The 55,692-nt window shown below is 66.0% G+C and carries 58 protein-coding genes and 1 pseudogene (1 of these 59 only partly in view); 28 read left to right on the top strand and 31 right to left on the bottom strand.

Going from position 1 to position 55,692, the window contains the following annotated elements; genetic code table 11:
- Positions 1 to 50: 50 nt before the first annotated feature.
- Positions 51 to 1,160, top strand: coding sequence for a 23S rRNA (adenine(2503)-C(2))-methyltransferase RlmN (gene rlmN / locus OHA42_RS32130; protein WP_379067678.1), 1,110 nt, complete (start codon positions 51 to 53; stop codon positions 1,158 to 1,160).
- A 15-nt stretch (positions 1,161 to 1,175) separates the two neighbouring features.
- On the opposite strand, the gene OHA42_RS32125 is transcribed toward rlmN, so the two are convergent.
- Genes OHA42_RS32125 through OHA42_RS32115 form a run of 3 tightly spaced genes read right to left on the bottom strand, consistent with a single transcriptional unit; the run spans position 1,176 to position 3,306 of the window.
- Positions 1,176 to 1,829, bottom strand: a complete 654-nt coding sequence (locus OHA42_RS32125) for a GntR family transcriptional regulator (protein WP_406231489.1) — start codon at positions 1,827 to 1,829, stop codon at positions 1,176 to 1,178.
- A complete protein-coding gene (locus tag OHA42_RS32120; protein WP_406231487.1) occupies positions 1,816 to 2,550 on the bottom strand; it encodes a maleate cis-trans isomerase in 735 nt (244 codons plus the stop codon). The genes OHA42_RS32125 and OHA42_RS32120 overlap by 14 nt, the downstream gene beginning before the upstream one ends.
- Positions 2,551 to 2,565: 15 nt before the next feature.
- Positions 2,566 to 3,306, bottom strand: coding sequence for an Asp/Glu/hydantoin racemase (locus OHA42_RS32115; protein WP_406231485.1), 741 nt, complete (start codon positions 3,304 to 3,306; stop codon positions 2,566 to 2,568).
- Positions 3,307 to 3,392: 86 nt separating this feature from the next.
- Here OHA42_RS32115 and OHA42_RS32110 point away from each other — a divergent pair, with 86 nt between their 5' ends.
- Both OHA42_RS32110 and OHA42_RS32105 read left to right on the top strand, forming a co-directional pair.
- Positions 3,393 to 4,358, top strand: coding sequence for a D-2-hydroxyacid dehydrogenase (locus OHA42_RS32110; RefSeq protein ID WP_406231484.1), 966 nt, complete (start codon positions 3,393 to 3,395; stop codon positions 4,356 to 4,358).
- Positions 4,359 to 4,370: 12 nt separating this feature from the next.
- Positions 4,371 to 5,771, top strand: coding sequence for an amidase (locus tag OHA42_RS32105; RefSeq protein ID WP_406231482.1), 1,401 nt, complete (start codon positions 4,371 to 4,373; stop codon positions 5,769 to 5,771).
- Between the two features lie 34 nt (positions 5,772 to 5,805).
- On the opposite strand, the gene OHA42_RS32100 is transcribed toward OHA42_RS32105, so the two are convergent.
- On the bottom strand, positions 5,806 to 6,300 hold the full coding sequence (locus OHA42_RS32100) for a DUF3830 family protein (protein ID WP_406231481.1): 495 nt from the start codon (positions 6,298 to 6,300) through the stop codon (positions 5,806 to 5,808).
- Between the two features lie 123 nt (positions 6,301 to 6,423).
- Positions 6,424 to 7,665, bottom strand: a complete 1,242-nt coding sequence (locus tag OHA42_RS32095) for an aspartate aminotransferase family protein (RefSeq protein WP_406231479.1) — start codon at positions 7,663 to 7,665, stop codon at positions 6,424 to 6,426.
- A 209-nt stretch (positions 7,666 to 7,874) separates the two neighbouring features.
- On the opposite strand from OHA42_RS32095, the gene OHA42_RS32090 reads away from it, so the two are divergent.
- The 4 genes from OHA42_RS32090 to OHA42_RS32075 all read left to right on the top strand — a co-directional run bounded on the left by OHA42_RS32090 (position 7,875) and on the right by OHA42_RS32075 (position 13,564).
- Entirely contained in the window at positions 7,875 to 9,347 is a 1,473-nt protein-coding gene (locus OHA42_RS32090; protein ID WP_406231478.1) for an NAD-dependent succinate-semialdehyde dehydrogenase, read from the top strand.
- Positions 9,348 to 9,414: 67 nt separating this feature from the next.
- Positions 9,415 to 10,500 carry a tartrate dehydrogenase gene (locus OHA42_RS32085; protein WP_406231476.1) on the top strand — a complete coding sequence of 362 codons (1,086 nt, stop codon included), beginning with the start codon at positions 9,415 to 9,417 and terminating at the stop codon, positions 10,498 to 10,500.
- A 770-nt stretch (positions 10,501 to 11,270) separates the two neighbouring features.
- A complete protein-coding gene (locus OHA42_RS32080) occupies positions 11,271 to 12,215 on the top strand; it encodes a flavodoxin family protein (protein WP_406231474.1) in 945 nt (314 codons plus the stop codon).
- Between the two features lie 224 nt (positions 12,216 to 12,439).
- Positions 12,440 to 13,564, top strand: coding sequence for a TIGR02679 family protein (locus tag OHA42_RS32075; RefSeq protein WP_406231472.1), 1,125 nt, complete (start codon positions 12,440 to 12,442; stop codon positions 13,562 to 13,564).
- 27 nt (positions 13,565 to 13,591) lie between these two features.
- Here OHA42_RS32075 and OHA42_RS32070 read toward each other — a convergent pair whose 3' ends face one another.
- On the bottom strand, positions 13,592 to 14,005 hold the full coding sequence (locus tag OHA42_RS32070) for a DUF5997 family protein (protein WP_406231470.1): 414 nt from the start codon (positions 14,003 to 14,005) through the stop codon (positions 13,592 to 13,594).
- Between the two features lie 254 nt (positions 14,006 to 14,259).
- Here OHA42_RS32070 and OHA42_RS32065 point away from each other — a divergent pair, with 254 nt between their 5' ends.
- The 3 genes from OHA42_RS32065 (at position 14,260) to OHA42_RS32055 (ending at position 16,358) form a co-directional block, all read left to right on the top strand.
- Positions 14,260 to 15,189 carry a LysR family transcriptional regulator gene (locus OHA42_RS32065; protein WP_406231468.1) on the top strand — a complete coding sequence of 310 codons (930 nt, stop codon included), beginning with the start codon at positions 14,260 to 14,262 and terminating at the stop codon, positions 15,187 to 15,189.
- A 330-nt stretch (positions 15,190 to 15,519) separates the two neighbouring features.
- Positions 15,520 to 16,068 (top strand): RNA polymerase sigma factor, encoded by a 549-nt coding sequence (locus tag OHA42_RS32060; RefSeq protein WP_406231466.1) that lies wholly within the window; start codon positions 15,520 to 15,522, stop codon positions 16,066 to 16,068.
- Complete coding sequence (locus OHA42_RS32055; protein WP_406231465.1) at positions 16,065 to 16,358, top strand: hypothetical protein; 294 nt, start codon at positions 16,065 to 16,067, stop codon at positions 16,356 to 16,358. Before OHA42_RS32060 ends, OHA42_RS32055 begins: the two co-directional genes overlap by 4 nt.
- A gap of 178 nt (positions 16,359 to 16,536) precedes the next feature.
- Here the strand turns inward: OHA42_RS32055 and OHA42_RS32050 are convergent, their stop codons facing one another.
- Complete coding sequence (locus OHA42_RS32050) at positions 16,537 to 16,806, bottom strand: DUF2631 domain-containing protein (RefSeq protein WP_328403930.1); 270 nt, start codon at positions 16,804 to 16,806, stop codon at positions 16,537 to 16,539.
- Positions 16,807 to 16,892: 86 nt separating this feature from the next.
- On the opposite strand from OHA42_RS32050, the gene dxr reads away from it, so the two are divergent.
- The 5 genes from dxr to OHA42_RS32025 all read left to right on the top strand — a co-directional run bounded on the left by dxr (position 16,893) and on the right by OHA42_RS32025 (position 23,631).
- On the top strand, positions 16,893 to 18,032 hold the full coding sequence (dxr, locus tag OHA42_RS32045; RefSeq protein ID WP_406231463.1) for a 1-deoxy-D-xylulose-5-phosphate reductoisomerase: 1,140 nt from the start codon (positions 16,893 to 16,895) through the stop codon (positions 18,030 to 18,032).
- A gap of 298 nt (positions 18,033 to 18,330) precedes the next feature.
- Positions 18,331 to 19,533 (top strand): M50 family metallopeptidase, encoded by a 1,203-nt coding sequence (locus tag OHA42_RS32040; RefSeq protein WP_406231462.1) that lies wholly within the window; start codon positions 18,331 to 18,333, stop codon positions 19,531 to 19,533.
- A gap of 166 nt (positions 19,534 to 19,699) precedes the next feature.
- On the top strand, positions 19,700 to 20,857 hold the full coding sequence (gene ispG, locus OHA42_RS32035; RefSeq protein WP_406231461.1) for a flavodoxin-dependent (E)-4-hydroxy-3-methylbut-2-enyl-diphosphate synthase: 1,158 nt from the start codon (positions 19,700 to 19,702) through the stop codon (positions 20,855 to 20,857).
- Between the two features lie 58 nt (positions 20,858 to 20,915).
- The gene (locus OHA42_RS32030) at positions 20,916 to 21,779 is read left to right on the top strand and encodes a GNAT family N-acetyltransferase (protein ID WP_406231460.1); all 864 of its coding nucleotides are present in this window, start codon (positions 20,916 to 20,918) and stop codon (positions 21,777 to 21,779) included.
- A gap of 64 nt (positions 21,780 to 21,843) precedes the next feature.
- Complete coding sequence (locus OHA42_RS32025) at positions 21,844 to 23,631, top strand: penicillin-binding transpeptidase domain-containing protein (protein WP_406231459.1); 1,788 nt, start codon at positions 21,844 to 21,846, stop codon at positions 23,629 to 23,631.
- Between the two features lie 71 nt (positions 23,632 to 23,702).
- On the opposite strand, the gene OHA42_RS32020 is transcribed toward OHA42_RS32025, so the two are convergent.
- Together OHA42_RS32020 and OHA42_RS32015 are read right to left on the bottom strand one after the other, a co-directional pair.
- A complete protein-coding gene (locus OHA42_RS32020; RefSeq protein WP_406231458.1) occupies positions 23,703 to 24,821 on the bottom strand; it encodes a BTAD domain-containing putative transcriptional regulator in 1,119 nt (372 codons plus the stop codon).
- Between the two features lie 225 nt (positions 24,822 to 25,046).
- A complete protein-coding gene (locus OHA42_RS32015) occupies positions 25,047 to 25,544 on the bottom strand; it encodes a peroxynitrite isomerase (RefSeq protein ID WP_406231457.1) in 498 nt (165 codons plus the stop codon).
- Positions 25,545 to 25,725: 181 nt separating this feature from the next.
- Between OHA42_RS32015 and OHA42_RS32010 the strand changes: the two genes are divergently transcribed.
- Positions 25,726 to 27,027 (top strand): TIGR03118 family protein, encoded by a 1,302-nt coding sequence (locus OHA42_RS32010; RefSeq protein WP_406239754.1) that lies wholly within the window; start codon positions 25,726 to 25,728, stop codon positions 27,025 to 27,027.
- 229 nt (positions 27,028 to 27,256) lie between these two features.
- Here the strand turns inward: OHA42_RS32010 and OHA42_RS32005 are convergent, their stop codons facing one another.
- Both OHA42_RS32005 and OHA42_RS32000 read right to left on the bottom strand, forming a co-directional pair.
- Positions 27,257 to 27,757 (bottom strand): hypothetical protein, encoded by a 501-nt coding sequence (locus OHA42_RS32005; protein WP_406231456.1) that lies wholly within the window; start codon positions 27,755 to 27,757, stop codon positions 27,257 to 27,259.
- Positions 27,758 to 27,834: 77 nt separating this feature from the next.
- A complete protein-coding gene (locus OHA42_RS32000) occupies positions 27,835 to 29,241 on the bottom strand; it encodes an APC family permease (RefSeq protein WP_406231455.1) in 1,407 nt (468 codons plus the stop codon).
- A 98-nt stretch (positions 29,242 to 29,339) separates the two neighbouring features.
- On the opposite strand from OHA42_RS32000, the gene OHA42_RS31995 reads away from it, so the two are divergent.
- The 3 genes from OHA42_RS31995 (at position 29,340) to OHA42_RS31985 (ending at position 31,694) form a co-directional block, all read left to right on the top strand.
- Positions 29,340 to 30,161: an ABC transporter permease gene (locus tag OHA42_RS31995; protein ID WP_406231454.1), complete on the top strand. Its 822-nt coding sequence runs from the start codon at positions 29,340 to 29,342 to the stop codon at positions 30,159 to 30,161.
- Positions 30,158 to 30,982: an ABC transporter permease gene (locus OHA42_RS31990; protein ID WP_406231453.1), complete on the top strand. Its 825-nt coding sequence runs from the start codon at positions 30,158 to 30,160 to the stop codon at positions 30,980 to 30,982. The genes OHA42_RS31995 and OHA42_RS31990 overlap by 4 nt, the downstream gene beginning before the upstream one ends.
- An 88-nt stretch (positions 30,983 to 31,070) precedes the next feature.
- Positions 31,071 to 31,694, top strand: coding sequence for a TetR/AcrR family transcriptional regulator (locus OHA42_RS31985; protein ID WP_406231452.1), 624 nt, complete (start codon positions 31,071 to 31,073; stop codon positions 31,692 to 31,694).
- A gap of 44 nt (positions 31,695 to 31,738) precedes the next feature.
- Here OHA42_RS31985 and OHA42_RS31980 read toward each other — a convergent pair whose 3' ends face one another.
- On the bottom strand, positions 31,739 to 32,611 hold the full coding sequence (locus OHA42_RS31980; RefSeq protein WP_406231450.1) for an SAM-dependent methyltransferase: 873 nt from the start codon (positions 32,609 to 32,611) through the stop codon (positions 31,739 to 31,741).
- 466 nt (positions 32,612 to 33,077) lie between these two features.
- Between OHA42_RS31980 and OHA42_RS31975 the strand changes: the two genes are divergently transcribed.
- Together OHA42_RS31975 and OHA42_RS31970 are read left to right on the top strand one after the other, a co-directional pair.
- Positions 33,078 to 34,061 (top strand): hypothetical protein, encoded by a 984-nt coding sequence (locus OHA42_RS31975; protein ID WP_406231448.1) that lies wholly within the window; start codon positions 33,078 to 33,080, stop codon positions 34,059 to 34,061.
- Between the two features lie 151 nt (positions 34,062 to 34,212).
- Entirely contained in the window at positions 34,213 to 35,403 is a 1,191-nt protein-coding gene (locus OHA42_RS31970) for an IS701 family transposase (protein WP_406239752.1), read from the top strand.
- Positions 35,404 to 35,530: 127 nt separating this feature from the next.
- Here the strand turns inward: OHA42_RS31970 and OHA42_RS31965 are convergent, their stop codons facing one another.
- From OHA42_RS31965 to OHA42_RS31955, 3 genes are all read right to left on the bottom strand, one after another.
- Positions 35,531 to 35,800: a hypothetical protein gene (locus tag OHA42_RS31965; RefSeq protein WP_406231446.1), complete on the bottom strand. Its 270-nt coding sequence runs from the start codon at positions 35,798 to 35,800 to the stop codon at positions 35,531 to 35,533.
- 58 nt (positions 35,801 to 35,858) lie between these two features.
- Positions 35,859 to 36,719, bottom strand: a complete 861-nt coding sequence (locus OHA42_RS31960; protein ID WP_406231444.1) for a helix-turn-helix domain-containing protein — start codon at positions 36,717 to 36,719, stop codon at positions 35,859 to 35,861.
- Positions 36,720 to 36,853: 134 nt separating this feature from the next.
- Positions 36,854 to 37,483, bottom strand: a complete 630-nt coding sequence (locus OHA42_RS31955; protein ID WP_406231442.1) for a TetR family transcriptional regulator — start codon at positions 37,481 to 37,483, stop codon at positions 36,854 to 36,856.
- A gap of 128 nt (positions 37,484 to 37,611) precedes the next feature.
- On the opposite strand from OHA42_RS31955, the gene OHA42_RS31950 reads away from it, so the two are divergent.
- Positions 37,612 to 38,046, top strand: a complete 435-nt coding sequence (locus OHA42_RS31950; RefSeq protein ID WP_406231440.1) for a hypothetical protein — start codon at positions 37,612 to 37,614, stop codon at positions 38,044 to 38,046.
- A gap of 150 nt (positions 38,047 to 38,196) precedes the next feature.
- Here the strand turns inward: OHA42_RS31950 and OHA42_RS31945 are convergent, their stop codons facing one another.
- The 3 genes from OHA42_RS31945 to OHA42_RS31935 all read right to left on the bottom strand — a co-directional run bounded on the left by OHA42_RS31945 (position 38,197) and on the right by OHA42_RS31935 (position 41,206).
- Positions 38,197 to 39,582, bottom strand: coding sequence for a flavin monoamine oxidase family protein (locus OHA42_RS31945; protein ID WP_406239750.1), 1,386 nt, complete (start codon positions 39,580 to 39,582; stop codon positions 38,197 to 38,199).
- Positions 39,583 to 39,841: 259 nt separating this feature from the next.
- Complete coding sequence (locus OHA42_RS31940) at positions 39,842 to 40,042, bottom strand: hypothetical protein (RefSeq protein WP_406231438.1); 201 nt, start codon at positions 40,040 to 40,042, stop codon at positions 39,842 to 39,844.
- Positions 40,043 to 40,531: 489 nt separating this feature from the next.
- Positions 40,532 to 41,206 carry an SRPBCC family protein gene (locus OHA42_RS31935; RefSeq protein ID WP_406231436.1) on the bottom strand — a complete coding sequence of 225 codons (675 nt, stop codon included), beginning with the start codon at positions 41,204 to 41,206 and terminating at the stop codon, positions 40,532 to 40,534.
- Between the two features lie 120 nt (positions 41,207 to 41,326).
- Between OHA42_RS31935 and OHA42_RS31930 the strand changes: the two genes are divergently transcribed.
- From OHA42_RS31930 to OHA42_RS31920, 3 genes and pseudogenes are all read left to right on the top strand, one after another.
- Entirely contained in the window at positions 41,327 to 42,007 is a 681-nt protein-coding gene (locus OHA42_RS31930) for a TetR/AcrR family transcriptional regulator (RefSeq protein ID WP_406231434.1), read from the top strand.
- A 199-nt stretch (positions 42,008 to 42,206) separates the two neighbouring features.
- Positions 42,207 to 42,337: pseudogene (locus OHA42_RS31925) on the top strand (recombinase family protein); the annotation flags it as partial.
- Positions 42,338 to 42,383: 46 nt separating this feature from the next.
- Positions 42,384 to 42,968, top strand: coding sequence for a hypothetical protein (locus OHA42_RS31920; RefSeq protein ID WP_406231433.1), 585 nt, complete (start codon positions 42,384 to 42,386; stop codon positions 42,966 to 42,968).
- Between the two features lie 358 nt (positions 42,969 to 43,326).
- Here OHA42_RS31920 and OHA42_RS31915 read toward each other — a convergent pair whose 3' ends face one another.
- Positions 43,327 to 43,713 carry a VOC family protein gene (locus OHA42_RS31915; RefSeq protein ID WP_406231431.1) on the bottom strand — a complete coding sequence of 129 codons (387 nt, stop codon included), beginning with the start codon at positions 43,711 to 43,713 and terminating at the stop codon, positions 43,327 to 43,329.
- Positions 43,714 to 43,953: 240 nt separating this feature from the next.
- Positions 43,954 to 44,172: a hypothetical protein gene (locus OHA42_RS31910; protein WP_406231430.1), complete on the bottom strand. Its 219-nt coding sequence runs from the start codon at positions 44,170 to 44,172 to the stop codon at positions 43,954 to 43,956.
- A gap of 314 nt (positions 44,173 to 44,486) precedes the next feature.
- Here OHA42_RS31910 and OHA42_RS31905 point away from each other — a divergent pair, with 314 nt between their 5' ends.
- A complete protein-coding gene (locus OHA42_RS31905) occupies positions 44,487 to 44,846 on the top strand; it encodes a DUF4254 domain-containing protein (protein WP_406239748.1) in 360 nt (119 codons plus the stop codon).
- Positions 44,847 to 45,071: 225 nt separating this feature from the next.
- Here the strand turns inward: OHA42_RS31905 and OHA42_RS31900 are convergent, their stop codons facing one another.
- The 7 genes from OHA42_RS31900 to OHA42_RS31870 form a co-directional block, all read right to left on the bottom strand.
- A complete protein-coding gene (locus OHA42_RS31900; protein ID WP_406231428.1) occupies positions 45,072 to 45,698 on the bottom strand; it encodes a DUF4126 domain-containing protein in 627 nt (208 codons plus the stop codon).
- 211 nt (positions 45,699 to 45,909) lie between these two features.
- Positions 45,910 to 46,707 carry an ABC transporter permease subunit gene (locus tag OHA42_RS31895; protein WP_406231426.1) on the bottom strand — a complete coding sequence of 266 codons (798 nt, stop codon included), beginning with the start codon at positions 46,705 to 46,707 and terminating at the stop codon, positions 45,910 to 45,912.
- A 3-nt stretch (positions 46,708 to 46,710) separates the two neighbouring features.
- Entirely contained in the window at positions 46,711 to 47,613 is a 903-nt protein-coding gene (locus OHA42_RS31890) for a 2-aminoethylphosphonate ABC transporter permease subunit (RefSeq protein ID WP_406231424.1), read from the bottom strand.
- A gap of 169 nt (positions 47,614 to 47,782) precedes the next feature.
- A complete protein-coding gene (locus OHA42_RS31885; protein WP_406231422.1) occupies positions 47,783 to 49,027 on the bottom strand; it encodes an ABC transporter ATP-binding protein in 1,245 nt (414 codons plus the stop codon).
- 25 nt (positions 49,028 to 49,052) lie between these two features.
- A complete protein-coding gene (locus OHA42_RS31880) occupies positions 49,053 to 50,123 on the bottom strand; it encodes a 2-aminoethylphosphonate ABC transporter substrate-binding protein (RefSeq protein ID WP_406231420.1) in 1,071 nt (356 codons plus the stop codon).
- Positions 50,124 to 50,204: 81 nt separating this feature from the next.
- Positions 50,205 to 50,858, bottom strand: coding sequence for a phosphonatase-like hydrolase (locus tag OHA42_RS31875; protein ID WP_406239746.1), 654 nt, complete (start codon positions 50,856 to 50,858; stop codon positions 50,205 to 50,207).
- 44 nt (positions 50,859 to 50,902) lie between these two features.
- Entirely contained in the window at positions 50,903 to 52,030 is a 1,128-nt protein-coding gene (locus OHA42_RS31870) for a TIGR03364 family FAD-dependent oxidoreductase (protein WP_406231418.1), read from the bottom strand.
- 249 nt (positions 52,031 to 52,279) lie between these two features.
- Here OHA42_RS31870 and OHA42_RS31865 point away from each other — a divergent pair, with 249 nt between their 5' ends.
- Positions 52,280 to 52,915, top strand: coding sequence for a GntR family transcriptional regulator (locus OHA42_RS31865; protein WP_406239744.1), 636 nt, complete (start codon positions 52,280 to 52,282; stop codon positions 52,913 to 52,915).
- 78 nt (positions 52,916 to 52,993) lie between these two features.
- Here OHA42_RS31865 and OHA42_RS31860 read toward each other — a convergent pair whose 3' ends face one another.
- The 4 genes from OHA42_RS31860 to OHA42_RS31845 form a co-directional block, all read right to left on the bottom strand.
- Positions 52,994 to 54,004 (bottom strand): LLM class flavin-dependent oxidoreductase, encoded by a 1,011-nt coding sequence (locus OHA42_RS31860; RefSeq protein WP_406239742.1) that lies wholly within the window; start codon positions 54,002 to 54,004, stop codon positions 52,994 to 52,996.
- 102 nt (positions 54,005 to 54,106) lie between these two features.
- Positions 54,107 to 54,484: a CHAP domain-containing protein gene (locus OHA42_RS31855; RefSeq protein ID WP_406239740.1), complete on the bottom strand. Its 378-nt coding sequence runs from the start codon at positions 54,482 to 54,484 to the stop codon at positions 54,107 to 54,109.
- Entirely contained in the window at positions 54,393 to 54,800 is a 408-nt protein-coding gene (locus OHA42_RS31850; protein ID WP_406239929.1) for a hypothetical protein, read from the bottom strand. The genes OHA42_RS31855 and OHA42_RS31850 overlap by 92 nt, the downstream gene beginning before the upstream one ends.
- Entirely contained in the window at positions 54,785 to 55,228 is a 444-nt protein-coding gene (locus OHA42_RS31845; RefSeq protein WP_406231416.1) for a hypothetical protein, read from the bottom strand. The genes OHA42_RS31850 and OHA42_RS31845 overlap by 16 nt, the downstream gene beginning before the upstream one ends.
- Before the next feature lie 244 nt (positions 55,229 to 55,472).
- On the opposite strand from OHA42_RS31845, the gene map reads away from it, so the two are divergent.
- Positions 55,473 to 55,692 carry the 5' portion of a type I methionyl aminopeptidase gene (gene map, locus OHA42_RS31840; protein WP_406231414.1) on the top strand. Its footprint extends 644 nt past the window's final position, so 220 of the gene's 864 nt are visible here — the first part of the coding sequence; its start codon is at positions 55,473 to 55,475; the stop codon falls past the right edge of the window.

Genomic DNA, 55,692 nt, shown 5'->3' with positions numbered 1-55,692 from the left:
CGTCACCTTCGGTCGGCAGCGAGCCCAAGGGATGGGACACTGGAGAAATTATGACCGTCTCCCTTCCGCTTGTCTTCGATGCTCCGCGCCGTGGTATGCCCCCTCGGCACCTCGCCGACCTCGATGCCGACGGCCGTCGCGCGGCGGTCGAGGAACTGGGACTGCCGAAGTTCCGAGCGGACCAGATCGCCAGGCAGTACTACGGCCGCCTGCAAGCCGACCCCGAGCAGATGACGGATCTGCCCGCGCCGGTGCGCGAGAAAATCGGCGAGGCACTCTTCCCGCCGCTCATGTCGGTCGTGAAGCACGTGGCATGTGACGCGGGTGAGACGCGAAAGACTTTGTGGCGAGCAGGCGACGGCACCCTCCTCGAGAGCGTCCTCATGCGCTACCCGGACCGCGCCACCCTCTGCATCTCCAGCCAAGCAGGTTGCGGCATGGCCTGCCCGTTCTGTGCCACCGGCCAGGGCGGCCTGAACCGCAACCTGTCCACCGCCGAGATCGTCGACCAGGTCCGCGCAGCTGCCGCGGCCATGCGCGATGGCGAGGTTGCGGGCGGACCCGGTCGGCTCTCCAACATCGTCTTCATGGGCATGGGCGAACCGTTGGCCAACTACAAGCGGGTAGTCGCCGCAGTCCGCCGCATCACCTCACCCGCCCCGGACGGTTTCGGTATCTCCCAGCGCAACGTGGTGGTCTCCACCGTCGGCCTGGCTCCGGCGATCCGCAAGCTTGCCGACGAGGATCTCTCGGTAACCCTCGCCGTCTCTCTGCACACCCCCGACGACGAGCTGCGCGACACCCTGGTCCCGGTGAACAACCGCTGGCCGGTGTCCGAGGTCCTCGACGCCGCCCGCTACTACGCCGACAAGAGCGGCCGCCGGGTCTCCATCGAGTACGCGTTGATCCGCGACATCAACGACCAGCCCTGGCGTGCGGACATGCTCGGTCAGAAGCTGCACAAGGCGCTGGGCTCCCGGGTCCATGTCAACGTGATCCCCTTGAACCCGACCCCCGGCAGCAAGTGGGACGCCAGCCCCAAACCTGTTGAGCAGGAATTTGTTCGGCGCGTCAACGCGCAGGGCGTCCCCTGCACCGTCCGCGACACCCGCGGCCAAGAAATCGCCGCGGCTTGCGGGCAGTTGGCTGCGGAGGGCTAGGGCCTTCCCAGTGATTCAGCGGCGTAGCCGCTGAACCGCGTCGTCCATGTGCTCGACCAGTAGGGTGCGGGCACGGGATGCCGGTCCGGCCCCGATCGCCTCCCGCAGCTCGACGTGTTCTCGGGCTTGCTCACGCAGGTCCGGATAGGCTGTCTGCAAGGCGCCCAAGCACATTCGGGTTTCGATCAGCAGCGTGCGGGCCGCGCGGACCAGTCGCGGGCTGCCCGCGCTGTCGACCAGGGCCTCGTGGAAGGCTTGGTCGGCATCGGACACTCCGACGGCGTCGCCGCTTTCGGCGCGTGCGCACATTTCGGTCACGCTGGGACCGAGGGCGGTGTAGGCGACGTCCCGGCGACCGTCGAGAATGAGCGCGAGCGCTCCGCCCTCGATGGCGGTCCTGGCCCGATAGATGTCGATGACATCGTCGATAGTCAGTTCGATGACGAAGATGCCGCGATTGCGGATGCTGTAGAGCAGACCTTCGGAGAGCAGTCGCTGCATCGCTTCGCGCACCGGACCACGTGACACCCCGAACCGCGCCGCGAGGTCGGCTTCCCCGAGCTGGGCGCCGGGCACGAGATTGCCTCGCATTATGGCCTCCCGCAGCCGGTCGGCGATCATTCCCGCGGTCGACTGCAGGTTTACCGGCTCGAAATCAACGGCCGACATAGGTGTCCCTTTCCGAGAAGAGAGTACCGAGTGCCACGGCTGTCGCAGTGTCGCCGCCGGCCAGTCGCAGGCCCTCCCAGATGGTGACCTGGTTGGCGGTCAGCACTGTCTTGCCCACGGTGGCCTCCAGTTCTGGGAGCACCGCAAGGGTGTGCATGGCGGTGTCGGGAATCAGCAGGGCTTGCGCGTCGGGGTGATCGTTGGCCACCGCAAGTTCGCGCACCTGCGCGGGGGTCATGGTCCCGACCTCGGCGGCGGTGTCGATGCCTGCACTCGACAGTGAAACCACCTGAATTCCGGCGTCGGCCAGGAACTCCACGAACAGTCGTGCGACCTCATCGGGGTAGCTGGCGGCGACGGCGACGCGGCGCACGTCGAGCGCGTGTGCGGCCGCGATGAAGGCGAGGCTGGTGCTGGAGGCCGGCACGCCCGCGGTCGCTGACAGTGCGCGCACCTGGTCACGGGCGCCCTGCGGTCCGTACACGAAACTGCCCGAGGTGCAGGCCCAGACGACCGCGGCGGGCTGTTGTGGCGCGAGCAGTTCGGCGCCGTGGCGCAGCTTGTCCGGGCTGCCCAGATCGAGCAGTTCGGGAATAGCGTGCAGATCGGTGCCGTAGATGTGGGCCACTGGTAGCCGTGCGCCGAGGACCGCCGCGGCCAGAGGATAGTCGTCCTCGGCCGCGTGGTCGGGGTAGATGAAACCGACGGTTGGTGCCTGCATGTGCTGTTCTTCCAGTCAGAAGACGTTGAGTAGCCACTTTCCCGGACCTGTCATCGGCAGTTTCATCCGGCCCAGGCAGGCCCACATGGTGAGCTGGTTCGCGGTGAGCACGGGCTTGCCGAGGGCTTGTTCGAGTGGCTCGATGACGTCGTAGGTGGGCAGGTTGGTGCAGCTGACGAAAATGGCCTGGGAGCGAGGGTCATCGGCGCCGACGATGCGTTCGGCGATAGTGCGGTAGTTGACCTTCCAGATGCCGCCGCCCAATCCGAGGTGGTCGGAACGGATTACGGTGCAGCCGGCCTCGGCGAGGAAATCGTGCAGCTTGTGCGTGAGGATCTCGTCGTAGGGGGTGATCACCGAGACTCTGCTGATGTCCAGATGCCGAACAGCCTCCACGAGTGCGCCGGAGGTGGTGACGGCGTCTTGCGCCCCGGCCAGGCAGATCGTGTCGCGCAGTGACTTCTCGTACGCCAACCCCCTGATGAAACTGCCCGAGGTGCACAGGTAGGCGACCACTTCCGGCTCCACGTGCAGCACGTCGCGGGTTGCCGCGGTCAGGTGCGCGGCATTGGATACCAGTTCGGCCATTGCCAGTGAAACCGGAACCGGTTCGTAGGGTGTGCGGGCGAGGTGCAGGCTGACGTCCAGGGGCGCCCAGCGCCAGAGCTCGCGTTCGAGCGCGAGGTCGAAAGGTGCGATGATCCCGATACCCCGCTGTGCGACGGGCCCTTCGATATCGGGAATGCTCAGATGCAATGCGGCCCCTCTCGCGCTCAGCCGGATAGACCTCCGAGAACGATCGGATTGTTGACAATCATACGATGTGATTTTAGTGTGTCAATGTGGAACAGGGCCCGATTGTCACCGTCCTGCACAGTGACAGTGTGCCCGGCGCGGACCTCATGGCCCCGGTGGCCGGTCGGGCCGAAGTGCGTTACACCACAGCTTCCGGGCTCGCCGACGCGGTGCGTGGTGCCGACATCTTGTTCGTCTACGACTTCTCGACTCGCGCGGTTCCAGGCGCCTGGCACGCGGCCGATCGGCTGAGCTGGCTGCACATGGGGTCGACCGGAGTGGATCCGGTGATGTTCCCCGAGCTACGGGAAAGCGAAGTGATGGTCACCAACACGCGCGGCGTATTCGACACTGCCATCGCGGAATACGTGCTGGGTCAGATCCTCGGTTTCGCCAAGGATCTGGCCGGATCGCTGCGCTTGCAGCAACAGCACGAATGGCGCCACCGTGAGTCCGAGCGGATCGCGGGCGCCAGCGTTCTGATAGTCGGCACCGGCACGATCGGCCGCGCCATCGCGCGGCTGCTGCGCGCGGCCGGGATGACCGTGCGCGCGGTGGGCAGGCAGGCGCGCACGACCGATCCCGATTTCGGCGCCGTCGGCACCGATCTGCATGCCGAGCTGCCCGCGGCAGACTACGTCGTTGCGGTCGCGCCGTTGACGCCGCAGACCCGGGCAATGTTCGATGCCAGGGCATTCGCCGCGATGAAACCGCATGCCAGGTTTGTCAATGTCGGTCGCGGGGAACTCGTTGTAACCGACGACCTCCTCGCCGCACTCAATACGGGATCGATCGCCGGAGCGGCCCTCGATGTGGTGGATCCGGAGCCGCTGCCGACGCGACACCCGCTGTGGGATCTGCCGAATGTCCGTATCACTCCACACAATTCGGGTGACTTCATCGGCTGGCGAACCGAGATCGTCAGAGCGTTCACCGAGAACTTCGACAAATGGATCGCCGGCCGGCCGTTGGACAACGTGGTCGACAAGGAGCTGGGCTACGTTCCCGGCTGAAGGAGCGCAGGCATGAGCTACCCCGACATCAACAGCGCCACTCAACCGGATGCGATGAGCGCCGTGGAGTTGGTCTCGGCCTACGCGGCCGGAGCTCTCTCGCCGGTCGAGGCGACCGAAGCGATCCTGGAGGCCATCACGGCCCGTGACGGCGAGTTGAACGCCTTCTGCCTGGTCGATCCCGATCGTGCGCTGGTGCAGGCCAAGGATTCGGAGTCGCGCTGGCATTCCGGCTATGCCCGTGGGCTGCTCGACGGTGTGCCGATCTCGATCAAGGACATCTTCCTGACCGAGGGCTGGCCCACCCGGCGCGGCTCCACTGCGGTCGATCCGAGCGGTCCCTGGCTGGTGGACAGCCCGGTCGCGGCCCGGCTGCGCGAGGACGGCATGGTGTTTCTCGGGAAGACGACGACGCCCGAGATCGCCTGGAAGGCGGTCACCGACAGCCCTCTGACCGGTATCACCCGCAACCCGGCCGATCCAGCGATGACGGCAGGCGGCTCCTCCGGCGGCAGCGCCGCCGCGGTGGCGGCAGGAATGGGCCCGGTGTCGGTCGGCACCGACGGCGGCGGCAGCATCCGTATTCCGGCGGCATTCTGCGGCATCGTGGGCTTCAAACCGACGCACGGCAGGATCCCGCTGTATCCGGCGAGCCCTTTCGGTCCGCTGGCGCACGCGGGGCCGATGACCCGGACAGTCGAGGATGCGGCGCTGCTGATGGACATCCTGTCGTTGCCCGATCCTCGCGATCCGACCGCACTGCCGCCCACGGTGACGACCTTCCGTGGCCAGATGCTGCGCGACGTGCGCGGGCTCACCGTCGCCTACTCGCCGACCCTCGGTTATGCCGAGGTCGATCCGGAGGTCGCCGCGATCGTGGATGCGGCGGTGCGGCAGTTGGCCGAGGCCGAGTTGCGGGTCATCGCGGCCGACCCGGACTTCGGCGACCCGCGCGAGGCATTCGAACTGCTGTGGGCCGCCGGTGCGGCGACCATGCTGGCGAAGTTCCCGGACGGCGCACGCGAACAAGTGGACCCGGGCCTGCGCGCGGTCTGGGAACGTGGCGAATCCGTCGGTGCCGTCGACTATCTCGACGCGCGCGATGTGGCCGCCCAACTCGGTATCGCCATGGGCGCTTTCCACGCCACCTACGACGTGCTGATCACCCCGACGATGCCGATCACCGCATTCGAGGCGGGCCACGATGTCCCACCCCGCAGCGGGCTGGACGGCTGGCCGCAGTGGACACCGTTCACCTACCCGTTCAACCTCACCCAGCAACCCGCGATCAGCATCCCCGCGGGCACCACTCGCGCGGGGCTGCCGGTCGGCCTGCAAATTATCGGGCCGCGCCACTCCGACGATCTGATCCTCGCCGTCGCGCGCTACGCCGAGCAGGTGTTGGCTGCCTGACCGCTGGGATCGGATCGTAAGCGCCCGCAGGCGATTACGCGCGGGCGAACGCCAGGGTTTCGCCCTGGACGCCGTGTAGCCAGAGGGTGTTGCAGGCAGTCGCGATGTCGGTCAGGCCGTCTTCGATGGTGGCGAAGACATTGCCGGGAACCCAGCCCATATCGCCATTGATGAGCAGGTTGTTGCGGCCGTAGAAGATAGCCAGATCGGTGGCGCCCTGGTCGTGGTGCGCGGTCGAGCCCGGCTCGTAGCCGTAGGCCGGGTTGCCGATCTCCCACGGTTCGAAATCGAACAGGCACACGTCGCCGGGGATGGGGGTGACGGTCGGGTTCTCCCGGTGCGGGGCAGCGCCGATCCGTGGCACGAGGGTGTACACCTCGTTGCGGGCGTACTTGGCGTGGAACGCATCGCCCTCTTGCGGCAGCGCGTCCCACACCGCGTCGCACGTTCGGGGTGCTTCGGCGTCCAGTAGTCGGGCGCGGCAGGTCACGCCCGCCTTCGTCAGCGTGATGGTGATGTAGCGGGCCATCGGTCCTGCTTCCTGGTCATCGCTCCGAGGCGAGCTCGGCGGGTACGGGGCGGGGCAGCTGCTAGCGGGTCCTTTCGAGCGACTTGCAAGCAGTCGCCAGCCGACGGTGCGCATGCGGTCGATTCACAGTTCGGCGAGAACTGCCGACCAGATCGCGAGCGCGTCGTCGATCTGAGTATCGGTCACGATCAGCGGCGGGATCATCCGCACCACGTTCATGTGCGCACCGCAGGTGAGTAGCAGCAGCCCCTCCTCGACCGCCGACCGCTGGGCGGCGGTGGCGGTGGCAGGGTCGGGTTCGCCTGTCGCAGTGGTGAATTCGGTGCCAGCGAGCAGTCCGAGGCCGCGCACATCGCCGATCGCCTTGGTGGCGCTCTCCCGCAGACCGGCCAGCAGCTGTGCGCCGCGCGCGGCGGCGTTGTTCACCAGCCGCTCCGATTCGATCACGTCGAGCGTGGCGATCGCTGCCGCGCAGGCCACGGCGTTGCCGCCGTAGGTTCCGCCTTGGGATCCCGGCCACGCCTTGGCCATCAGCTCGCGTGACGCCGCGATCCCCGACAGCGGGAACCCGCTGGCCAGTCCCTTCGCGATGGTGATGACATCGGGGCGGACCCCGAAGTGCTGATGCCCGAAGAACTTTCCGGTCCGGCCGAAACCGGTCTGGATCTCGTCGAAGACAAGCAGGATGCCGTGCCGGTCCGCGCGTTCGCGCAGCCCGCGGAAGAACATGCTGTTGCCGGGGATGTAGCCGCCCTCGCCCAGCATCGGCTCGACCACGAACGCGGCGGTCTCGGCGGGGGAGGTGACGGTGGCGAAGAGGTAGTCGAGCTCTCGCAGCGCGAAGGCGGTGGCCTCTTCTTCGGTCCAGCCGTAGCGGAATGCGGTGGGGAACGGCGCCACGTGCACGCCGGACATGAGCGGGCTGAACCCGGCGGAGAAGCGGGTGCCCGAGGTCGTCATGGTCGCCGCGGCGACGGTGCGGCCGTGGAATCCGCCGTGGAAGACGATGACGTTCGGCCGTCCGGTCGCCTGGCGGGCCAGGCGCAGCGCGGCCTCGATCGCCTCGCTGCCGGAGTTGGCGAAGAACAGCGTGTCCAGGTCGTCCGGCAGCACCGCGCCGAGCCGCTCGGTGAGCTCGAGCAGTGGCCGATGCATGACGGTGGTGTATTGGCCGTGGATCAGGCTGGCGACCTGGGCCTGGGCCGCCGCAACCACGTGCGGGTGGCAGTGCCCGGTGCTGGTCACGCCGATGCCCGCGGTGAAGTCGAGATAGCGGCGTCCGTCGGTGCCGTACAGGTAGCAGCCCGCGCCGTGGTCGACGGTTATCGGGGTGGCCTGCTTGAGGACGGGGGATAGCTCGGTCATGGTGATCCGCCTCCCGGGGCGTGGGTGGAGCGCGTATCCGCAGATTGTCTATTGTCGGATTGTTGACAATATGCATAACATGGGCGCGGGGGTCGCAGCAATGGGTGGTTGTCTCGCCTGTGGTCGGCCCGGCGCAGTCCGCGGGCGGACTTCGTCCTGCTGCTCCCATCAGACGGAGGCTGCGTCAGCAATGAAAGGAGCTCTGCGCCATGCTCACCGAGACCACCCTGACCGCGGCGGAACGTGCCGCGATCGACAGTGTGCCGACGGGTCTGTACATCGGCGGACAGTGGCGCGGCACCTCCGGCACACTGCCGGTCACCGATCCGGCGACCGGGCAGCTGCTGTGCGAGGTGGCCGACGCCGAACCGGGCGCCGGGCTGGACGCCCTGGCCGCGGCCGACCAGGCGCAGGCGGAGTGGGCGCGGACGCCGCCGAGGCAGCGCAGCGACATCCTCATGGACGCCCACCGGGAGCTACTCGCCGATACCGAACGACTCGCGCTGATCATGACCCTGGAGATGGGCAAGCCGTTGGCCGAAGCCCGCGGTGAAATCGCCTATGCGGCAGAGTTCTTCCGCTGGTTCGCCGAGGAAGCCGTCCGCCTCGACGGCGGATACCTCCCTGCTCCGGCGGGCGGATCGCGCTTTCTGGTGACCAGGCAGCCGGTCGGCCCCAGCCTGCTCATCACGCCGTGGAATTTCCCGCTGGCCATGGGCACCCGCAAGATCGGTCCGGCACTGGCCGCGGGGTGCACCTGTGTGGTGAAACCCGCTGAGCAGACACCACTCTCGATGCTGGCGCTCGCCGACATCCTGGCTCGGGTCGGCGTCCCCGCGGGTGTCGTGAATGTCATCACCACGTCCGACCCGAGTGCGGTGATGACGCCGCTCATTCTGGACAGCCGCTCCCGCAAGCTGTCGTTCACGGGTTCGACCGCCGTCGGCAAGGTACTGCTCGAACAGTGCGCGCGGACCGTGATGCGCACCTCGATGGAGCTCGGTGGCAACGCGCCGTTCATCGTGTTCGACGATGCGAATCTCGACGAGGCCGTCGAGGGTGCGGTCGCGGCGAAGATGCGCAATATCGGGCAGGCGTGCACCGCCGCAAACCGAATCTTCGTGCAGCGCAACGTCGCCGAGGAGTTCGCTAGTCGGCTCGCCGCCCGGCTGGCAGCCCTGCCGATGGGTCGTGGCACCGAGCCGGGAGTCGTCGTCGGTCCGCTCATCGACGCCGCGGCGGTGGCGAAGGTGGAGAGCCTGGTCGCCGATGCTGTCGGCCGCGGCGCCACCGTGCGTACCGGCGGAGCGGCGGTGGACGGGCCAGGAAACTTCTATCCCGCGACCGTGCTGACCGGTGTGCCGGACGAGGCCGAGATGTGCCACACCGAGATCTTCGGACCGGTCGCGGCGATCGGCACGTTCACCACCGAAGCCGAGGTCGTCGTGCGCGCCAACGACACGCCGTATGGATTGGTGGGTTACGTCTTCACCGAGAATCTGCGGCGCGGATTGCGGGTGTGCGAGGCACTGGAGACCGGCATGGTGGGCCTGAATCAAGGAGTCGTGTCGAATCCCGCCGCGCCGTTCGGCGGCGTGAAGGAATCCGGGCTGGGCAGGGAAGGCGGCCTGACCGGCATCGATGAGTTTCTGGAGACCAAGTACATAGGAGTGCGGTTGTGAGCGAGCGAACCGACGACACAGCGACGCCTGCCCGCGCAGCGGAGCCGAGCGCCAGAGAGGCAGAGCTGTGAACACACATCACATCGCAACCATTCCCGGCGACGGCATCGGCGTAGACGTGACCGCCGAGGCCGTCAGGGTGCTCGACGCGGTGCTGCCCGGGATCGAATGGACCGAATTCGACTGGTCGTGTGAGAACTACCTGCGCACCGGAGCGATGATGCCCGCCGACGCGCCCGACCTCCTGGCCGGGTGCAACGCGATCCTGCTCGGTGCGGTCGGATTCCCCGGTGTCCCCGACCATGTGTCGTTGTGGGGGTTGCTGATTCCGCTGCGCCGGGCCTTCGGCCAGTACGTGAACTTGCGTCCGGTCCGGCTGCTGCCCGGCACCGAATCGGCGTTGCGCGACCGCACCGCCGACGACCTGGACATCCTGATTGTGCGGGAGAACTCGGAGGGCGAATACTCCGCGATCGGTGGCATGCACAACCCCGGCCGCCCGGACGAATTCGTGCTGCAGGAATCGGTGTTCACGCGGGTCGGCTGCGAACGGATCATCCGCTACGCCTTCGAACGGGCCACCGAACGCGACGGCCGGTTGTGCTCGGCCACCAAATCGAACGGCCTGCTCCACTCGATGCCATACTGGGACAGCGTGTTCGAGCGAATCGCCGCGGAGTACCCGCAGGTGGCGACCCGGCAGCTGCATGTCGACGCGCTGGCCGCCGAAATCGTGCTGCACCCCGATCGGCTGGATGTAGTCGTCGGGTCGAATCTGTTCGGCGACATCCTGTCCGACCTCGCCGCCGCTGTGACCGGTGGGCTCGGCCTCGCCCCCTCAGGCAATATCAATCCCGACCGCACAGCGCCGTCCATGTTCGAGGCGGTGCACGGCAGCGCGCCCGATATTGCTGGGCAGGGCATCGCCAACCCGGTCGCGCAGATCCTTGCTGGAGCCATGCTGCTCGACCACCTTTGCGAGCACGCCGCCGCCGCCGCGGTGGACCGCGCGGTCTGCGACGTTCTGCGCGAGGGTCGTATCCGCACGCCCGACCTAGGCGGCACTGCGACGACCGGTGATCTCGGTAGCGCCATCGCGCGCCGCGCGGCCGAGTTGACAGCCGCCGGGCGCGCGGCGGTAGAGGCGCATTGATCGCCACACGGCAGTCGGAATGCGGTCAGGGTGAGATGCGGTTCTTCCTCGCCGCGAAGCACCATGCCATGGCCGGGCACAGCGTTGTGCCGTTCGCGGTCGACAGCGTTCGGGATCTCCGCGTGTGCGCGAGTCGAATCTCTGGCAGCTTCCGATCGGCCCGGATTTCGGCGTCGGGGCGCCTCGCCAAGTGTGTCGAGCGTATGTGGACGACCAGGTTCGTCAACACGACCGAACCCGCGAATTCTTGCGGGCGGTGCTGGACGAACACTGACCGATGGGTTGGCCGAGAAGTACATCTCGGCCGCCGCGGGGCTCGCGGTAAATTAGCGACGAGGACTCCGCAACACCCCGGTACCAGGTGAACAACCGCTGGTCGGTGTTCGATGTCCTCGCCGCCCGCTACGTCGAATAGGGAAAATCGCGTCGCGCGCGAGTGAACGTGCGCCGATAGTCGCGAGGAGCGATGCCGCGGCGCTGAACGAATTGCTCGAGGACTGGCTGTCCGCAGGAGGCGCCGCTCGAGTCGCCGGGCTGTTCGCCGTGACATCGCCTTCGGAGTCCGAGGGGTAGACCGGGTCGGTAACGCCTGCCGCCACGAAAACGCCGTTGCCTGTCGGCAATTGGCGATGAAAGGATGAGCCGTTTCGACCCGTGAGATCGGTGCGGCAGCAATTCGGTGCGACCGAGCTGGTTGACCAGACGGACTGGTGGGGTTCCCCACCGCTGTGGACAGGCGATGTTTCCGATTTCCGGTTACGCTCCCCGCCATGACGCTCTCGACCCGGTCGGATGGTGGAATCGTGCTCGGGCTGTCTTGCGGACAGCCCGGCGGCAGCGCGGAGCTCCTGCTGACAGCAGCGCTGTCCGCCGCCAGGGACGGCGGCATGGACGCGCGGCTCGTCAGGCTCGACGACCTGGAGATCGCACCCGGTCCGAACACCGGAACAGCCGACGACACCGCATGGTTCTGGGAACAGCTCATCGAGTGTGATGCGCTGATCGTCGCCGTCCCGGTGCTGACCAGGACCATCCCCGGCCGCCTGAAACTTCTCGCAGACCGCATCCTCGGGCCCAACGCCGACGCCGCCATCACCACCGAGCTGCTGCGCCTGCAGGCCTCCGGCGTAACTCCCGCGGTGTCCTTCCGAGTGGACGAACGTGTCCTCAGGCCACGAGTAGCCGGATTCATCGCTGTCGGAGGGTCTTTGACGCCGCGCTGGACTACCTTGGCGCTGCCGCTCCTGCACACCCTGACCTTCTCCATGCGGATCGCAGTGGTCGATCAGGTGCAGTTCGCGGGCGCGGGCATGCCGCGAGCCATCGTGCTCGACGACAGCGCAATCGCGCGGGCAACCCAGCTCGGCCGCAATGTGACGGGGCAGGTCGGCGTGCGTTTCCAGGACGCGAAGTACCTCGGTGACAAGCCTGGCCTGTGCCCCTCGTGCCACCTGGATGTTTTCGTACTACGCGGCCAGGAAGCCGAGTGCGCGACCTGTGGGGCGAGCGGCGAACTCGTCGTGGTCGACGGCGCGGTCACTGTGCGGTTTCCTGCGGGCGAGGCTCGTGGCTCTGTGACGTCGATGGAGGAGCTGCGCGACCACTTCTTCGAGATCCAGCAGACCGCGGCAGGCCAGGGTGCGCAGGCGGACGAGATAGCGCGGCGCGCAAAGGTTTATGAGCCGTCTGCATTCACCGTCCGCCCTGAGCGGTAGCAGTGAACATATGTGTAGGCGGTCCCTGCTCGCGGGACTCAGCGGGCAGGAAATCGCCGCCGTCTAGGAACTAGGATCGGCGGATGAGCGCCGAGGAGCTGCGTCAGACGGCAACGGAAATGGGCAGGCGGCGGGTAACTGTCCGGAGTCCGGTTCGGCAGCTGTCACCTGCGTTGGCACCTCTGTGGCTGGCGCTGCATGAAAGATTCTCGGCGGGGCGGTCGGTGCAGCGCGTGCGGGTGGGACCGCTGGACGCCGAGCAGCAAGGCGCAATCGCGGATCTATTCGGCGCTGTGCGACTGCCGGGCGAATATGCCACCGTCTCGATGACCGACCTTGATGCTGTACTCAACGATGTAATCGGCTGCACTGCCTACGAAGTCGTCGAGCAGCTGGTGGGGCCGATCGGTGATCGTGCCGCCGAACGTCGAAGCGCGGCCGCAGAGCGAAACCGCTTGTGGGCGTGGCTGTCCGGACACGAGGTCGTGCGAGCACAGCCCGCTCTGCAGACCTGGGTCGCATCGACGCGGCGGAACGGACTAATCGAAAGATCGGTCGAACGGACGCGCGCAGTGCTCGACCAGGCCCTCTGTGTTCTGGGCGAATTACCCGGTGTCGGAACACCTCTGCCGGTGTTCGTCGACTCGGTGCTCAGCGATCCCCATGGCCTCGATGAGGGCACACGATTGCACACGATGGTGGTCCGGGCATTGGCTGCGGTCTACGGCATCGATCCACCGTCGGATGCCGGTCAGCTTCGTGCGTTGTGGGATCGTGCCGGTATCGCCGACGACGAGTTGTCCTCCACCGTGCTGGCTGCTGGGCTGCGTATCACCACAGAAGGCGACGTCATCGGGCGAATTCTGCACATGTGTGCGGAGGCCGGGCACGCCGCTGCGCTGACCTTGCAGCAGCTTCGCGCGAGCTCACGGATTGTCGACGCGCCGGATCGGGTCTGGGTGGTCGAGAACCCGAGCGTTCTTGCGTTGGCGCTGGCCAGATTCGGTGCTCGATGCCCGCCGATGATCTGTACGTCCGGATGGCCGAGCAGTGCGGGTGTGCGATTGCTCCAGCAGTTGTCCAAGGCGGGTACGCGTTCTTTGGTTAGATGCGGGTCGGCGCCCAGCGCCTACTTGCGGCGGGAAACTCAACTACCGGCGAGCGTAGTTGAATTTCTTGATTCAAACTCAAATAAGAGCGGTCTGGGTGGAGTTTGCGCAGCTCGAGTTTTCCCGTCTTTTCCTGTGACCGGCACCTGCGCGACGTTGGATGGCGAAAATCTTGTCTGGTCACCAAGGGAAGCCGCACGGGGCACGCCGGCGCAGCCCACAGGCAGAAGAGTCCGCTGAGGCCGACCGTATCGCCTGACCGACGCTCTAGCGGTAATTCTTCGCAGGCCGGTTCGTCGCTGCACGCCGCTCGGCCTGCTGCTCCTTGATGCGCTCGTTCTCCTTCAGCACCGCGGCGTAGCTTTCGCGCTCGCGGATCAACCACTCCGGCGGGTCCGCGAGTAGAGCGGTGATCTGGTCGGTGGTGAGGGCATCGGAGACGTCGGCGCGGGCGAGGCCGGTGTTGGAGACGCCGAGTTTGCGGGCGACCACGTCGCGGGGGAAGGGGCCGGTGCGGCGGAGTTCGGTCAGCCATTCCGGGGGATTGGTGCGGAGCTCTTCGAGGTCGGCACGTGAGATCGGCGAGTTCCGGAATTCTTCGGGCGCCGCCGGAAGGTAGATGCCGAGCTTGTTCGCCGCAGTCAGCGGCTTCATGGTCTGCGGTTTCTTGTCCGGGCTCACCGATACAGCCTAATGGGCGTCGTCGGAGGTAGTTCGTTCGGAGTCTGCTCCGGAGCGAAGGTGAGGTGGCTGTCCGAAGGTCGGCACGCGGTGCGGTTCGTCGGGAACCTGCGCCGGTCCCTCGGCAATCGCCCGATGCGCGCCACTGGGAGCAGTTCGTTCGGAGTCCGTGGCGCGCGGGAGGGTACGCCGGACAGCCGTGTGTCTGCCCCCGCGCGCAGGTCGTGACCAGGTCGGGCAATACCCTTGACCGAATGAGCCGGTTCGAGTCCATCGACGTAGCGCGGCTGCGCTGGTTTGTTGCGGTTGCCGAAGAACTGCACTTCGCGCGGGCGGCGAAGTCGCTGAACATCGCGCGCCAGAAGTTGAGCCAGACGGTCATCGAGCTGGAGCACGAACTCGGGACCAAGCTGTTCGTGCCGGGGGCGCAGCCGACGCAGCTGACCGACGACGGACAGGAACTGCTGCAGGAGGCGCGGGAGCTGATCGCTCGCGCCGATGAGCGCGCCGCAGCGCCGGTCGCCACGGATACGCCTGGCCTGCGTGTCGGTTTCGTGCCTGGCGTCACCGTGTCCAAATGGACCCGGATCTGGGGTGAGCGATTCCCGGATACTCCGCTCGAAGTGGTCGCGATCGCGGCGGCCGAGCAGTCGGCGACGCTGCATGACGGGCGCGTCGATCTCTGCTTCGTTCGCCTGCCCTTCGACCGGGACGGCATGAGCGCGATTTCGCTCTACCGCGAGCTACCCGTCGCCGTGGTGTCCAAAGACCACCCGCTCTCGGTGTTCGAGCAGGTGAGCACGCCGGACCTGGCCGACGAACAGCAGCACGACGCCACCGATATCGATGCGGCAGGAAGCACCATCGAGCTCGTTGCGGCAGTAGGCGGCTTCGCTATCGTCCCGCATTCGATTGCCCGCCTGCATGCCCGCCGCGACCTCGTATACCGAACAGTCACCGACGTCCCTGTTACCGAGATCGTGCTGGCCTGGCCTACCGATCGGACCACCGAACTGGTCGAAGAGTTCGTGGGGATCGTCCGCGGCCGCTCGGAACGAAGCTCGCGGTCGCCTGCCGCGCGCAGCAAGCCAGCGCAGCAGTCCAAGAAGACACCACCGAAACGAGCCACCGGTGGGCGCCCTACCCCGTCCAAGAAGAAGCCCACCAAGCGCCGGGGGCGCTGACGCGCTCGGCGCAGTCGGTTGCCGAGTACGAGGTCGCCCGGCGGAGGTTCCTACGGTGGTCGAGCAGTTGGCCTGCGACAGAGTCGAACTCGCCCATTGCGCCATCGACCGAGTGCTCGAACAGCCGCGGTCATGGCCGCCCCTACTGATCGGCACCGAGCCGGTGATCGGATGAGAATCCTTTCGGACCGCTCATGTCTCTCATACTGGTGTCGGCAACAACGTCGGCACGAGATCGGGAGGTTGTCGTGATTATTGCCGCCATTGTCGTTGGTGTGCTTGCGGTCTGTGCCTGCAGTGTTGCCGTGCTGCGGAGGCGGGGGCGGTCCCGTGGCTGACGTGCGCTGGCCGGATGAGCATCTGGTTGCTGCGGCGCAGTCGGGGGATACCGAATCGATTACCGCCCTGGTGTCGGGGGCGCATCCGCATGTCCGGCGGTTCGCCTACTCGCTGTGCGCCACGCCGGAGGACGCCGAGGATGCTGCGCAGGAGGCGCTGATCATCCTGTATCGCAAGATCGGGACGTTGCGCGCGTCGGGGGCCCTGGCCTCGTGGATGTTTCGGATCGTTCGCAATGAATGTCTGCGCCAGTTGCGGCTGATGTCGCGCCGCTCCGAACCGGTCTTCGACGAAGGTACGGTTTCTGCGGAGGACGCGGCGATGCATCGCCTGGAAGCCGAGCGGGTCGCGTCGGCCATTGCGGCGCTGCCGGGCGACCAACGGCGCGTGCTGATCATGCGTGACATACAGGGCTACAGCGGCCGCATGGTCGCCGATCTGCTCGGCCTCAGCACCGCGGCGATGAAATCGCGGCTGCACCGCGCCAGGTCCGCCGTGCATCACACCTTGCAGGATCCGATGTTCGGAGGCCGAGAGTGACCGCCGAGCCGAGCTATTCCAGCAGGTCGGTGCCCCGTCACTTGGCCCGCGGGGCTGTGGGATTCGGCGCCTTGATCGGCTCGGTGGCGTTGCTACCGCTGACCGGACCGATCAGCTTGCTACTGGCACCGGTCGGCTTGGTTGCGTTGCGCGGTTGCCCGACCTGCTGGGCGATCGGGTTGGCTCAAACCATCTCGATGGGCCGTTTGGAACGGTCCTGCGTCGACGGCCGCTGTGAGCTGACGGTCGCGGGTTCCCGCGCGGGCGGCGAGGGGCCTGTACCGCAATGATCCAGCCGGACCCCGACGCGGTTGTCCGCGTCGGGGTAGCGGGCTGTCGGTTCCGGCTCCTATTGCTCTGCGAGGCAGAGCATTTCGATGGGGGCACCGTGGCCGCCCGCACCTCGGTGCAAAGTCACGATGGCGCGTCGTCGAAGTTGGCGACGACGGCAACAGCCCCGGCGCGGAACTAGCGCGGCTTGCGACGCAGAATCGAGTCGCGGATCAGAATGCCCGCGATGGCAACAGCGAAGCCGACGAGGAAGACGTCTTCGACCCTGCCCTTGTGGTTGCCGATGGTCATGGCCAGCAGGATCAACGCGACGATCCAGCCTGCGGCACGGAAGGTCCGGCGGGACTCGCCGCTCCAACCCCAGGCGGCGGACGGAACCTCGGCGGTGTCCACACGGGTGAGAACGCCGCTGTCACTGTGGGTGGTTTCGAGTTCCGTGGCGGCCACGATCGCTCCTTGGTGGGTCGAGTACTTGTCGATATCGTGGCATACGACCGGTCGTCGTAGCCAGCAGGCCCTGCCACAATGGGGCCGTGTCCGACATTGTGAGAGTCCTACTGCTCGGCAGCACCGGTTCCATCGGGACCCAAGCGCTCGAGGTGATCGCGGCCAATCCCGACAAGTTCGAGGTGGTCGGCTTGGCCGCCCGCGGTGGCAACACCGAGTTGCTTGCCGCGCAGATGGCCGCGACCGGCACTCGCAATGTCGCTGTCGCCGACCCGACCGCGGCACAGCAGCTCGACCTCGCCCTCGGTGGTCCGGGTGCGGTGACCGAGCTGGTGCGCCGCACCGAGGCCGATGTGGTGCTCAACGCATTGGTCGGCTCGCTCGGCCTGGAGCCGACCCTCGCCACGCTGCAGTCGGGCACCAGGCTCGCGTTGGCGAACAAGGAGTCGCTGGTCGCTGGTGGCTCGCTGGTGACGCGCGCGGCGGCCCCCGGCCAGATCGTTCCGGTCGATTCGGAGCATTCAGCGCTCGCGCAGTGCCTGCGCGGAGGTCGGGCCGACGAGGTCGACCGCCTGATCTTGACCGCGTCGGGCGGTCCGTTCCGCGGCTGGACCGCCGAAATGCTCGAATCGGTGAACCCTGCCGAGGCGAAGACCCATCCGACCTGGTCGATGGGTTTGATGAACACGTTGAATTCGGCGTCGCTGGTGAACAAGGGTCTGGAACTGATCGAAACCCATCTGCTGTTCGGCATTGCCTACGACCGCATCGATGTCACTGTGCACCCGCAGTCGATCGTGCACTCCATGGTCACCTTCACCGATGGCTCCACCCTGGCGCAGGCCAGCCCGCCGGACATGAAGCTGCCTATCGCGCTGGCGCTGGGCTGGCCGGATCGGGTGCCCGGCGCCGCCGCGGCCTGCGATTTCAGCACCGCATCGACGTGGGAGTTCGAGCCGGTCGACAACGCGGTGTTCCCTGCGGTCGAGCTGGCCAGGCAGGCGGGCATGGCGGGCGGCAGTGTCACGGCGGTCTACAACGCGGCCAATGAGGTTGCGGTGCAAGCCTTCCTGGACGGCGCCATTCGCTTTCCCGACATCGTGCGCACCGTTGCGCGCGCGGTCGACGCGGCGCAACAGTGGCGCGCCGAACCCGAAACGCTGCACGAGGTGCTGGCTGCCGACACCTGGGCGCGGGACTATGCCAGGGCGCTCGTCCACGCTTGACCGACACACTTCCAGGCAATCACCGACGCGCTCCGCGCCGAGCGGTCCGGCACGCGGGCCGACGCCCGACAACTCGGGATGGGCAGGCAGGTCGGTGCATCCGCAATGGGCGCAGGTTCGACGGGATCGGGCGCGCCGCGTTACGGCGGCCTGGCAGACTGAGCCGTGAGGGTCGGTCGAGGTCCGGTTACTGTTGTCGGAGTGCTCGCGACCACCACCGGACGCGTGCGTGCGGTACTCGCGGCTGCGGTCGCATTTCATCGAGCGAGCTGCGCAATGCAGGAGGGCTGTAAACCACATGGTGTTCGCGTTGGGGTTCGTGCTGTTCGCCCTCTGCATCACGATATCGGTCGCGTTGCACGAATGCGGGCACATGTGGGCCGCGCAGGCGACCGGCATGAAGGTGCGTCGCTACTTTGTCGGCTTCGGCCCGAAAATCTTCTCCTTCCGGCGCGGTGAGACCGAGTACGGCCTCAAGGCGCTGCCACTGGGTGGTTTCTGCGATATCGCGGGCATGACCGCGCTGGATGAGCTGGCGCCGGAGGATCTCGACCGGGCGATGTACCGGCAGGCCACCTGGAAGCGCCTGGTGGTGATGTCCGGCGGCATTGCGATGAACTTCCTGCTCGGCTTCATCCTGGTGGTCATCCTCGCTATCGGCTGGGGTCTGCCGCGTTTCGATCAGCCGCCCGCCACCGCCATCGGCAAGATGAGCTGCGTCGCGCAGCAGAATGTGGACGGCACGCTGCAGGCGTGCAGCGGCGCCGGCCCGGCGCAGCAGGCCGGCCTGCAGACCGGCGACGTGGTGACCGCGGTCAACGGGGTGAAGGTAAAGACCTGGCCGGAGTTCCAGGCCGAAACCCAGAAGCAGAACGGACCGTTCGCCTACACCGTCGAACGTGACGGGCAGACTCTCACCATTCCGGTCAACCCGGAGCGGGTGACGCGCTATCCGGCCGATGGTGGGCCCGGACGTGAGGTGAGCGCCGTCGGTGTCGGCTCCGAGTACTACGAACCCGTGAAATACAATGTGCTGGCTGCGATTCCGGCCGCAGGTGCATTCACCGGCGACATGTTCGTGCGCACGCTCCAGTCGCTGGCTCAGATGCCGCAGAAGGTGACGGCGCTGTGGACCGCGGTGACCGGCGGTGAGCGTGACCCGGAAACCCCGGTCAGCGTCTACGGTGCGAGCAAGATCGGCGGCGAGACCGCCGAGCGTGGGCTCTGGAACCTGTTCATTCTGGTCTTGGCCAGTCTGAATTTCTTCCTCGGCGCATTCAACATCCTGCCGTTGCTGCCGCTGGACGGCGGGCATATCGCCGTCGTGCTGTACGAGAAGCTTCGCAATTCCATCCGCGGCGTGAAGGGCCTCGCGCCCGGTGCCCCCGTCGACTACATGAAGCTGCTACCGGTGACCTACGTCGCGGTGGTGATCGGCGGTGCGTACATGGTGCTCACCCTGGTCGCCGACATCATCAACCCCATCAAGTTGTTCCCCTGACGTCGACACCGCCGACCCACTTCAGCTGTTCGCCCTGACGCGGTACCCTGTCGCGTGCACCGGGGGACAGCAACATGTCATGGTCGTCACAGGGTCAGCGGCTGCCGCGCGACTAAGCTCGGTAGGCGAACGGCTCACCAGAACGCACGAAAGTAGGCAGCCGGAAGTGACCAGCACAATCGGATTGGGGATGCCGACCGCACCTGCGGCCGTCCTCGCGCCACGTCGCAAGACCCGCCAGCTGGTGGTTGGCGGCGTCGGAGTCGGCAGCGATCATCCGATCTCGGTGCAGTCGATGACCACCACCAAGACCCACGACATCAACGCGACCCTGCAGCAGATCGCGGAATTGACCGCCTCGGGGTGCGACATTGTGCGTGTGGCTTGTCCCCGCCAGGAGGACGCCGACGCGCTCGCCACCATCGCGCGCAAGAGCCAGATCCCGGTCATCGCCGACATCCACTTCCAGCCGCGCTACATCTTCGCCGCGATAGACGCGGGCTGTGCGGCGGTGCGCGTCAACCCCGGCAACATCAAAGAGTTCGACGGTCGCGTCGGCGAGGTCGCGAAAGCCGCAGGCGCCGCGGGCATTCCGATTCGCATCGGGGTGAACGCCGGTTCGCTGGACAAGCGGATGCTGGAGAAGTACGGCAAGGCAACCCCGGAGGCGCTCGTCGAGTCGGCGCTGTGGGAAGCGAGCCTGTTCGAGGAGCACGGCTTCGGCGATATCAAGATCTCGGTCAAGCACAACGATCCGGTGATCATGGTCGAGGCATACCGGCAGCTCGCCGCGCAGTCCGACTACCCGTTGCACCTCGGTGTGACCGAGGCGGGCCCGGCATTCCAGGGCACGATCAAGTCGGCGGTGGCGTTCGGTGCACTGCTGTCGGAGGGCATCGGTGACACGATCCGGGTGTCGCTGTCCGCACCGCCCGCGGAAGAGGTCAAGGTCGGCGGGCAGATCCTGCAGTCGCTGAACCTGCGCCCGCGCAAGCTGGAGATTGTGTCGTGCCCGTCCTGCGGCCGCGCCCAAGTGGATGTGTACACCCTGGCCAACGAGGTGACCGCCGGGCTGGAGGGCATGGAAGTGCCGCTGCGCGTCGCAGTGATGGGCTGTGTGGTGAACGGTCCCGGTGAGGCCCGTGAAGCGGACCTCGGCGTCGCGTCCGGCAACGGCAAGGGCCAGATCTTTGTCAAGGGTGAGGTCATCAAGACGGTGCCAGAGGCATTGATCGTGGAGACGCTGATCGAGGAGGCCATGCGCTTGGCCGAGCAGATGGGCGAGGACGCGGGTGCGGGGGAACCGGTCGTCACGGTCGGCTAGGTGTTGCTATTCGGCATCGGCATACCACATCTGCACGATTCGTGGCAGGCTGTCATTCGTGCGGAGTCTGCTGGAGCCGACGCGACGGGCGAAGTTTGCCCCCGCGCGTCAGCTCGCGAACCGGGATCTGGCACAGGTCCTGAGAGTGCTCGATACCGATCCGGTCGCCTCGTGCATGGTCGCCGCGCGGCTGCAGGAGTTCGGGCTGGAAACCGGTAGCGGGCTGGGCGAGCTATGGAGTCGTGGCGGCCCGTCGGAGTCGCTGTGCTTCTCCGGTGCGAACATGGTGCCGCTGCGTGGCGATCAGGACGCGTTGCGCGCCTTCGCCGATCGGGCAGTGCGCTGGCCACGCGTGTGCTCCTCGGTGGTCGGGCGTCGAGAGCTGGCGCTGCCGCTGTGGGAGATGCTCGCCTCGCATTGGGGACCGGAGCGGGAGGTGCGTGGCGAGCAGCCGCTGCTCGCACTCGGCCAGCCCGCGCTCGCGACCGCTGATCTCGAGGTCCGCCGGGTCCGGCCCGACGAATTGGACCGCTATCTCAACGCGGCCATCGCCATGTTCATCGAGGAGGTCGGCGTCGACCCGCGTGCGGGCGATGGCGGTCGTGGCTACCGTCGCCGGATCGCGAGTCTGATCGGCTCGGGTCGGGCGTGGGCGCGGTTCGAGGACGGCGAGGTCGTCTTCAAGGCCGAGGTCGGCTCGCTGTCTCGGCGCACCGGCCAGATCCAGGGCGTATGGGTGCATCCAGAACGCCGCGGCGCGGGGCTCGGCACCGGCGGCACGGCAACAATCGCCAATGCGGTGGTCGCCTCCGGACGGACCGCAAGCCTGTATGTGAACGACTACAACAACATTGCCCGCCGGGCCTACAGCCGGGTCGGCTTCCGCCAGATCGCTACTTTCGCCACGGTGCTGCTCGATTGAACTTCGGCCGAACGTCGGTGCGCCACAGGCGTTTGCTCGCAATTGGCTATTACCATCGGTGCCGATGTCGACTCGCATGCTCATCCCGCTGGCCGTCGCAGTGCTCGCCGCTGCGGGAACCGGCTGTTCGGCGCGCCCGCAGGGGCCGGTTCCCGCGGCCGATGCTTTCGTCTCGGCTTTCTCGAGCCGCGACCTCGACACGGCGGCGCAGCTCACCAGCCAACCCGAGAAGGCAACCGCCGCACTGAGTTCCGCATGGGATCAGCTCCAAGCCGAGCAGTTGATCGCGCACACCGGCGCGGCCAGGGTCACCGGCGACACCGCGACTGTCGACTACACCTACGAGTGGCGGCTGCCCAAGAACCGGACCTGGCGCTACACCGGCCAACTGCAGATGGGGCGCAGCGACGGGCGCTGGATGGTGCGCTGGACTTCCTCGGATATCCATCCGAAGCTCGGCAACACCCAGACCATGGCCCTGCGTGCCGACCCCGCGCCCCGCGCCAGGGTCAACGAGCAGTCCGGCAGCGACGTGCTGGTGCCCGGCAAAGTCTCCCGTGTCGTGTTCACCGCGACTGCCACCTCTGACCAGGACTTCGTGGCGACGTCACTGGCCGCGGCGCTGCACCGGTTCGACGAGCGGCTCACCCCGGCGGCCATCCTGGGCGCGGCGAGATCCGCCAACGGCGCCTATACCGTTGCGCTGTTGAGCGAGAACGAATTCGACGAGGTGAGCGCGGACCTCATCGGCTTGCCCGGTGTGACGCTGACCCAGCAATGGGACATGGTCGCCATCGACCGGAATTTCGCACCGGATCTGCTCGCGCAGGTGCGCAAGACGGTGATCGCCGAGGTGGACGGCAAGGCAGGGTGGAGCGTCGTCACGTTGAACGCCAACGGTGCCGACACCGACGTGCTCACCGAGGTGGCCTCGCAGCCGGCGCCGTCGTTCTCGCTGAGCGTGGACCGGTTCGTGCAGAATGCCGCGCAGCGCGCGGTGGATGCGCACACCGAGCAGACCATGATGGTGGTGCTGCGCCCTTCCACCGGCGCGATTCTCGCGGTCGCGCAGAACAAGGCCGCCGACCAGGACGGCCCGGTCGCGACCATGGGGCAGTATCCGCCCGGCTCGGTTTTCAAGACGGTCACCGCGGCCGCCGCAATGTCGAGTGGAAAGGCCACGCCGGACACACTGCTGCCCTGTCCGAGTCGAATTGTGGTCGGGGAGCGCACGATTCCCAACTACAACCTGTTCACCCTCGGCGAGGTGCCGATGGCGACCGCGTACGAGCGTTCCTGCAACACCTCGTTCGCGAAGGTGGCCAGCGAGCTGCCGGGTGACGCGCTGCACATGACGGCCGCGAAACTGGGCGTCGGACCCGGCTATACGATCGCCGGGCTGCCGAGCACCTCGGGTTCGGTGCCGCCGTCGGACGACCTGATCCAGCGCAGCGAGGACGGAATCGGCCAGGGCAAGGTGGTGGTGAGCCCGTTCGGGATGGCGTTGATGGCAGCGACGATCGCGCGCGGGTCGGCGCCGGTGCCGTACTTGATCGCCGGTCGCACCACCACGATCGAGGGCGAACGCCCGGCCATCGCACCCGAGGTGATCGACGGGTTGCGGACGATGATGCGCAAGGTGGTCACCGGCGGCACCGCCGAACGGATCGCCGACCAGGGCGAGGTGTTCGGCAAGACGGGAGAGGCCGAGGTCGACGGTGGGTCGCACTCGTGGTTCGTCGGCTACCGAGGCGATATCGCCTTCGCCACGTTGCTGGTCAGGGGCGGCAGCTCCGATCATGCGGTAGCGGTCACCCGCGATATGTTCACCGTGCTGCCCGCGGGGTACTGACACTCGTTGGCCGACACCGGTAGCTGTGGCCCGGCCCCACATCAGGGCTTGATATGTGCCGGAGCTCACATTTATTCAGGTGGTTTCGGGGTCCTGCGGTCGGGCATCTCGTACTGGATCATGGTGGATCCGATCCTGATCACATCGCCGTCGGAGAGGGCGGTGTCGGCGCCGATCGGGGAACCGTTCAGGTAAACCCCGTTGGCCGAATCCCGGTCCCTGATGAACATGCCGTCGGGCCTGGCCAGGATGCGTGCGTGCTTGCGGCTGACCCACGAGTCGTCGAGGACGATGTCGTTGTCCGGATCGCGGCCGATGCGCAACCCTGCTGCCGGGACGGCGATCGGCTCGTCGTCACCGACCCGCAGCCACGCCTGGCGGCGGAGATCGGGCAGGTCCCTGGTCGTCGCGCCGGGCGACGAGGGGAGCGTCGGCAGTGTCTGCTGGCTGCGGACCGCCTCCTCCAGTGCGACTGTTTTCGGGTCGGGGTCGATACCCTGCTGGTCGGCGAGATTGCGGCGAATGCGCAGACAAGCGGCCAGCGCATCGGCCTGGCGTCCGCTGCGGTACAGCGCGGTGATCAATAGCCGCCATAGTCGTTCGTTCACGGTGTGTTCGGCGGTCAGCGCGACGAGCTCGCCCAGGATCGCACCCTCACGCCCGCAACCGATGTCGGCGTCGAGGCGGTCGGCCATCGCATTCAGTCTGCGCTCGTCCATATCGGTGGCGAAATTGTCGGCGAAGCGCAGCACGCGCAGTCCGGCGACGGCTTCGCCGCTCCATTCCGACAGCGCGCGTGCGAAACACTGCGCCGCGGCCTCCAGGTCGCCGGTGCTGAGGGCCAGTGTCCCTTGGTTGCGCGCGCGTTCGAATCGGCCGACATCACACTGGTCTTCGCTGATGTCGAGTAGGTATCCGTCGCCGACCGTGCGCAGGACGGTGCGGTCGTCCACCCCGGCTCCGCGCAGTATGGTGCGCAGATTCGACACGTAGGCATAGAGGCCTTCGACCGACCGGCTCGGTGGACCTTCGTCCCAAATTCCCTTGGCCAGAGTTGTTTTCGCCACGGCCTTGCGCCGATTGATGACCAGCATTGCGAGCAGGGCGCGGAGTTTGGCGCCGCGTAGCACAATCGCGCGACCGTCGACGAGCAGGCGCACCGGTCCGAGCACCCGTAGATCGAGTGTCACTCGTCCGATACCCGCAGCCGCCACGTTCTCGCCTCCGAATCACTCAGTGCGCGGAGCTGTTTCGCACGCATCGAGCGCCGTGCGATCGGTCCCAGCATACGCATTGACCCGGAAACGGTCCTCTTGCATCCGAAACCTGTTGTGTGCCAATCATGTTAAGTATTGAAGCGGGCAGCATTCCGTGATCGACCCGCGGCCGCATGCCACCCGGAACCGGACCGCGCCTCAGGCCCGGTGCAGCGTTGCGGCCAGGTGGTGCTGGAAGTCTTGGCCGACGGCGGCCATCCGCAGCGTGTAGTCGATGGTGTCGCCGGACAGCCGGATCGAGCGGCCGAGCGCGGTCACGAGTTTCGCGGTGCTGCTGCGGCCGATGCTTGTCGAGTCCAGCTCTATGTGTACCTCGCCGTCGGTGACCGACAGCGCGCCCTCGCAGATTTCGGTGATGCCGGTCGGGTGGGCGAGGATCAACTCCACCCGGTCCGGTTGCGGACAGCGCAGATAACCGGTTTCGGCGTGCATCGGCCTGCTGCCGTCGGCGGAGCGGGTGCGTTGGCGATAGGTGAGGAATGGCCGGCCGAGATGGCCGAATTTGATTTCCTCCACATAGTCGAACGGCTCGATGGTCGGATATTCACCGTGCCCCGGGCCGCGCCACGTGCCGAGCAGCGGGGCCAATGGTGCGATATCGGGATGAGGGGCGACGGGGTTTTGGGGTTCGACCACGGCGGACAGCCTAAACCTGCGAATGGCGGGGTGTTCCGATACTCCCCAAATTCCGTCAGGCTAAGGTTAGCATCGCCTAATCGCCAAGAGGGTGGCGTGCGGCTGAAAGGACAATAAGTTGAACGGACGCTGGAGTGAATTGCGCCAAAACGGTGCGTGGCGATCGCGGACCCGACAAGGTCTGTTGCGCGTATCCGTACTCGGCGCCGCGCTTGTCGTCGCGGCCGCATGCTCGGATTCGAAGTCGAACGACCAAGTGCCTGCCCTCGATGGCAATCACTACACGCAGACGAACCTCGCCGCCAACAACGACGAGTACAAGGCTGAGTTCACCTATCCCGACATGGTGAACGCGTGGGGCCTCGCCGACCGGCCGAAGGGCGCGGGCGGTCACTTCTGGGTCGGTGGCGGCGGTAAATCGTTCCAGTTCGTCGGCGATGTGACAGCATCCTCGGACCCCAAAGTGCAGAAGCTGTTCCAGGATCCGCTGAAGATCGTCACCATTCCCGGCGCCGATTCCGACACTTCCGACACCAGCATCGGCAAGACCACCGGTGTCGTCTTCAACGGCGCTCCGATCACCTCCGACCTGTTCGTCGTGCGCGACCAGCCGGTCGAGGTGGACGGTGCGCCGCAGCTGCTGACCGGTTCGTCGCGGTTCATCTTTGCCACCGACTCCGGCAAGATCGCGGCCTGGACCGAACTCGGCCCGGAGGGCCAGATCATCCGAGCCGATGGCCCGGCCAACCTGATGTTCGACGGCCAGCCGCAGGGCATGCAGTTCTTCGGCATCGCGCTCACACCCTCCGGTGACAAGCTGCTCGCCGCCGACTTCGGCGCCGACCCGCAGGTGCGCACGTTCGACCAGAACTGGCAGCTGATCCCGACCGCAGGCTTCGCCAACCCGTTCGCCACCGGCGACCAGATCAACCCGGCCGCCCCCGACCAGGGCAAGAAGGCCAAGCCGGGCGACCCGGCCCCATTCAATGTAACCACCGTCGGCAAGCGGGTGTTCGTCTCCTACGCCGCCACCAAGCCCGACGAGCAGGACGCGACCAAGTTCGATGCGGGCGAAGAGGATTCGCTCGACAAGGACCAGGAGAAGGACGCCAAGGGCAAACCGGCCAAGGGTAAGGTCGCCGAGTTCGACGAGACCGGCAAGCTGGTCCGCATCCTCGACGACGGCAGCCGCCTCAACGCCCCGTGGGCTGTTACCGTGGCCCCCGCGGACTTCGGCCCGCTCAGCGGTAAGCTCCTCGTCGGCAATTTCGGCGGCGCGGGCCACGTCCTCGCCTACGACGACACCACCGGCAAGTTCGTCGACTACCTGCGCGACGCCACCGGCAAGCCCGTCGAAATCGAGGGTCTGTGGGCCCTGATGTTCGGCAACGGTGAAAGCCTCGGTGATGCCAACTCCCTGTACTTCACGGCAGGCCCCGAGGACGAAAAAGACGGCCTCTTCGGCAAACTCCGCCTGAAGTAGCCCACTACAAGGCGGCTCCCGACCATCGACGGGAGCCGCCTTTGTCGTACCGGGCCATCGGCTCAAAGCTTCGGCGAACTGGACGCGGTGACGTGAGTTACTCAATATTTGCCACGGGGGTGTGATCGATGAAGTGCGCGCCGGAATTCGTCGACTCTCTGACGGGACCGGCTGACCGACGCACCTTGTCACCCACCGAGCTCGGCCCGAGCGCAGGCGAGGCCGCCGCTCAGCGGTTGCGGCCGAACAGCCGGAAAGACCGATTCTTTCGCTGTGGCAGCGTGGCGTACACCATTGTCATATCCGCGAACACCTCTGCTTCGCGTTCGCGTTCGGTGCCGAAGTCGCTGTGGCCGAGGATATGCCGGATCGATACCGGCGACAGGGAGGGCAGTAGCGTGGCCAGGGTCGGTGGCAGCGGTGTTGTGGGATCGGAGTCGTCCTTGCCGTGCCCGAACAGCATGTGCCCCACCTCGTGCAGGATGATGTGATCGGTATCGCGCTGTGAGGTGTCGGCGTCGTAAACGATGATGTCGTCGTGCTTGCGTGCGACCCACAGTCCGCTGCCGCGGCAGCCGGTCTCCGCGAGTATCCCGGCCGGTACGGGGTGTAGCGAGATGGAACGGCCGCGGTGTGCGGCGACACTCGCCAGATAGGCGGACAGGTTCCATGGGCTGGGGAGGGGCACGGTCCGGGCAGCGTCACGGAATCGGGCTTCCATGCTGGTCATCGCGGCTCACATTACCGACACCCTGGTTGGTCGTCATCTTACGATTTCGGACAGACCCGTCGTGATCGACTCGAACGTCACACAATTCGATCGTCGCCGGGCCTCGGCGCGTCCTCGGCCGGGAGCTCGGTGTGCAGGCGCCGGATCGCAAAGTGGTTGAGCGCCCACAGCCCGACGCCGATGGCGAGCAGTACGCCAGCGATCGTGTACTGCTGCGGGTTGCGGTCGGTCCACGGGGTGACCAGGAATCCGCAGGCCACCGCGCCGATGACCGGCAGCACGGTGGGTGTGTGGAAATGCTTGTGCGACACAGTGTCTCGGCGCAACACCAGCACCGCCACATTGACCACCGTGAAAACGCCGAGCAGCAACAGCGCGGTGGTGCCGCCGAGTTCGGGCACCTCGCCGACGAACGCGATCAGCCCGAGGGCGAGCACGGTGGTGAAAGCAATGGCGATGTAGGGCGTTCGCCGCCGTTGGTGCACGCGGCCGAGCGGAGGCGGTAGCACACCCTGGCGGGACATCCCGTAGAGCAGTCGGCTGGCCATCAACATATTGATCAGCGCCGAATTGGCAACCGCAAACATTGTGATGAACGCGAAGACATCGGTAGGGAAGCCGGGCGCGCCCATCTCGACGACCTTCAGCAGCGGAGTATCGCCCGCGCCGAGTTGGTCGGTCGGGACCAGCGCGACCGCCGTGATCGAGACCAGCACATAGATCGTCCCGGTGATGATCAGACCGCTGAGCAGGACTTTCGGAAAGATGCGGCTCGGTTCCTTGCACTCCTCGGCCATATTGACCGAGTCCTCGAAGCCGACCATCGCGTAGAAGGCCAGCGTAGTGGCCACGATGACGCCGCCCAGTGCGGTGCGGTTGCCGGTCTCGAACTCGGTGATGCGCCCGAAATCGCCGTTGCCGAACCCGAGGGCCCACAGTCCGATGCCGATGACGATCAGCAGTCCGGTCAGTTCGACGCAGGTGAGCAGGACGTTCAGTTTCACACTCTCGCTCACACCACGCAGATTGATGGCCGCGACCACGGCCATGAAGGCCAGCGCGATCAGGGTGATGCCGATACCGGTGCCGAGGTCGAGTTCGAAGGCTTCGGCGAAGTTGGCGGCGAAGGCGCGCGAGGCGGTGGCGGCCGAGGTGATTCCGGAACTCATCACGGTGAACGCGACCATGAAGGTGAGGAACTGGATGCCGAAGGCCTTGTGGGTATAGAGCGCGGCGCCCGCGGCGTGCGGATACTTGGTGACCAGCTCCAGGTAGCTCATGCCGGTCAGGAGCGCGATCAGGAAGGCGACGAGGAATGGCACCCACACCGCGCCGCCGACCTCGTTCGCGACTTTGCCGGTGAGCGCGTAGATCCCGGTGCCGAGGATGTCTCCGACGACGAACAACAGTAGCAATCCCGGTCCCATCACCCGCTTCAGGCTGGGTTCCTGTGTCGTACCGGATTGGGCGTCGGTGCTGGCCATGTGTGATATGTACCCGTTGGGTCGGCAAATTAGTCGGCGGTTATGTGTCGTGTTGGCCGTCGCGAGGCGCGAGTGTCGCGCACGATGGAAGTGTGCAGATGAGCAGCGATCGGCTGGTCGGCGCGCCGCGACCGCATACCGCACCGGTGGCGCAGTGGTGGGTGCTGACTCGGCGGGTGATCCGGCCCTTGTGGCGCAACGGTGAACTGTTCACCGCTGTGCTGGCGCCGACGCTGTTCACCCTCGGCTTCTACACGCCGCTGAATCTGGTGATGTCCGTCTACGGCCACGGGCTGAGCAGTTATGCGCAGTTCCTGATGCCGATGATCGTGATGCAGGCGGTCGCCTTCTGTGCGATCTCGGCCGCCTTCCGCTCGGCCACCGATGCCGAGGACGGCCTCGATGAGCGGTTCGGGTCGATGCCGATGCCCGCGGTGACGCCGCTGGCTGCGCGGGTCACCGCGGCGCTGTATCGGGCGTTGATCGCTTTGTCGGCGGCGCTGGTCTCCGGGCATGTCATCGGGTTCAGATTCTATGGAGGCTGGTGGCACACACTGGGTTTCCTCGGCTACGCGTTGTTGATCTCCTTGGCGCTGTGTCTCGGCGCGGACCTGCTCGGCAGCCTCGTCAAGAGCCCGGAGGCGACCGCCCAGGCGCTGATCCTCCCGCAGCTGATCCTCGGCATGGTGTCGACGGGCTTTGCGCCCGCCCACCAATTCCCGGCCTGGATACAGGGTTTCGCGCGTAACCAGCCGGTGTCGCAATTCGTGAACGGGCTGCGCGCGCTGGCGAGTGACTCGACACCCAATGCGGGCGCGGTGGACTGGTCGACGCTCGGGCCGCCGCTGGCGTGGGCGCTCGGTCTTGCCGTGGTGTTCGGTGGCGCGGCCACGATCGTGGCGATGCGGAGGTCGGTATGACCTCCGCGCCGACGCAGGTGGTGGCATTGACAAAGGTGGCAGGCGCCACCGAGACCTGGCGACTGTTTCTGCCGCAGACGATGATTCAGACCAAACGGCTGCTGATGCGATGGCGGCGAGATCCGCTGACCGTCGTCCAGTCGCTTGTCTTCCCCGCGCTGCTGCTGATCATGCTCAACACTGTTCTCGGTCGTCAGATTTCGTCGTTCGCCGGCTCCAGTGCGCTGTACGGATCGGTGCCGATGGTCGCGCTGGTCGGTGTGATGTCGGGGTCGGTGGCCGGCGCCATCACCCTCGGCAGGGAACGAGACCAAGGACTGCTGGCCCGGTTCTGGGTGCTGCCGGTGCACCGCGCCTCGGGGCTTGCGGCACGGATCGTGGCCGAGGGCGTGCGCATCCTGTCGTGCACGCTGGTGTTGTTCGCGGTCGGTGTGGCGCTCGGGTTCCGGTTCGAGCGCGGGGTGGCGGCCGGTTTCGCGCTGTTCGGTGTACCGATGCTGTTCGGGCTCGCGTTCGCGACGGTGGTTACCGCCGTTGCGGTGTTCAGTGCGAAAGCCGCTCTGGTGGAGGCAGTTTCGCTGGGATCATCGCTCATGATGTTCTTCTGCACCGGGTTCGTGCCGCTGACCGCCTATCCGGCGTGGGCGCAACCGATCGTCGAGCACCAACCGATGACCTACGCCATCGATGCGATGCGCGGACTGTCGCTCGGCGGCCCCGTGCGCACGCCGTTACTGGCGACCATTGCCTGGTCGGTCGGCGCGATCGTGGTGTTCGCGATCCCGGCCGCGCTCGGCTACCGGCGCGCCAGCCGCGCTTAGTGCCCCAGCGGCACTCAGGTGAGTGGGTGGCCGCGGCGTTGGTAGTGCGATTCAAACAAACGGAACATGTGTTCTCTATACTGGTCCCATGCCACGTCTCACACCAGGCTATCGCGATGCACGTCGGCGTCAGATCATCGATGCTGCCAGGCGCTGTTTCACACGTTCGGGATTCCAGGCCACGTCGATGCAGGACATCTTCACTGAATCCGGGTTGTCCGCTGGCGCGGTATACGGCTACTTCACCAGCAAGGAAGCCTTGGTTGCCGCGATCATCGAGGAGGTTGTCGCCGAGATCACCGCCGGATTCGACGACGTACTGAACAACGAGGCCCTCCCGCCGCTCCCGGAGGTTCTGGAACGACTGTTCACGGCGTTGGACAAACAGGACACCCGGCGAGAGTTCGCGGCCTTGGTGGTGCAGGTGTGGGCAGAGGCAGTGCGCAATCCGATACTCGGCGCGACGCTTGCCGGAAGCTATCGCACGATGCGTGAGAAGTTCGTTCGACTGGTCAAGCGGTTTCAGCAGGAGGGGCAGCTCGATCCGGCGGCGAAACCGGGCGACGTCGCGCGCGTACTCACCACATTCGGTCCCGCCTTCCTGTTTCAGCAGGCACTGCTGGACGGCGTCGGCGCGAAGGCGTTCAGCAGGGGAGTGCACCCGCTGCTACTCGCCCCGCAAACCGTCGGATCACGGCGCGGGGACGAGTAGACAGTCGGTAGCGTTCGGCCGGGCGGCGAGGCCCCCGAGACCGTCTACGTCGATTCGTCACGAAGTCGGGCCGTGATCAGCCAGCCCCTGCCCGTACCGTCACGTTCCGGGTCGAACGCGGGAGGCACCGGCCGCTTGTAGGACCGGGAGAGCGTCCGGATGTCGCGTATGAAAGGTTCCCAACCGTGTTCGCCGAACCAGGCGCCGAGATCGCCGGCGGGTCCACCGCGCCACAGTCGAACCAGCTCGTCCGAGATGGCTGCCCGCGCCTCGCGCAGCAGCGGTGAGTCCTCGGTGTGGTCGGCCGCCAGTTCGCTTCCGGGAGCCGACAGTTCGGTGATGCGTGCCAGCAGCAGGTCGGCAGCATCGGCCGGCAGAGCGTACAGGATGCCTTCGGCCAGCCATATCGTCGGCACGTCCACCTGAAAACCGGCCTCCCGCAATACCTTCGGCCAGTCCTCTCGAAGGTCGGCCGCCACCTCCATGTGCGGGCATCGCGACACCGCACCACTGCCGACAAGCGCGTCGCGTTTGAAGGCAAACACCGCGCTGAAGTCGATCTCGAACAACCGCGTATCACTGGGCCAGTCCAGCCGATACGGGCGGGTGTCCATACCTGAGGCGAGCAACACCACCTGCACACACACATCGCCGGCAGCGTCGAGCAGTACCTCGTCGAAAAAGCGAGTCCGTACCGCCACCTGCCCCGCCATCAGCTCAACAAGACTCATCCCGCCGGCCGGCGCCGCCGGATTCGTGCCCCAGCCGTGACCGGCTGCGTCGAGAAAACACTGCGCGTACGGATCCTGGAACAACCGATCCGAGCGCTCGTGCTCCATTGCCCGCAGCGCGGCCACTGCCAGTGATGTCGCCCCGATGCCTCGCAATGCCGCCGCTCCCCGTCGCCCGTGCGTCATATCCACCACTCCTTCTAGCAAAACGATTGGTGATTCTGTTTACATCGTTGCCTTCGACGTGTCTGCTGTCAAACAGAACTATCATTCTGATTGATGGCGGCTGGCGATCTACTTGAGCCATACGTCTACCGTCATCGCGGTCACGCCGAGATCGGTAGTCAACCGCTCGTGCGCCCAGGTTCGGTGCGTACGAGCACAATCCCCGCACGCACCGCCACTCGCTACGACATCGACAGCGGCATGACATCTCCGCGTTCGCCGTGTTGGTGATGTGGGAGACGGCCTTTGGGTGCCGACATCGCCTGGATCCCGTCGAGGATCCAACCGGCGGCACGGCAGGCGCTCATCGGCACCGTGGGCGCGAAGGCAACATAAAACGAACAGTCGTTCTTGACAGAGAGTCGTCACGCTGTCACTGTTGACTGGACAAAAAGAACAATGATTCGGTTTATGGAAAAGGGTTCTAATGACTGTCATGCGGCGGCGCGCGGTCGCGGTGGGTCTGGCCGCCACCGTGCTTCAGGGAGTGATGCTGATCGCCTTCGCCTGGCCCGCTTCCAACCTCGAGCCACGGGACGTGCCTGTCGCCGTCGCCGGCCCGCAGGCCGCCGCTGTCGCCGCCCACCTGAGCCGGCGCCATCCCGACGCGTTCGAGATCGTTACCGTCGCCGATGCGGCAGGGGCTCGCCAGGTGATTGCCGACCGCGGAGTGTACGGCGCGATCGTCACCGGCGCGCCGAGCGGTGAGGGTGGGCCACATGTGCTGATCGCGTCAGCAGCGAGTCCGTCGGTCGCACAGCAACTGACTCGTATCGCCCAGCAGCTATCGGGGGCATCGGCCGCATCGGTCGAGGACGTGGTGGGCACCGATCCCGATGATCCGAACGGCGGCGGCTTCGCGGCCATGACCCTGCCGCTGGTTGTTTCCAGCCTGGCGGTCGGATATCTGCTCGCGCTTGTCGTTCCGTCGATGCGAGCGCGCCTGGTGGGGCTGGCGACCTATGCGGTAGCGGCGGGATTGTCGAGTACGGCGATCGTCGCAGGTTGGCTGTCGCTGCTGCCCGGCCCGTACTTCGTTCTCGCAGCAGTGATCGGGCTGATCTCGTTCGCCGTGTCCGCGACTATCGTCGCGTTCGGCGCCGTGGCCGGGCGGGTCGGCCTGGGCATCGCCGGCCTGACCTTTCTGTTGCTGGGCAACCCTCTCTCGGCGGCGTCGACGGGCCCGGAGATGCTTCCGCGGCCGTGGGGCGCGCTGGGCCAGTTGCTTCCACCGGGCGCTGGTGCGTCCTTGCTGCGCTCGGCGGCGTTCTTCGATAGCGCCGGTGCGGCAGGACCGATAGCGATCCTGCTGGCCTGGGCAGTCACAGCGTCAACGGTCCTCGCCCTCGGCACTTTTCGTACCCGTCGGTTCGCGTCGACGCCCGCAACCGAACCGGTCTCGGCCGCCTGAGCCGTGCCGTCCGTCTCGCCGCACACCAACCGGGCTTGGGATTACCCGGCGAAGGATGTGAAGGCGGACGTGCGCTGCTCTCGCGACTCGAACTCGCTAGTACTCCAGCAGCACTTAGTTATATTGTGCGGTAACCTCTTTCGTTGTGGTGATCGATGAGGATCTGGCTGCGTGGGTGGCTGGGCTGGATGATCTGTTCGGGCGGGTGGCGGGGCGGTTTTATCGGGCCGAGCCGAGGTTGCGGGCGCGGGCGTATGTGCGGGGGCTGCTGGCGCCGTTGGCGGGTAAGAATGGGTGGACGTTGGCCGAAGCCGCTGGTGACGGGACTCCGCACGGGATGCAGCGGCTGCTGAACAGAGCGGCGTGGGATGTCGGCGGGGTGCGTGATGATGTGCGCGCGTATGCCGTCGAGCACCTCGGCGATCGGGATGGCGTGCTAGTCGTGGACGAGACGGGTTTCCTCAAGAAGGGCGTGAAATCGGTTGGGGTGCAACGCCAATACTCCGGAACGGCAGGGCGGATCGAGAACTGTCAGCTGGGTGTGTTCTGTGCTTACACCACCGGAAAAGGGCGCACGCTGATCGACGGGGAGTTGTATCTGCCCAAGTCGTGGACCGAGGACCGGCAACGCTGCCGTACGGCCGGCGTACCCGACGAAGTCGAGTTCGCCACCAAGGCAACATTGGCGAAGCAGATGCTCGCTCGCGCGCTCGATGCCGGGGTGCCGGCGCGGTGGGTGACCGCCGATGAGGCATACGGCGGGGACTCGAAGTTCCGGTCCTGGCTCGAAAACCGCCGCATCGGCTATGTGGTGGCGGTGCCGTGCAGTCAGGCCATCCCCGTCACCGCGGGCAGCACGCGCGCGGATTACCTTGTCGCACAAGCACCTTCACAGGCGTGGAAACGCCGAAGCTGCGGCGAGGGCGCCAAGGGGCCACGCCTGTTCGACTGGGCCGTGGCCACCCTTCCCACCTACCACGACACCACCGCGCCGGGCTGGATCCGCTGGGTGCTGGCGCGGCGCGCCTTGACACCGAACACTAAAGGTGAGCTGGAAATCGCCTACCACCTGTGCTGCGCACCTACCGGCACCACCGACGACGAACTGATCCGAGTGGCCGGGGCACGTTGGGCCGTGGAGGACTGCTTCCAAACCGCCAAGACCGAGGTCGGGCTCGACCAATACCAGGTCCGCCGCTACGACGCCTGGTACCGCCACGTCACCCTCGCGATGCTCGCCCACACCTACCTCGCAGTCACCGCCGCTATCTCCCCAAAAGTGTTGGCAGCGGCCTCATCTCACTCACATTCGGTGAAGTCCGACGTCTTCTGGCACACCTGATCACCACTACCAAGACCCTCGAACAGATCTGGCACTGGTCGATCTGGCGCCGACGCCACCAATACCGGGCCAAACAAGCCCACTACCAGCGACGACACTCCTTATATAACTAAGTGCTGCTGGAGTACTAGCACTGCAACGGCACTCGGGTGAGCGGGTGGCCGCGGCGTCGGTAGTGGATAACGGGCTGGGTGTTGTCGGCGGCGTCGCCACCTGGCCAGGACCAGATGTGGTCGGCGAGGTGGTGTCGGGTCAGGAAGAACGCGATCGGTAGTCGACGGATCTTCGGTATGACGAGCGCGATCACGCCGTCATCGAGTGCGCTGGTTCCCCTTTTGTAGCAACGGTTTTCGAGGTTGCGAGCCAGGCCGGGGCGAATCAAACTCCGCCACAACACGATCCAACACCACACAACAGCTCTACCAGCACCGACTCACACAGGTGCCGTTGCAGTATCAGCGCATTTTCGCCGCGGCCTCGTTGATGAGGGCGATAGAGTCCCGCGGGCTCAGGGCCATGGCGCGCAACTGGTCGAAGATCACGCCGAAGCGGCGGATTTCGGTGTGACCCTCGATCAGCTCGTCGCCCGCGATGCCTTCCACGTACACCAGTTCCGGGTCGGCCGGGTTGGGGAAGTCCAGCAGCGTGAAGGATCCGGCCATACCGGGGTGCGCGCCCGCTCCGAACGGCAGGATCTGCAAGATCACGTTCTTCTTCTTGATCTCCTCGAGCAGCCGCATGAGCTGGCCGTTCATGACCTCGGGTCCACCGACCATCCGGCGGATCGCGGCTTCGTCGAGGACCACCCATAGTTCGAGCGGATCGGTCTTGGTCAGTACCGCGGCCCGGTCCAGCCTGGCCCTGGCGCGGCGTTCCAATGCCGATGCCTCCAGCTTCGGCATGGAGGTATCGATGACCGCGATGGCGTATTGCTCGGTCTGCAAAAGCCCTGGGATGAACGAGGTTTGGTAGTGCCTGGCCGAGAGCGCCTCTGATTCGAAGTTGATATAGGCGGCGTACACGTCGGTCAGGCTGGCCTCGTACGGCCGCGACATGCCGGGCTTGAGCGCGTCCGACAGCAACTCCAGCGCGTCCTCGCGCTGCTGCTCGGTGACGCCGTACAGGTCGAGCATCGCCATCAGGGTGCGTCGCTGTGGGCGAGCCTGAGCGGTCTCGATGCGGTACAGCGTGGTGATGTTGATCCCGGTCTTGCTGCTGACTTCCTCTTTGCTGAGACCGGACTGTTCGCGCATATCGAACAGCAGCACCGAGAGTCGGCGCAGTCCCGCAGTCAGGACCGTCCGCTTGCCTGCCATGACATCTACCCTTTCGCCGGGCGTCCTACTCGGAACGCACTACTGCGTTCGCACATCGGTAAGAGTCCACCCAGTCCAGCAGATCCACACCGAGAGTGTGGTCATTTCGGCCGAGCTTACCGCCACCGATCCTGCTAGTCGTGCGCCGACAGTTCCAGGCTGGCGGGTATTGCCGCGAACGCGCCGTGGAGACGCTCGATGAGGGTCTTACGCCCGCCTTCCCCGTCGTTGCGGACCCAGTCCCTGCCCGCGACGCTCCATGCGGAGGTGGTCAGCTCGGCGAGGATGTGGAGTCGCAGGTCATCGGTGTCCAGTTCGAGTTTGCTTGCCAGGCAGGCGATTACCTCCTGCTGGACGCCGGTGCGGTAGTACTCCACATGGGCGAGCAGGGCGGGCGCGGTCCGGACCAGCCGCCGAGTGGCGATATAGCGACGGTCCCAGTCCGGCTCGAGCGTGGTGGCCGCCTCGGTCAGTGCATCACGCAGATCGCTGATGAGGATGCCGGACAACTCGCGATCCGCCAGTGTCGCAAGGTAATTCGACCAGATCTCGGTTTCGGCCTCGATCGCTACCGCTTCTTTGGCAGGAAAAGCGCGGAAGAACGTGCTGCGCGACACTTCTGCCTCGTCGACCAATTCCTCCAATGTGGTTGCGTCGAAACCTTTGTCGGTGAACAACCGCAGCGCTGCGTCGGCGAGCGCGCGGCGGGTGCGTAGTCGCTTGCGCTCGCGAAGAGGCAGTGCGCGGTCGCCGGTCGTGGTCATGCTCGAATGCTACCGCAGTTGGTTCTCCTGCACGAAACAAACTGAGTTCCATATAGGACTTGCGCACGAATGGAACTAAGTGTCAGAATGGCGTCACAACGAGGAACCACCCGATCAAGGAGCTCGACATGACCGCAACCGCACTGACCCCGTCGATCATCGGCCAGGTCGAGAAGCACCACACAGCGATCCTGAACCGTGTGCTGGCAGGCACCACGCTCGACGAGAAGCGGTGGATCACGCTGAATCAAGCGGCGGCCGCGGGTGCTCCCGTCGGGCGGGCCGCGCACATTGTCCGCGTCGCCGGTATGACGCAGTGGGTACCTGCCGCGGTCGAGGCGGCATTGAACGCGCTGGTCGAGACGGGACTCATCGCCGAATTGCCCGATGCGCGGGTAAGGGTCACCGAGGCGGGGCGTGCACTGGTCGCCAAGGTGCGCGCCGAATCCGGTGCGATCGTCTCCCGTGCCTATGGTGTCGTTTCGGCCGAGGATCTGGCCACCGCGGCCCGTGTGCTGACCACCATCACCAGTCGGCTCTCGGAAGAATTGGCGCCCGCCTGAAGGAATCCTCACGGCTCGGTGGGTCCGCGGGATCCACCGAGCCGTTCATGGCAACATCGACCCGCCTGGACTCGGTCCACCAGCGCCGCTGCGAAGGTCGCGGCGCTGAGCAACGCCTCGCTGCCGGCGAGCAAACCTGCCCGACAGGCTTCAAAGATGAGCTGGCCTGCCTCCGAGTGCGGTCACGGTTTCGTGTTCCAGCACTTCGCTCGCCACCCGCTCACCCGAGCGAATGGCTCCGTCGACCCAACCGCACATGACGGCAGAGCTCTCGGTTCCGGCCCAGTGGATGCGGCCGCAAGGTTCGCGCAGGGCATGACCGAACTGTGTAAGTACACCGGTTGGTGCGTGACTGAGCATCCCGCCACCGGAATAGCGCTCGGCACTCCAGTTCTGCTCGATGTAGTCGACGGGGGAGCGGGCCTTGTCGCCGAACCGCTCGGCGAGGGCATCGAGGATCGCCGCCCTCCGCTCGGCCTCGTCGAGTTGTCCGATCTGCCGCGCGATGGGCCCCTCGGTGATGACGCACATGACCCCGGGTCGCCCGGTGTCCGTGCAGGCATCGATGGTGACGGTTGCGGGCGATCCTGGTGCGGCCGACTGCCCCGACAGCCCGTCGCGACGCCAGAACGGCTCGTCGTATAGGGCGGCAATCTTGAAGATCGCACCGCTCGGCATCCGCTGATGCAGGAACGATCGATCGACCGGCAGCATCGGCTCGTACCGGATCTGGCTTGCGATCGCCAAGGGAACTGCCACGATCACCCGGCGTGCGCGCACGGTCAACTTGTCGGAGCGCACCGTCACCCCGTCGGCATCCTGATGGATGTCCCGGACCGGCTGCGACAGCTGGATCGAGTCGCCGATCTCGGCCGCCATCGGCCGGTAGATGGCACCCATGCCGCCGACGGGCCGAGCATCCTCGGCCGCATCCTTGACTCCGAGGACGAAGCTTGGCCCACCCCCCGACGCCATCTGGTACAGCACGAAGAGCAACGACACCTCCGCGGCGGCCGAGGTGTAGCAGCCGGCGATGGCGGTCTCGAGCAGCTCATGGGCGGGCTTGGACAGAGTATTGCTATCCAGCCAATGCGCCAGGGTGATCTGATCCCACTTGTCGGCATTCTTCGCTGTCCACGGAGCTTCGAGAGGAATCGACTTGCTCATACGTCCCAATTCGAGAAACACCGCACCGAGGTTCAGCGCTGCCCAGGGGCTCATCGTCCACGGGATCGTGCCCGTATAGCGGTACTGCTTGCCATCGACCACCATCATGGCCTCACCGTCGGTGTACTGCTTGTAGCTGGGTACGCCGAACTCATTCATCAGTGCATAGATCCGGTCCTGCCCCGGCCCTATCCAGGCGCCACCGCGATCGATCCAGGACCCGTCCTCGCGCACTTCGGTGAACGTGCGCCCGCCGAGTCGGTCCCTGGCTTCCAGCACCGCCACCGATCGACCCGCCTGTTTCAGCCGCAGGGCGGCCGTCAATCCCGCGAATCCCCCACCGACCACGCAATAGTCGACGTCTGTCATGGAGAGCCGTCCTCGTGTTGGAGTTCTGCGCCTGGCCGCTGTGCCGGGCGCATCAGTGGCCGCACCCTCGACACAACGGGCGCGAAATCGCCTTCGATTCGGCCTACTCTCGAATCTGGCAATTCTATAGCAAAGCCGCAGTGCCACAAACCGTTAAACCGAAGAGCGCACCTGTCTTGCATGGCTCCAGGGGGACTAGCAGCCAGTCGAGCTGACCTCGGCATCGCTCCTGAGCTGTCGGTGCTGTGGTTCAAGGGTCTCAGGGCTCCAACGCGAGCGACATCTCGATCTCGAACTGTTCAGGCCAGTCGATGCACTGCTTCCGATTACCGGTTCTGGTGAATCCGTACGCCACCTCGAAGGTGGACCCGAACGTTCCTGGTGGCGACTCGATGAGCGCGGCGAGCCGGACGGCTCGGACGACCGTCCACTCGTTCTGGTCGAGTTGGTGCACGATCATCCGCTGATCCTGCGCGGCCGAGGCGATGACTGCAAAACATTCTTCCTGACTGAATCCGGTCAGCGATGATCGTGCGCCTCATCAGCTGGATGATCCGCAATCGGACCTGCCGCAACCGGCGACGCAACTCGCACCACGAGCAGCTGGACAGGTCACCACGATCGCACCAGCCACCGGCATCGCTTGTCACCAGACGCACGATTCGGTCGGGCGCCTCACCGAAATCACCACCGGCACAGGAGATTGGGTCCGCTACACCCACAATCCGATCCCGCATCCTGACGGTGCGGGAGACCACGAGACGTGCCGCTGATGGGGCCACGGTGTCGTGCAGTCGATCACGCGGGGGCCCGCTCCCGGGTCAGCGCCGCGCGGGCAAGGACGACCCAGATCAGTTGCCGAGTATCGCAGACATCGCCTCACCACCAGGTAGGCGAGAATCGTTGGATCAAGATGGGGCGCAGAGGAATTCATTGGAGTATCTGGCCTTCAGTGGCCGGCTTCGGCGGTGGCCTTCAGGTCCTTCAACCAGGCTTCGAGCCCGGCTCCGAGGAAGGCAGTGGAGGTGGGTACGTCGGCCTCGACCTGTGCGCCGGTCCAGTTCTCTTCGGTGCGCACCAGGACGCCACCGTCGACCTCGGTGAAGTTCCAGACGTGGACGCCGTTGTCGATGCGCAGTCCGTCGCCGATCGCGGGACCGCTCCAGCGGATGCAATTGTTCGGCTGCAGTTGCTGGACGGAGGAAGTGATGACCAGGGTGGTGGCAGGGGTCGTGGGAGTAGCGGGGGCCGGAGTTGTCCATTGAAACTGCGAGCCTTCCCGCAGTGGTCCCTGGTCCACGCGCTTGATGCTCGTGACGGGCTGCTGCCAGGAGGGCCAGTGCTCCACGTCGGTGTGCAGTTCCCAGATGGTGCTCAGCGGCGCGTTGATCAAGGTCTCGGTGCGATACCTGATCTGGGCAGCATCATCGATGCCTGCTCCGTGGCAGGTCAGCGAAGCCGTGGCGGGGGCGGCGGTCGTTGTGACCTGACCGGTCCCGCCGCTACTGATGTCGTTGTTGTCGCCGCTGCACGCGGTGACGGCGGTCAGCGCGACCGCGGCCAGTGGGATCAGGAACCGGACAGTGCGCGCACCGGTCCGGCGGCGGATTTGCGGGTTCGACATGGTTGCTCTCCTCGTTCAGGGCCTCGGGCCGACTAACCTTCGAGTTAGTGCTACTCGACTTAGTTAGAAGCTATAATCATGAATCGTGAGTGTCAATAGAGAAAGTGATAGGGTCTAACCGTGGATGCTGAGGAGCCGGAGCGGAGGTGGCTGACGTTGGGAACGAATGGGACGGGTTCGCGGGAGCGTTATCGGACTCGAGTGCGCGAAGAGATCAAGCAGCACGCATGGGAGCAAATCGCCACGGCAGGTGTGTCCGCGCTGTCGCTCAACGCGATCGCCAAACGTGTGGGCATGAGCGGCCCCGCCCTGTACCGGTACTTCGCCAGTCGCGACGAGTTGATCTCCGAACTTATCCGCGACGCCTACCGAAGCCTTGCCGACACTCTGCGGGCAGCGTTCGACTCCGGTGCCGACGTAGCCGAGCTGGCCTACACCGTGCGGGACTGGGCCCTGCATGACCCGCAGCGGTACTTCCTCATCTACGGCACACCTGTCCCCGGCTACCACGCACCCGAGGACACCACCGAGATCTCATCCGAAATCATGACGGTGCTGATCGAAGCTTTCTCCGCGCTGTCCCTGGAAGGGCAAGCGACACCGTTCGACGCCCACCTCGAGAACCATCGCCGATGGGCCAACGGCGACTCGGTGCCGGCCGCGACCCTCCACCGTGCCGTGTCCTTTTGGACCCGACTGCACGGGGTGCTCTCGCTCGAACTCGCTGGCCACTTCTCGGGAATGGAGTTCGACCCGGCCCTCCTGTTCGCTGACGAACTGAACACCCTTCTGGCGCGCTGACCACGACCAAGCAGCGGGCTGTATCTGGGCGATCGCCGCGAATTCGGTCGCGCGCGCGAGTTGCCGCGTCGCGGTCTCTTAGCGTCGACGAAATGCCTCGCTGTCCGGTCACCATCGGCGCGTTCGGGGTGTCGGCTGGGTACGTGGGCTAACCCGTATCGGCGATGGCCCGAGCCAGGTCCGGATGGCCGTGGGGCCCGGCGTGCGGGTCGAATTCGTCAAGGAGGCACTGGCTTTCACCGCAATGATTCGCCGATGGCGAACCTGCTGCTGAGAGTGATGGGCGTCTTCGTCGAGTTCGAGGGAGTCCTGATCCTGGAACACCAGCGCGTTTTGCTGCCAGGTTGCGGTGCAGGTCCGGGGTAGCATGCCGGGTATGACGCCATTCCGGGCGACAGACACTGGCGCCGAACATCTGACCTGCTGGGTTTCGATGGTGGGGCAACGACTTCCGTGCCGCTCATCCGGTCCTGCCGAGCAGTTGCTAGCACACGCACTGAGTGGTTTTCTTGCGGTCGGGCGAGCCAGCCTGGCCTTGCTCACCACAGCGCGCGGACCCGATTGCGTTCGTGGGCACGACCTGGTCTACGAAATTACCGCTGACGCCGAAATGTGGCTGACCGACGCCGCCGGTGAACGGACCGTCAATGTCATCACCGACCGTGGTGAGACGCTGTATGAATTCCTGACCCCGACCGACCTCGACGATCACGCCGCCACCGAGCTGCGACGAGCCGCTCACGCTACCGCGCTGCGGATCTACGGGTTGCTGACCGCCGTCGGGAACGACCCTGCCCATGACTCCGGGGTCCGTGATGTTGCCCATCACATGGCTGCCGGGGCCGATCTCATTGCCAAGGTTTACCACGACAACGAGCCGGAACGACACCTGCTCAGCGAGCTCGAACAATGGGTAGGCGAAAACCTGCGCCTGGGCCCGACTCGATTTCAACGCGTCTGAACAATCCAGCACAGACCAGCCCAGCCGGGGCTGCTCACCCGCCCTGCCCGCCGATCCTTAGTGGCAACCCGCGAAAATCCAACTGTCAGCCTATAGCCAGCCGAGTCGTCGGCTCAGCCATTCAGCTGATACTCGGGCCGTATGGACTTGGTATTGCCTCAGTTTCGGCGACCGTGGCGGCGCTGGTCGGCGGCTGTTGCGGGTCCAGTAACCGGTCAGCGCGCACACGAAGGCGTTGACCGACGTGGTATCGGTGTCGCGGGTTGTGGGGTGCAGACCGGCCGTAGCATGCGAGTGTTCCTCGGTAAGAACGGTGTTCACCAAGACCACCAGCTGGACTACGTGAGCTGACCGCCCTTCAGCTCTCCGCCGCCTCGACCCGGCGCCGGAGCAGGCAGAATTCGTTCCTCTCCGGGTCGGCCAGCACGTGCCACGTTTCGGCGCCGGTCTGGCCGATGTCGACCTTCCGTGCACCCGCGGCGAGCAGCCGCTCCAGTTCCGCGTCCTGATCGCGGTCGGTCGGGTTCACGTCGATGTGCAGCGGCAGTTTCCCGCGCTTCGGCTCGGTGCCGCGGCTGAACACCAGTGTGGGCTGCGGCCCGCCGAAGCCGGTTCCGGGCGGACCGATCTCCAGGGCGCCGTCCTCCCAGCCGAGTTCGACATAGCCGAGGACTTCGCACCAGAAGTCCGCCAGCCGTTGTGGGTCGGCACAGTTGATGACGAGTTCGGTGATCCTGCAGGCCATGCGTGCGACATTACGCGTGCGGGTTGTTCGGGATTGTTCCGAACAGCGTTTCTCCTTGTCAGCGCGGCGAAGCGGTCAATGATGTCGTCACGGACCGCGTGCTTGTAGAGGCAGCGCAGGGAGTTGACAACCGCGTAGGCCACGCCGTGGCCGCCGCGGTCACTGCGGCGGATTGCGTTCGGCGGCGAGGGTGTTGACCAACCGCTCCGAGTCGGTGATGCGCGTTACCAGCGTGCCAGTTCAACCGACCCCAGATGCCCATCCGAGGACATCGAGGATCGCCCGATCGACGATTCGTCCCGGCGTGTCGAGGGTGTGCGCGCCGTAGACGAACCTCGGATCAGCCTTCGCCGGAGGCGGTTCCAGCGTCGGGATCGGCAGGGTTGAACGGTTCCGTGCGCGGGTGCGCTGGGGTGTTATTTGCCGCAGGACCAGCGGGTTCACGTCGCTTGCGCCCATGGACGCCACCCCGTTCGGAGTGTGTTGAAGTTGTTGCGCTGCTGTGGATACGGGCATCAGAAAGGTGTAGGCGCAGCAATGCAGACGCACTCTTGCGTTCTTGCATCTGTAAGAGCATGATCCAGCTAGCCTAGTTTTTAACAACCGATCCGATGACCGGGATAACCGAATCGAGAGCCAATTATGTTGGTACAAAGCGCGTTGGTGTCGGGTGAATTCGGGGTATGGGGATGAGCGCGCCGACGGTAGGGGTGCTGCCGACTGCTCCGCAAATATTGTGTGCCTTCCAAGGACGACGTTTCCAAGATCGTGAATTGCTGCGCTCCGCGCATGCGCTCGCGGAGTTGCACGCGCGACGCGGGCAAGTGCTGGATGCGCATCTGATATCCGAAATCGATTGTCGTCGAAGCGAACTCGTCGACGACATCAATGATTGGATCGCGCAGGAGATCCCGCAGCATCGCAACGGCGCTTCACTGCATACCGAGAGTCTGGGTGCGGTGGTCGACAGGATGGCTCGCGGCTGGGTGGATGCGAACCAGGCGATCGATGTCGATGGTGCGCGCAGCGACAATACCCATAAACATTGGTACCACCTAGCCGAACTAGTTGACGGGTACACTGATCTCGTGACCGACGTGGTCGGGGGCCGCCGCCGTTTGCCCGAGCAGTGAACCGCGCGACCAACGGTCTCGTTCTTGCGACACAGCGAATTGGTGACACTGCCCCAACAGCGTCACTGATGTAAAGGCGACGTCCCGGATGTCGATTCATCCGACCAGTGCGTCCATTCGGATGTTTATGTCGCCAGCAGTGACGGCGGGCGCAACGGGGCGCCCTGCCCGGCGTGCCGCGTGGTCGACTGGCGCGGCACGCCCGCTGTGGATCTGTGTTCGCTGCTACCACTCTCGTTGCAGTACTGCCTGTGCTCGAGCCGTCGCGGCTTGCCTCGCGGCTCGGCGCTGCCTGCGGCGAACGAGGTAGCGACGGATTCTACTGGCGAGCAAGACCACCAGAATCACGCCGATCAGCAGCAGGATGCCCGCGCAGACAGCGGCCGCGATCGGGTAGAAGATGGCGAGGGTGACGATGCCGGCGACGGCGGTGTCCTCGACCACGCTCATCACGATATTGCTTGCAGGCTCCGGCGAGGTATTGATCGCCATTCGCGTGCCTGCCTTGACCAAATGGCTTACCAGCGCGGTGGTTCCACCCACCGCGCCCGCGGCTAGCTGGGGGAGCGAGCCGTCCTGGCCGGCCAGCAGCGCGGCAACGACGGCGCCCGATGCGGGCCGGACGATGGTGTGCAGCGCGTCCCAGAAGGAATCCAGGTACGGGATCTTGTCGGCCACGGCCTCGATGAGAAACAGGACAGCGGCGGCAATCAGCACATCGGTCCGCTGCAGCGCCTCCGGCACGTCGTCGGAGAGGCCGGTGGCGCCGAATATGCCCAACAGGAAGATCACGGCATAGGCATTGACCCCGCTCGCCCAGCCTGCGGTAAAGATCAGAGGAAGTGCTTCCACCTGGTCATCGTAGGGCGATTCGGGCTCGATGCCGCACAGCCTGGGCCGATGCCGCGCAGCTCGGGGTCAACACTGCGCGTTCGGGGTTCGATGCCGTACAAGTTCACCGCCGCCCGGAGGCCCGAGCTCGATGCCGCGTAGTTCTGCTCGACACCGGGCCGATCTGGGCTCGATGCCGTACAGATCGGGAAGAACGCTGTGCGGCTCATGCTCAACGCAGTGCGGCACGGCCCTTCAGGCGACCGAGGGCGACCAAGGCGACCAGCGTCACCAGCAGCAGCAGGCAGGTGCTGGCGGCTGCGTCGAACACCTCGCCGCGGTCGGTGAGCCCGAAGATGGTGACCGGCAATGTCTTCCAGGTTGCGGGGTAAACCATGATCGTCGCGCCCAGCTCGCCCATGGACAGGGCGACTGCCAGACCGGCTGCCGCGTCGAGGGCCGGGAGCAACAAGGGCAGCGTCACCAGCAATAGCACCCGCAACGGTCCCGCGCCGAGCGACTCCGCGGCCTGTCGGTAGGTGGGATCGAGGCGGTCGAGCGCCGCGGTCACGGCGCTGAAAGCGTAGGCGAGCACCAGCACCGAATGAGCCACGATGACAATCCATTTGGTGCCCCCCAGCAGCAGCGGCCGCTCGTTGAACGCGATCAGCACCCCGAGACCGATGGCGACGGAGGGCACCGCAACTGGTAGATGGAACACCGCATCGGTGAACTTTCGCCACCAGTCGGGCGCCTCCCGCGCGGCGAGTGCCGCCCAGGTGCCCAGCACCAGGGCGAGTCCGCCCGCCAATAGAGCGGTCTGCAGGCTCACCGACAAGCTGGCCGCCTCCTGGCCGGACAAGGCCTGCCGGAAGTTCGACAGACCCGGATCCGAGGGCAGCGGACCGGTCCAGCTACCGGCCAGCGCCGCGGCGGCCACGGTGGCAATCGGGGCGAGGAACACCACGAGCACGATGAGTGCGAAGACTGTGAGCACCGTGGCCCGTCCGCGTCGTGTCCACACCAGCATGGGTCAGCGCTCCTTTCTGATCGGTCCGGTGACCCGGGCGAAGATCAACCGATAGCCGATGTACAGACTCAGCGACAGCAGCACCTGCACGGTGGCGAGCACCGCCGCGCCCGGCAGATCGAAGGTCACGATGCCGCGGGTGTAGATCAAGGCGGGCAGCGTTGTCACGCCCTTCGCACCGGTGAACAGCACGATGCCGAACTCGTTGAGCGTCAGCAGAAGTACGAGGCTGCCGCCCGCGGCCAGCGCGGGCCACGCTTCGGGCATGACCACCTGACGCAACACTCGCCATGGCGATGCGCCGAGGCTGGCAGCGACATCCAGTTGCTCGCGCGGCAGCTGGGCGAAACCGGCCAGCAGCGGCCGCACCACGAACGGTGTGAAGAAGGTGATTTCGGCGAGGATCACCCCGAGCGGGGTGCTCAGGAAATCCAGCAGCGGTGTGGTGCGGCCGGTGATCTCGGTGGCAACGGCGTTCACCGCGCCCGCCGTGCCGTACAGGAAGGTGAAGGCCAGCGTGATGAGGAATGACGGCATGGTCAGGATCGTGTCGATCAGGCGGCCGACCAGCGTGGAACCGGGGAAAGGGACGAACGCCAGCACGATCGTCAGGAAGGTGCCGAGGACCAGGCACCCGGCCGTCGAGAAGACCGCAATGGAAATGGTGCGCCACAACGCATCACGGAACGACTCCGAGCCGAGCACCCGCGACCAGACGGCCGTGCCGCGACCTTCCGGGGTCACCGTGGATTCGGCGAGCACCCGCACGATCGGGTACACCGCGATGACCAGGACCACCAGCAGCGGCGGCAGGCTCCAGAGCACCGGCCGCCAGGTGCGCCCCCGTGTGGGCGATGGCGCGGGGACGGTCTCGGCAGGGGAATCGAGGATCCTGCAGGCGCTCATGGTCGCCACCCGACGCCTGCGGTGACCCAGTTCATGGCGGCAGTAGTCGCGAGTCCGAGATCCGGTCCGCTGCATCGTCGCGGGTCCGAGCTCGGTCCAGTCAGAGTTGGGGCACCGGCCGGGTCGGACGCGGGCGCGCCGACCGGCCGGTCCGGGAGCGCGCAGCCCCTCATGCTTGCGCTCCCAGCTCGTCCGCAACGGAATTGCTTGCGGAACTGTCGAATTCGGTTCCGAGTGTCGGTGGGATCAGCACGCCGGCCGGGTCCGGGAACCGGACGCCCAAGACCGCTCCGGCCTCGGTATCGAAGTGGCCGGGTACGTCGACGCTGATCTCGTCGGCGAGTCCGTCGAGCGTCAGACGCACACGCGTGACCGCGCCGCGCCAGACGCTGGAAACCACAGTGCCGCGCACGGCATTGCGCTCCGAAGTCGCGCCGATCTGCACGGTGTGCGGCCGAATGCACAGCAGTGCAGCCGAATCCACTGCCCAACCGGGGCGTCCGACACCCGGCTGCGGCGCATCGGCTCGCAGCGTGTGCGTGCCGACCGTGACGAGAGCCGAGGTGCCGGAGACTCGATTGACGGTGCACGGCACCAGGTTTGCGCCGCCGAGGAAGTCGGCGGTGAACCCGGTGGGCGGGTGCTGCCACAGGTTTTCGGCGGTGTCGATATCGACAAGCCGCGCTTCGCGCATCACCGCGATCCGATTCGCCAGCGCCAACGCTTCGGACTGATCATGGGTGACATACAGCATCGCCGTGTCCGGCAACGCCTTCCGCAACTCCTGGAGCTCGCCGAGCATCGACTGCCGCAGCTGGGCGTCGAGCGCGGCCAGCGGTTCGTCCAGCAGGAGTACCTTCGGTCGGATCGCAAGTGCCCGGGCGATCGCGACGCGCTGCTGCTGGCCACCGGACAGCTCACGGGGCAGGCGCTCGGCGTAGGCGGTCATGCCGACCATGGCAAGTGCCTCGGCTACCCGCCCAGCAATGTCCTTGCGCGGCACGCGATGTGACTTCAAGCCGAAAGCGACATTGCTGTGCACGCTCATATGCGGAAACAGTGCGTAGGACTGCACCACGACGCCGATCCCGCGCTTGGCGGGGGAAAGGTCGGTGACGTCGCGGCCGGACAGCCGTACCGCACCCGAGGTGGGCCGGACGAACCCGGCCAGTGCCTTGAGCGCGGTCGACTTGCCCGAGCCGCTGGGTCCGAGGAGCGCGACCGTCTCCCCGGCGGCGACGCGCAGCGTGAAATCGCTCAGTGCGACGGTGGTCTTGCGGCCGCGGCCGTAGCTGACCCCGACCCGGTCGAACACGATGGCGGGTTCGACGCCGGTGGGCACGGTGGCCGGTGCGGTTGCGATCACGGTGGTGGTCACGGGGGACGATTTCGGGGGCGCGTCACCGTCGGACATGTTGCGGCTCCTCACTTCTGGCGAACTAGCTACCGGTGGCCTTCTGGTACGCGGCAACGTCGCCGTCCAGTTCTCGAAGCACCTTGTTCCAATCGACATTCACGATCTCGACACCTTTGAGCGTCGCAGCTGCCGAGGGCACGGTGCCGGTCGTGGGCGCGTCGCGCAGCTCGGTGCGAGCAGGCACCGCGAAGGCATCGGGCAGCGCCTTCTGCGCATCGGCCGACAGCAGGAACTCCATCAGCTTCTCGGCCGCCGGCTTGTGCGGGGCGCCCTTGGCCATGCCCATCACGTACGGCAGGGCAACGGTGGAGCGCTTGCCGTCGGCAGCGGCGGGGAAGAAGAGGGTGAACTTGGAACCCTTGTCCTTGATGTTGGCCAGGTTCATCTGGACATCGCCATTGGCGACGACCAGCTCACCCTTGTCGACCTTGGCCTGCAGCTTGCCCGTGGAGGACGAGGGGCCGACATTGTTGGCCTGCAGCTTGCCGAGGTAATCCAGCGCACCCTGCTTGCCGAGCAGGTTCTGCAGCAGGATCAGCACCGCGGTGCCGTCGCCGGCCTGACCGGGGGTCGAGTACTGCAGCTTGCCCTTGTACTCCGGTTTCAGCAGGTCGTCCCAGGTGATGGTGGTGGTGTCCACGGCGGGGTTGGCGATGAAGCTCGAGTAGTTGCCCGCGAGGGTGACGTACTTGCCTTCCGGATCCTTGTCGGCGGCCGCGACCGCGGTGGTGTCGACACCGCTGTCCTGCAGCAGCCCAGCGCTTTTCGCCTTCTGAATGAATGGCGGCAGCGTGACGAGCACGTCGGCCTGCGGGTTGGACTGTTCCTTGTCCACTCGGTTGACGACTTCGCCGGAGCCCGCCTCGACCAGGTTGACCGAGATGCCGGTCTGCTTCTCGAATTCGGCGAACTGGGTGGTGTACCAGCTGCCGACGCCGTCGGCGGAGTACACGGTGACGGTCTTGCCGTCGCCGCTGTCGGTGCCGGTGCCACCGCATCCTGCGGTGAGTGCGACAGCAGAGACGGACGCGATGATCAGCGCGGTGCGGGAGATGGTGCGCGTCAGGCGGCCCTGTGTGTTCGAAGTACGCACGATTGCTGCAACTTTCGGTTCGTGTCGAGTGAGGTGTCGAAGGGGGCGGTTGGTTTGCTCGGCTCCGTCCGGGGTGACGGATCAGGTTCGGTCGGCGAGCACCAGCTCGGCGAACTCGGTGACCGACGCCACCACGTGGGTGGCGCCTGCGGCGCGCAGCTGGTCTTCGTCGTGCGCGCCGGTCAGGGTGCCCGCCACGATCCGGGCGCCGGCGGCGAGGCCGGTGCCGATATCGCTGGTCGTATCGCCGAGCACCGCAACCTGATCGACGGCGTCGACGCCGAGGCGCAGCAGTGCGGTGAGGACCATGTCGGGGTAGGGGCGTCCGCGCCCGGCATCGGACGGCGCCAGGGTCAGATCGGCAATGTCGTTCCAGCCGAGGGCATTCAGTAGCCGGTCCTGGGTGCTGCGGCTGAAGCCCGTGGTGAGCGCGACCTTGACACCCGCAGCGCGCAGCGCGCGGATCGCCTCGACCGCACCGGGAATCGGTGTGATGTCGGCCTCGTCGATCAGTGCCTCGTAGGCGGCCTCGAAGGCGCGGTTGCCCTGCTCGGCGCGGTCTTCGTCGCCGAGCAGGGCGCGAAACACCGCGATCTTCGACTGGCCCATGGTGTCGAGCACGTACTTGCGCGCTGTGTCTCGGTCGGGCCCTTCGGTTTCGATGCCCGCGGCGGTGGCGGCGACGTCGAAGGCGCGCAGCACCAGGCCCCCGTCGGCGACGGTGGTGCCTGCCATGTCGAGTACGGCGAGTTGGATGTTCTTGTCCGGCACAGCGTTCCTCACAAATTGAGTAGGTCGGCGGTTTCCTCGCCGAGGACGGGGCCGAGGGTCATGCCGCGGCCGCCGGGGCCGGTGATCACCCAGATGTGCTCGTCGGCCATGGCTCGGGTGACGATGGCGGTGGGGTCGATGCTCTGGCTGTAGACACCGGCCCAGCGCCGAACCACCTGCGGCAGTTTGCGTCCGAGCATTTCCTCGGCGATGGCGGTGAGGTGTTCGTAAGGCGCCTCGTCCACGTCGAAGGCGAAAGGCTCCTCGTATTCATGGGTGTCGCCGATGGTGAGGCCGCCGTGCAGACGCTGCACGCACAGCAGTTGCATCTTGTGCTCGGCGGCGGTGGCGGTCTGGGACTGCTCCTGGTTCAGTGCGTCGGTCTCGGTGCCCGCGAATCCCGGGTAGTACCTGAAGCTGTCGCCGTCGGCGATGGCGGTGGTGAGCAACTCACCCAGCGGCGCGGTCTGCATCATCTGCAGCCGGACGCGGCGGACCGGGATGTTCCCGACCAGTTCGCGGGTCAGGCCGGAGTGTGCCGCGCCGGGGCAGTCGAGCACCAGATCGGCGTGGTGGTTGCGGCCTTGGTCGTCGGCTACGGTGGCGCCGGAACCGGTATCGGTGACCGACCTGGCCTCGGTGCCCGCGTGGAAGGTGTAGCGGCCCGAGGCCGCCATATGCGCGCGCAGCGCGGGCAGCGTCTGGCGCGACTCCACTGCGGCGTCGGTCGAACAATGCAGTCCCGCAAGGAATTTGCCGCGCAGGACGGGGTTGAGCGCGCGCACCTGCTCCGGCTCGAGCAATTCGAAGCCGCGGGCCTGCGCGCTCGGGTCTGCGGCGGCGGCCTCGGCGACGGCGAGCTCGGCGGGTGTGCGCACCAGCGTGATCGATCCTGCGGGGCGGAACCCGATGCCGGGGACCCGGCCGCCGATCTCCTCCCACAGCTGCCGGGACCGCAGGGTGAGATCGAGCTCCGTGGCCGAGCGCCCGGAGACCCACACCAGACCGAAGTTCCGTACCGTGGCGCCACGGGCTTCCGGCTCCCGCTCCAACTGCACGACCTCGTGCCCACGGCCGATCGCGGCCAGGGCATGTGCGGTGCCGAGGATTCCACCTCCGATGATGACCAATCGCATGGACACATAGTGGGCAATGGTCTAGACCGATGGGTGTTTCCTGTGCGAACGCTAGGTTAACAATTGGTATAGACCAATCACGGGTACGCTGTCGGCATGAACGGAGCGGACGTGGCGGGGGTCGACGCCCAGGCGGCGGTGGTAGCCGGCAACGAGGAACGACGCGGTGGGCGCATTGATTCTGCGCAGCCGAGCCGATTGCCCAAGTCGTACCTGGTGCGCACGGAACTCGAAGAAATTCTGAGCGACATGGCCGAGGGTGACCCGGTCCCTTCCGAACGCGACCTGGCCGTCCGGTTCGAGGTCGCCCGCGAAACCGTCCGGCAAGCGCTGCGAGATCTATTGGTGGAAGGCAGGATTCGGCGCCAGGGTCGCGGTACTGTGGTGTCGCGGCCGAAGATGGTGCAGCCGTTGTCGTTGCGTTCCTACACCGAAGGCGCGATCAGCTTCGGTCGGGTGCCTGGTCGACTGCTGGTCAATTGGGAGGATGTGCCCGCCGACGCCGACACCGCCGACGTGCTCGGGCTCGCGCTCGGCACTCCGGTGATGCACCTCGAGCGAGTGCTACTCGCCGACGGTGAGCGCATCGGATTGGAGAGCACCTTCTTGCCGCTCGTCCGCTTCCGTGCTTTGTACGACACCTATGACCCGACCACGTCGCTATACGCGGCAGTGCGTGCGTCGGGTGTCGAGTTGGGCAGGGCGACCGAACGCATCGAGACGGTTCTCGCCTCCCCACGCGAAGCCGCTCTGCTCGAATGCACCACGGCCCTACCGCTTTTGCTGCTGAACCGTCGCAGTGTCGACGGGAAGGGAGAGCCGATCGAGCGTGTCCGGTCGCTGTACCGCGGCGACCGGATCGCTTTCGAAGCCCAGCTCTCCTAGTAGGCAGCGGCCGCGGGGAGATCGAACGCCGCGCCCGGCGATGCTGGTCGCCCGGCGTGGTGTGCGGCTTCCCGCCTATCAGCGGACCTGCGGTGCCACCTTCTCGCCGAGGAGTTGGATGTTGTGCAGCACCTTCTCGTGCGGCAGCGTGCCGACGCTGGTGTGCAGCATGAACCGATCCAGTCCAAGGGTGTCGCGAATATCGGCGACCTTGGCCGCCACATAATCCGGCGTCCCGACGAACAGTGAACCGCTCTGCGAACGCAGACCGTCGAACTGGGCCCTTGTCATCGGACCCCAGCCGCGTTCGCGACCGATGGTGTTCATCGCGAGTGCATACGGCTCGTAGAAATCCGCGACGGCTTGCTCATCGGTGTCGGCGATGTAGCCGTGCGCGTGCACCGCCACCGGTTGCTTGTCGTGTCCGCCTTCTGCGACAGCGCGGTGGTAGAGATCGACCAGCGGCTTGAACCGTGTGGGTTCGCCGCCGATGATCGCGATCGCCAACGGCAGTCCGAGCAGCCCGGCTCGGATGACCGACTCGGGACTGCCGCCCACGGCAATCCACACCGGCAACGGCCGGTTGTCGGTGCGCGGATACGCGACCGCGTCCCGCAGTGGAGCCCGGAACTTGCCCGACCAGTTCACCGGCTGGTCCTCGCGAAGATGCAGCAGCAGTGCCAACTTCTCCTCGAACAGTTCGTCGTAGTCGGCGAGGTCGTAGCCGAATAACGGGAACGACTCGGTGAACGAACCACGGCCCGCCATCAGTTCGGCTCGGCCCTTGGACAGTCCGTCGAGGGTCGCGAAATCCTGGTACACCCGGACCGGGTCGTCTGAACTCAGTACGGTGACCGCGCTGGTCAGTTGGATGCGCTCGGTTCGTGCGGCGATCGCTGCCAATACCACCGCGGGCGAGGATGCCGCGAAATCCTTGCGGCGATGCTCGCCGACGCCGTAGACGTCGAGTCCGGATGTCTCGGTCGCCACCGCTTCCTCGACCACCTCGCGCAACCGTTCTCCGGCGCTCGGCGCGGGGCGCTCGCCGACCGCGTACAACTCGGCAAACGTCGTCAGTCCCAATTCCACGGCTGGAGTCCCGTCCATGAGTAGTTTCGATGTCAACTACTGCGGTAAACGGACCGTGGTCCGTGACTATTCCGTCGGGCAGCGGAACAGTCTTCGGTCGGGCTAGACCGCGATACTCTGCGCGGGCGGCTTGATGACGCCGATCAATCTTCGATCTCCCATGTCGTAGGTGTTGCGTTTCAGCTCGTCGCCAGAGTTGCCCTCGATAGTGGTGATCTTGTTGCCGTTGATGGACTCCACGATGCCCACATGGTCCAGTTCCCCGTCGTTCTTCCAGTCGAAGACGATCATGTCGCCTGGCTGTGCGCCCGAGGTGTAGTCCCACAAATTCATCTTATGGGCGTCGGACCAGAGGCTCGGCACGAAATTCGGGTTGGTCCACTTGACCTCATACCCGGCCTGATCCCACACATAGGTGGAAAAGGCGGCACCACGGCCCGTTGATGTCGTATGGCCTCTTGACCAGGTTGCCGTTCTTATCGTAGGCCGCTGCGACGTTGTTGCCGCCCTGCTCGTGGACCCCGAGCGCCAGTTCGCGCTGTGCCTGCGTGAGGATGTCGGCGACAGTGCCATGCCCCTTGGGGTTGTAGCTGGCCGTACTCGCGGGCAACGCCGTCGAATAGGGCCGCGAAGATGAGTAACCGCCAGAAGGGCTCGGGTGCGAGGCGGCGATGGTGCGCGCATGACTTTCGGACTGGGCCCACGCCCCCTCGACCTTGCCGTGTACGTCGTCTACGGCGTGCAGGACGAAGCGCAGCGTGCGGATCTCCTCGCCGATCGTCAGCGGCAGTTGCACTCCGTCCTCGTCTCGACGCTCGTTGATACTGCGGAGATCCGATCGAGTTGACCGAATCGTTCCTTGACCGCCACATACGTTGCGTTTGAGAGGTTGAAGGTAGAAAAGGTGGTGTCCTTGACGTTCGTGCCCTGCTGATCCATCTCGGCTTTCTTCGTGTCGACGTCGGTCTGCCGAGTCCTGTAGCCGTCGACCATCAGTCCCTCGGATTTGGCGTTGTCGAATGCGGCGGTGTCGAGTAGCTTCTGCTTCTCCATCCAACCCACCAGATCGGGTTGTTTGTCACCCTGGCCCGAAGCGAACAGCAGAATCGACGTCTCGATGGCCTCCTGTGATGCGCGAATGGCCGACGTCGTGAAGCCGCTGGCGATCTTGGGAATGTACAGGGTGTCGACGAAGCCGACCAGTTCATCGCGGGTAGTACTCATTGCTGCTCCGATCCTGCGATTGTCCTGATATCGCGTGCTATCGGGTTTAAGAGCACCATCTGTAACCTCGCTCGGCCGGTACCGCCGGATGCTCCGGCGGCTGGATCCCTCTCTTCGGCAGATTATCGGTCATTCCCGACATTGGTAACGTTCCACATCCGGCTCGGGCGGCATCGTTCGCGACTGCGATCGGCACGTCAACCGCCGCGAGGTGGCCGCAGAGCATGGCAGATAGTCTGGTGCCATGTCAGTGCGCACCCGTCAGCCGCTTGTTCCCGGGACCCTCTCGCCGACTCGGGAAGTTCCGCGCTCGATCGAGCGTCCGGAGTACGCGTGGAAGAAGACCGTCAACGAGGGCAACGAACCTTGGGTGCAGACGGCCGAAACCATCGAAAGAATGCGGATCGCGGGAAAGATCGCCGCGCAGGCGCTGGAAGAGGCGGGCAAGGCCGTCGCGCCCGGCG

Origin of the sequence: Nocardia sp. NBC_01009 (assembly GCF_045208035.1) — a bacterium.
Lineage (GTDB): Bacteria > Actinomycetota > Actinomycetes > Mycobacteriales > Mycobacteriaceae > Nocardia.
Note: the sequence above shows the minus strand (reverse complement) of the source record. Positions and strands in the feature narration are given on the sequence as shown.

What these genes read in the sequence shown, in the direction of transcription:
- OHA42_RS31985 (WP_406231452.1), top strand. Translation starts at nt 31,071, where the DNA reads ATGCCACGTCTCACACCAGGCTATCGCGATGCACGTCGGCGTCAGATC.
- OHA42_RS31995 (WP_406231454.1), top strand. Translation starts at nt 29,340, where the DNA reads ATGAGCAGCGATCGGCTGGTCGGCGCGCCGCGACCGCATACCGCACCG.
- OHA42_RS31885 (WP_406231422.1), bottom strand. Translation starts at nt 49,027, where the DNA reads ATGTCCGACGGTGACGCGCCCCCGAAATCGTCCCCCGTGACCACCACC.
- OHA42_RS31940 (WP_406231438.1), bottom strand. Translation starts at nt 40,042, where the DNA reads ATGATCGTGCACCAACTCGACCAGAACGAGTGGACGGTCGTCCGAGCC.
- OHA42_RS32120 (WP_406231487.1), bottom strand. Translation starts at nt 2,550, where the DNA reads ATGCAGGCACCAACCGTCGGTTTCATCTACCCCGACCACGCGGCCGAG.
- OHA42_RS32065 (WP_406231468.1), top strand. Translation starts at nt 14,260, where the DNA reads ATGAGCCGGTTCGAGTCCATCGACGTAGCGCGGCTGCGCTGGTTTGTT.
- OHA42_RS32090 (WP_406231478.1), top strand. Translation starts at nt 7,875, where the DNA reads ATGCTCACCGAGACCACCCTGACCGCGGCGGAACGTGCCGCGATCGAC.
- OHA42_RS31975 (WP_406231448.1), top strand. Translation starts at nt 33,078, where the DNA reads ATGACTGTCATGCGGCGGCGCGCGGTCGCGGTGGGTCTGGCCGCCACC.
- OHA42_RS31890 (WP_406231424.1), bottom strand. Translation starts at nt 47,613, where the DNA reads ATGAGCGCCTGCAGGATCCTCGATTCCCCTGCCGAGACCGTCCCCGCG.
- OHA42_RS31870 (WP_406231418.1), bottom strand. Translation starts at nt 52,030, where the DNA reads ATGCGATTGGTCATCATCGGAGGTGGAATCCTCGGCACCGCACATGCC.
- OHA42_RS32000 (WP_406231455.1), bottom strand. Translation starts at nt 29,241, where the DNA reads ATGGCCAGCACCGACGCCCAATCCGGTACGACACAGGAACCCAGCCTG.
- OHA42_RS31865 (WP_406239744.1), top strand. Translation starts at nt 52,280, where the DNA reads ATGGCCGAGGGTGACCCGGTCCCTTCCGAACGCGACCTGGCCGTCCGG.
- OHA42_RS31980 (WP_406231450.1), bottom strand. Translation starts at nt 32,611, where the DNA reads ATGACGCACGGGCGACGGGGAGCGGCGGCATTGCGAGGCATCGGGGCG.
- OHA42_RS31920 (WP_406231433.1), top strand. Translation starts at nt 42,384, where the DNA reads ATGACGCCATTCCGGGCGACAGACACTGGCGCCGAACATCTGACCTGC.
- OHA42_RS32105 (WP_406231482.1), top strand. Translation starts at nt 4,371, where the DNA reads ATGAGCTACCCCGACATCAACAGCGCCACTCAACCGGATGCGATGAGC.
- OHA42_RS31845 (WP_406231416.1), bottom strand. Translation starts at nt 55,228, where the DNA reads ATGAGTACTACCCGCGATGAACTGGTCGGCTTCGTCGACACCCTGTAC.
- rlmN (WP_379067678.1), top strand. Translation starts at nt 51, where the DNA reads ATGACCGTCTCCCTTCCGCTTGTCTTCGATGCTCCGCGCCGTGGTATG.
- OHA42_RS32125 (WP_406231489.1), bottom strand. Translation starts at nt 1,829, where the DNA reads ATGTCGGCCGTTGATTTCGAGCCGGTAAACCTGCAGTCGACCGCGGGA.
- OHA42_RS32100 (WP_406231481.1), bottom strand. Translation starts at nt 6,300, where the DNA reads ATGGCCCGCTACATCACCATCACGCTGACGAAGGCGGGCGTGACCTGC.
- OHA42_RS32005 (WP_406231456.1), bottom strand. Translation starts at nt 27,757, where the DNA reads ATGACCAGCATGGAAGCCCGATTCCGTGACGCTGCCCGGACCGTGCCC.
- OHA42_RS31960 (WP_406231444.1), bottom strand. Translation starts at nt 36,719, where the DNA reads ATGGCAGGCAAGCGGACGGTCCTGACTGCGGGACTGCGCCGACTCTCG.
- OHA42_RS31915 (WP_406231431.1), bottom strand. Translation starts at nt 43,713, where the DNA reads ATGGCCTGCAGGATCACCGAACTCGTCATCAACTGTGCCGACCCACAA.
- OHA42_RS32080 (WP_406231474.1), top strand. Translation starts at nt 11,271, where the DNA reads ATGACGCTCTCGACCCGGTCGGATGGTGGAATCGTGCTCGGGCTGTCT.
- OHA42_RS31910 (WP_406231430.1), bottom strand. Translation starts at nt 44,172, where the DNA reads ATGGGCGCAAGCGACGTGAACCCGCTGGTCCTGCGGCAAATAACACCC.
- OHA42_RS32095 (WP_406231479.1), bottom strand. Translation starts at nt 7,665, where the DNA reads ATGACCGAGCTATCCCCCGTCCTCAAGCAGGCCACCCCGATAACCGTC.
- OHA42_RS31945 (WP_406239750.1), bottom strand. Translation starts at nt 39,582, where the DNA reads ATGACAGACGTCGACTATTGCGTGGTCGGTGGGGGATTCGCGGGATTG.
- OHA42_RS31935 (WP_406231436.1), bottom strand. Translation starts at nt 41,206, where the DNA reads ATGTCGAACCCGCAAATCCGCCGCCGGACCGGTGCGCGCACTGTCCGG.
- OHA42_RS32040 (WP_406231462.1), top strand. Translation starts at nt 18,331, where the DNA reads ATGGTGTTCGCGTTGGGGTTCGTGCTGTTCGCCCTCTGCATCACGATA.
- OHA42_RS31875 (WP_406239746.1), bottom strand. Translation starts at nt 50,858, where the DNA reads ATGGCAGGCACCACCGTCGCCGACGGGGGCCTGGTGCTGCGCGCCTTC.
- OHA42_RS31990 (WP_406231453.1), top strand. Translation starts at nt 30,158, where the DNA reads ATGACCTCCGCGCCGACGCAGGTGGTGGCATTGACAAAGGTGGCAGGC.
- OHA42_RS31895 (WP_406231426.1), bottom strand. Translation starts at nt 46,707, where the DNA reads ATGCTGGTGTGGACACGACGCGGACGGGCCACGGTGCTCACAGTCTTC.
- OHA42_RS31950 (WP_406231440.1), top strand. Translation starts at nt 37,612, where the DNA reads ATGACCGCAACCGCACTGACCCCGTCGATCATCGGCCAGGTCGAGAAG.
- OHA42_RS32025 (WP_406231459.1), top strand. Translation starts at nt 21,844, where the DNA reads ATGTCGACTCGCATGCTCATCCCGCTGGCCGTCGCAGTGCTCGCCGCT.
- OHA42_RS31955 (WP_406231442.1), bottom strand. Translation starts at nt 37,483, where the DNA reads ATGACCACGACCGGCGACCGCGCACTGCCTCTTCGCGAGCGCAAGCGA.